A 54,873-nucleotide genomic window follows, 5' to 3' on the forward strand; every position below is an offset into this window, starting at 1 on the left:
GTAATCGGCCAGTTGTTTCTGCAAGCGGCGCTCTTCCAGCAGATTATCAATCGTGCGACGTTTGCTCAGATTGGTTTTCGCTGTTTCGACGACCACAGGTTCCACATCGTCGGCCTCAACGGCGATGAAATCGTCTTCTACATCCAGTTGTTCTTTGTCAGCACTCATGGGATCGACTCCAGGCTTAAACTGCCATTGGCGCTCCTTATATCGATAAACCACGGGCGGGTAAAAAAGATTTTTTCAATCGACAAATCAATAAAAGCAATAGCGCCTCAATCGTCGGAGGTCTTGTGCTTGTATTCGCATAAGTCCTCGATCCGGCAGCTGCCACAGCGGGGCTTGCGCGCCAGGCAGACGTAACGTCCGTGAAGGATGAGCCAGTGATGGGAATCGAGTAGAAATTCCTTGGGTACGAATTTCATCAGCTTTTTCTCCACCTCCACCACGTTTTTGCCCGGCGCCAGCCCGGTGCGGTTGCTGACGCGGAAAATGTGAGTGTCGACGGCCATGGTCAGTTGGCGAAACGCGGTGTTGAGCACCACATTGGCGGTTTTGCGACCGACCCCTGGAAGCGCTTCCAGCGCTTCGCGAGTCTGTGGGACTTCGCCGTTGTGGCGCTCGATCAGCAGGCGGCATGTCTCGATCACGTTTTTTGCCTTGCTGTTGAACAGGCCGATGGTCTTGATGTACTCGGACAGCCCTTCGACGCCCAGCGCGTGAATCGCCTGCGGCGTGTTGGCCACCGGGAACAGCTTGGCCGTGGCCTTGTTGACGCCGACGTCGGTGGATTGGGCCGACAGAATTACCGCGATCAACAGTTCGAACGGCGAGCTGTAGGCCAGTTCGGTCTTCGGTTCCGGGTTGTCTTCGTGCAAGCGACGGAATATTTCCAGGCGTTTTGCGGCGTTCATGGGCGCGGCGTTTCCTCGATCGTTGAAGGGGGGCTGGCGCCCGTCCAGGCCTGGTGCGCTGCCAGCAACAGACCGAGCAGAATAAACCCGCCAGGGGCGAGCAAGGCCAGTGATATTGCGTTGCCAATCAGCTCGCGCAGGGCGCCCAAGCCGATCATCAGCAGGCCGAACACGCCTGCCAGTCTGAGATGTTCGGGCAGGCGTGAGCCGACGAAGATGTCGTCATGCTCCAGCGCCACACAGCTCAAAGCGATCCAGCCAATGTAAAGGCTCAGCGGCTGATACATTTCCAGCATCCAGGCCTGCGCCACCAGGCCTGCGCAAGCCGTCAGGGTGGCGGCCAGCACAATGGAGGCGAGCAGTCGCTGAGGCGCTGTCAGGTGGGACCGTACCAGCCCCATGGCCAAGCCATGGCCGGCACTGATCAGTACCCAGGCCAGCCATAAGCCCAGCGCGTTTGCCAGCGAATCGCTGGCGCCGACCAAGGGCACGAGCAGCAGGCCGCGGGTCAGGAGCAATGGCTTATTCATCAATGATCACTCCGGTCAGTTGAGCCTGATGCTCGTCGAAGTAACGCAGTGCATCGTGAACAGCCTGCAGGACCGATCGGGAGGTGACGGTCGCGCCAGCCAGTTGATCGAACTGCCCCTGATCCTTTTTCAACGCCCAGCCGCTGTCGGTGGGCGCCTGGAGCGACTTACCGTTGAAGGATTGCAGCCAGGGATTTGGCCAGTCAGCGATGGCCGCACCCAGGCCGGGCGTTTCCGACTGGCGCAGGGTTTTCACGCCCAGCAACCGCCCTTGCGGGTCGATAGCGACCAGCAATTGGATGCTGCCTTCATAGCCCAGTACCTGACTGCGTAACAACACTGCGTTGGGCAGGCCGGCACGAGTCGCCAGGTATCCGCCCAGCAGCGTGCTATGGGCCAAGGTCACGGGGGCCGTTACGACAGGTTGTGCCAATGGCTGATTGTCGTATCGGTCGGTCGGCAGCACGTCGAGCAAGGTTCGGTTCGCAAGGTCTTGTTGCTGACCCTTGATGCGCCCTGCGGTGCTGAGCTGAGTCAGGTAAGTGGCCCCAATGCCGAGACCGATCAGCAAAGCCAGGATGGCAACGCCACGGTAGTTTTTCATAGGGGCTGCGACCTGTGTCGCGCCTCGGCGAAGCGCTCCAGTGCGGGCACGCCGAGGTTCATCAGCAGCACCGCAAACGCCACGCCGTCCGGGTAACCACCCCAAGTCCGGATCAAGTAAGTCAGCAGTCCCACGCCTGCGCCAAACAGCAGGCGAGCGAGGGGCGCTTTGGCGCCCGAGACCGGTTCGGTCACGATAAAAAACGCACCGAGCAGGGTCGCACCCGTGAGCAGATGAAACAACGGCGAGCCATTGGAGTCGGAGCCCGATCCGTTCCAGCACAACAAGCTGATGATGAACAGGCCGGCGAGCATGCCCACCGGCGCGTGCCAGCTGAACACCCGTTGGTGCAGCAGGAACAGTCCTCCGGCCAGAAACGCCAGGTTGACCCACTCGACGCCGCGCCCACCCCAGCGTCCGAACGCCGGGTTGGCGGCGAACAGCTCATCGATGGTCAGGCTTTTGTTGATTCGCAGGCTGTCCAGGGCCGTTGCTGCTGCCCATCCATCAGGCCCAGGGTGAACCGCGAACACCTGTTGCAGGCCGTCGGACAGGCTCATGCCGTGAAGTGCCGGCCATTGATTGAGTTGCTGGGGAAACGCGATCAGCACCAGGGCGTAGCCGAGCATCGCCGGGTTGAACGGGTTATTGCCGACGCCGCCCCACAGGTGCTTGCCGAACAGCAAGGCGCAAGCCGTGGCTGTGACGGTCAGCCACCAGGGGCAATAGGCCGGCAAGGCCAGCGCCAACAGCGTGGCGCTTACCAGCGCGCTGCCATCGTTGAGTGCCGGTTTGAGCGGTCGGCGCCGTAAGCGCAGCGCCAGTGCTTCGACGGCCAGTGCGCTAAGGCCCGCCAGCAACAGGTTGAACACCACGCCCCAGCCATAAAACCACGTCAACGCCAGAATGCCGGGCAGTGTCGCCAGTAGCACCCGCAGCATCGCCTGCCGCAGCCGTTCGTCCATGGGCTCAGGGAGCGACATGAGCATCCACCTGGCGTTCGGCGTCTTTCACCGCTTGCTCCAGGGGCTCTATTTGTTCATCCGACGCCCCTGCGGCCCTGGCCTTGCTGAGTTCGGCGCGACGCATGGCCAATTGGATCTTGGCCCGTTTCAGCTCGGCACTTTGAGGGGGGGCGGGGGTTGAAACAGTGGGCTGGACCGTCCCTTCCAATTGCGTCAAGGTTTGTTGCGCCGCTTCGAACTGGCGCTGTAGCACGATCAATTGCGACTGTTGTTCGAAGGTCGGCGGGTGGCCGAATGCTTTCAAGGATTTGTTCAACTGCGCCCGGCTCATGGCCAGGTCGACCTTGGCTTTTTTCAAGGCCGCATCGGCGTTGGCGGCTTTTTGCGCCCGTACCCGCTCCAGTGCCGCTTGCACGGGGTCGACGGACTGGGTTTGGGGCTGTGAGGCGCGCTGTGTACGGGCCAGACGCTCGGCGAGACGCTGCTCCTCTTCGCGGCGCAGACGTGCGTTGCGCTGTTCGAAGCGCCGCCGGGCATGGTCGCGCTTGGCGGTGCGCGCTTGCTGCTCTTCGACGCTGAAGGCCAAGCCACCGACCACCGGCACCACGGTTGCCGTGGGCAATGGGTGCATTTCGATGCAGTCGACCGGGCAGGGCGCCACGCATAGATCGCAGCCTGTGCATTCGTCGACCAGGACGGTGTGCATCAACTTCGCCGCACCGACAATCGCGTCTACCGGGCAGGCCTGGATGCACTTGGTGCAGCCGATGCATTCGGCTTCGCGAATAAAGGCGATCTGCGCCGGGGCTGAACCACGGCTGGTATCGAGCTCAAGCACAGGCACTTTCATCAGCTCGGCCAAGGCGGCGATGGTTTCACGGCCACCGGGCGGACACTTGTTGATCGGTTCGCCCTGGGCGATGCCTTCGGCGTAGGGCTTGCACCCGGGGTGGCCGCACTTGCCGCATTGGGTCTGCGGCAGCAGGGCGTCGATACGTTGAATCAGACTCATGCTTTGACCAGCCCGCGCAATCCAAGAAATGCCACCGCCATGAGCCCTGCGCCGATCAACTGGATCGGCAGACCACGAAAGGGTCTGGGGATATCGTTATCGAAGGTGCGCTGACGCAAATCATCGAACAGGCTCAACACCAGCCAGAAACCCAGGCCGGCGCCCAGGCTCGCGGCGACGGTGAGGCCCAGGCCGTGGTCATTCCGGCTGTTGATCAGCGTGATGCCCAGTATGCCGGCATTGCCCAGCAGCAGTGGCCACAAACCATCGAACGGCAGCGTCGGCAGCCAGCGCCCCAGCCAGTGCAGCAACGGTGCAATCAGCAACACACTCAAGGACAGCCATGCCAACAGGCGCAGCGAGGTCAGATTGGCCGGAACCAGCAGCCAGCGATCGATCAGATAACCCAAGGTGCCGACCATCAGCATCAGGCATGTCGTCGCCAGGCCCAGGGCGTGGACTTGCCTTCTTCCATTGGCCGCCAGCAGCGGATTGACGCCCAGCGGCCAATGCAACACAAGGTTGTTGATCAGGGCGGCGCTGAACAGTGTGAGAACGATTTCGGTCATGGGCGTGCTGGAACGAGAACCTGTCGTTAGAGGTTAGGCATTATCCGGCACACCGTCAGGGTGGGCCAGATATGAAAATCCCACAGTCGCCTGCCGGCGACTGTGGGATCGGTACCGCGCGTGGTCGCGTTATTTGATCCGCTGACCCGGCTTGGCGCCGCTATCGGGGCTCAGCAGGTAGATTTCTTCACCGCCGGGACCTGCCGCCATCACCATGCCTTCGGAGATGCCGAAACGCATTTTGCGCGGCTTGAGGTTGGCGATCATCATCGTCAGCCGGCCTTCGAGCTTGGCCGGGTCCGGATAGGCGCTCTTGATGCCGGAGAACACGTTGCGCTGCTCATCACCGATGTCCAGCGTCAGGCGCAGTAGCTTGTCGGCGCCTTCCACGGCTTCAGCCTTGACGATCAGGGCTACGCGCAGGTCGATGGCGGCAAAGGCGTCGAAATCGATCTCCGGCGACAACGGGTCCTTGGTCAGCTCGCCATTGCCGGCCGGGGCACCGGTGTCGGTCTGGCTGGCGGCCAGGTCTTCTTTCGAGGCGTCGGTCATGGCTTGCACCTTGGTGGCGTCGATGCGAGTCATCAGCGGCTTGAACTCGTTCAGTTGATGGTTGCTCAGCAGCGTCTGGTGATCGTCCCAGGTCAGCGGTGCGACGTTCAGGAAAGCTTCGGCATCGGCGGCCAGCAACGGCAGCACCGGCTTGAGGAAGATCACCAGTTGGCGGAACAGATTGATACCCAGGGCGCAGATCGCCTGGACTTCGTCCTGCTTGCCTTCCTGTTTGTTCAGTGACCACGGCGCCTTGTCGGCGATCCAGGCATTGGCGCGGTCGGCCAGGGCCATGATCTCGCGCATCGCCCGGGCAAAGTCACGGGCCTCGTAGGCTTCGGCGATGCTCGGGGCCGCCGCCAGAAAGGCCTCGGTCAGCTCCGGCGCGGCGTTACCGGCTACCAGTACACCGGCGTTGCCTTTGTGGATGAAGCCGGCGCAACGGCTGGCGATGTTGACTACCTTGCCCACCAGGTCGGAGTTGACCTTCTGCACGAAGTCTTCAAGGTTCAGGTCCAGGTCGTCCACGCCACGGCCGAGCTTGGCCGCGTAGTAGTAGCGCAGGTATTCCGGCGACAGATGGTCCAAGTAGGTCCGGGCCTTGATGAAGGTACCGCGGGACTTGGACATTTTCTGGCCGTTGACGGTCAGGTAGCCGTGGACGTTGATACCGGTCGGTTTACGGAAACCGGCGCCTTCGAGCATGGCGGGCCAGAACAGCGCGTGGAAGTTCACGATGTCCTTGCCGATGAAGTGATACACCTCGGCCGTGGAGTCCTTGCCCCAGAACGCGTCGAAGTCCAGCTCCGGCGTGCGGTCGCAAAGGTTCTTGAAGCTCGCCATGTAGCCGATGGGCGCGTCCAGCCATACGTAGAAATACTTGCCGGGCTCGCCGGGGATTTCGAAGCCGAAGTACGGCGCATCGCGGGAAATGTCCCACTCTTGCAGGCCGGAGTCGAGCCATTCGGCGAGCTTATTGGCCACCGCGTCGTGCAACGTGCCGCTGCGGGTCCAGGTTTGCAGCATCTCTTGGAAGTCCGGCAGCTTGAAGAAGAAGTGCTGGGAGTCCTTGAGCACTGGCGTCGCCCCGGAAATCGCCGATTTCGGGTCCTTCAGGTCGGTCGGTGCGTAGGTGGCGCCGCATTTTTCGCAGTTATCGCCGTACTGGTCCTCGGTGCCACATTTCGGGCAAGTGCCTTTGATGAAGCGGTCGGCCAGGAACATTTTCTTTTCCGGGTCGAAATACTGGGTGATCGAACGGGTCGCGATGTGCCCGGCGTCACGCAGCTTCAGGTAGATCTGGCTCGACAGCTCACGGTTTTCTTCGGCGTGAGTGGAGTGGAAGTTGTCGAAGTCCACCAGGAAATCGGCAAAGTCGGCGCTGTGTTCGGCCTGGACGTTGGCGATCAGTTGCTCCGGGGTGATGCCTTCCTTTTCCGCGCGCAGCATGATGGCCGAACCGTGGGCGTCGTCGGCGCAGACATAGATGCACTGGTTGCCGCGATGTTTCTGGAAGCGCGTCCACATATCGGTCTGGATGTATTCCAGCATATGGCCGAGGTGAATCGAACCATTGGCATAGGGCAGGGCGCTGGTGACGAGGATCTTGCGTGGCTCGGACATGGGGCTCGGCTACTTGATGAAACGGAGGTCGGCCACTATAAAGCGCTGGGAAATATATTTCACCCCACTGGCCTGTTTCCGGATGCATTGCTGGGGGCGGTATGGACACAACCTGTGGCGAGGGGATTTATCCCCGCTGGACTGCGCAGCAGTCCAAAATAGAGCACTCTGACACACTGTAGCCGCAGGTTTTAGGGCCGCTGCGCGCCCCAACGGGGATAAATCCCCTCGCCACAAAGGTGTTCGCGCGACAGTAATCAAGTCGCCACGCGACAGCGTGGGGCGTAGGATAGCGGCCTGTTTTTCAAGTCTTGCTATCGGAGTTGCCCATGAGCGCCGTCAATCGCGCAGCGGTGGAAGCCGTCCTTCGCCAGTACACCGACCCTTACCTGAACCAGGACCCGGTCAGCGCCGGATGCGTGCGCACCATCGACATCCAGGGCGATCGCGTCAGCGTCCAGCTGGAAATCGGCTACGCCGCCGATCTGTTCAAGAGCGGTTGGGCGCAAATGCTGCAAATGGCGATCGAGTCCCTGGACGGTGTAGCCAGCGCCAAAGTCGACGTCACCAGCGTGATCGCTGCCCACAAGGCCCAGGCGCAAGTGCCGGGGCTGGCGAACGTCAAGAACGTGATCGCCGTGGCCTCGGGCAAGGGCGGCGTGGGTAAGTCCACCACCGCCGCCAACCTGGCCCTGGCCCTGGCCCGTGAAGGCGCGAAGGTCGGGATTCTCGACGCGGACATATACGGCCCGAGTCAGGGCATCATGTTCGGCGTTGCCGAGGGCACCCGGCCGCAGGTCAAGGACCAGAAATGGTTCGTTCCGATCCAGTCCCATGGCGTGGAAGTCATGTCCATGGCCTTCCTGACCGATGACAACACGCCGATGGTCTGGCGCGGGCCGATGGTTTCCGGCGCCTTGCTGCAACTGGTGACGCAGACCGCCTGGGGCGATCTGGATTACCTGGTGATCGACATGCCGCCAGGCACCGGGGATATCCAACTGACCCTGGCGCAGAAAGTCCCGGTGGCCGGTGCGGTGATCGTCACCACGCCGCAGGATCTGGCCCTGCTGGACGCCCGCAAGGGTGTGGAGATGTTCCGCAAAGTGAACATCCCGGTACTGGGTGTGGTGGAAAACATGGCCGTGCACATCTGCTCGAACTGCGGACATGCCGAGCATCTGTTCGGTGAAGGCGGCGGAGAAAAACTGGCGAGCCAGTACGGCGTCGAACTGCTGGCCTCGCTGCCGCTGTCGATGCTGATTCGCGAGCAGGCTGACGGCGGCAAACCCACGGTCATTGCCGAGCCGGACAGCCAGATCGCCATGGTCTATCAGGAACTGGCTCGCCACGTCGGCGCGCGGATCGTGCTGCAAGAGGCTGCGTCACCGGCGATGCCGAACATCACCATGAGCGACGATTGAATAAGCCGTAACACAATCCATTGTGGGAGCGAGCCTGCTCGCGATAGCGGTGTATCAGTCACATCAAAGTTGACTGACCCGGCGCCATCGCGAGCAGGCTCGCTCCCACAGTGGTTGTGTGTCGGTTGTTAGATCCGCAACCCGCCATCCATCTCCAGGATCCGGCCGGTGTAATAGTCGTTCTCGAAGATGTACGCCGCCGAATGGGCGATCTCCTCGGGTTTGCCCATGCGCTTGAGCGGGATGCCAGAGGTCATTTTTTCCAGGGCTTCGGGTTTCATGCCCAGGGTCATTTCGGTTTCGATGAAGCCCGGCGCGATGCCGGCGACACGGATACCGTAGCGTGCCAGCTCTTTGGCCCAGGTCACGGTGGCGGCCGCCACGCCGGCCTTGGCCGCCGAATAGTTGGTCTGGCCGACGTTGCCGGCGCGCGAGATCGACGAAATGTTGATGATCGCGCCGCTGTTCTTCAGCTCGACCATTTTCGCTGCCACTTCGCGGGTACACAGGAAGACACCCGTTAGGTTGACGTCAATCACCGCCTGCCACTGGGCCAGGCTCATTTTGCTCATTTCGCCGTCCTTGACCTTGAGCAGCAAGCCGTCGCGCAGGATCCCGGCGTTGTTGATCAAGCCGTGGATCGCGCCGAAGTCCTCGGCGACCCGGGCGACCATGTCGCTCACTTGCTCCTCATTGGCGACGTTGCACAGATAAGCCCGGGCCTCGACACCCTTGGCCACGCAGGCGGCAACCGCCTGGTCGAGTTTTTCCTGATTGAGGTCCACCAGGGCGAGCTTGGCGCCTTTGCCGGCGAAATACTCGGCCATGGAGCGGCCCAGACCCTGGCAACCGCCGGTGATAATGATTACTTTGTCGGTGAGTTGCATTGGCATGTCCAGATTGCAGAGCGGTTGGAGGATGTCCTTTTACTGGCCTCTCGATCTGCGTCGGCGTAGCCCGGTTGCACACGAGAACTGCCTAAAGGCGCGCTGGTACTTTGCTCCAGTCGCCTGACCGTTTCCAGACGGATTTGATCAAAGGAGTCATAAATTGAGCGTTGAAGCTGCCAAGCATGCACGAGAATTGCTGCTCAAGGAATACCGTGGAGTGCTCTCCACCCATTCCAAATCCATGCCCGGTTTCCCGTTCGGCTCCGTGGTGCCATATTGCCTGGACGACCAAGGCCGTCCACTGATCCTGATCAGCCGTATCGCCCAACACACCCACAACCTGCAAAAAGACCCCAAGTGTTCAATGCTCGTAGGTGAGCGGGGGGCCGAGGATGTGCAGGCCGTAGGGCGCCTGACTTATCTGGCCGAGGCGCGCAAGCTGGAAGACAACCTCGCCATCGACGCCGCCGCTGAGCGTTACTACCGTTATTTCCCGGAGTCGCAGAACTACCACAAAGCCCATGACTTCGATTTCTGGGTGCTCAACCCGGTGCGTCATCGTTACATCGGTGGCTTTGGGGCCATTCACTGGATCGACCAGATCACCCTGGCCAACCCCTTCGCCGGCAAGGCCGAAGCCAGCATGATCGACCACATGAATGCCGACCATGCCAAGGCCATCGCGCATTACGTCGAGCTGGCCGGTCTGCCCGCCACCGAACCTGCGCAACTGGCCGGTATCGACAGCGAAGGCATGCACTTGCGGATCGGTCAGGCCCTTTACTGGCTGGCGTTTCCAGCGCCTTGCAATACGCCGACACAAGTGCGCGAAGCCTTGGTTTATCTGGCTCACGCCGAGCAATGGCCAAAAAATGCTGAGGCTGACGCTTGAATTCACGAAAGGGCGACGTCATTTAGGGTTTGATAGCAAGGCATTCTTGCGTTGAGGAACCTTTTGATGCGCCCTTTTTTGTTGCTCTTTCTGCTGTTCCCGGTGTTGGAGCTGTTCGTATTCGTCAAGGTCAGCGGGGCGATCGGGTTTTTCCCGGCGCTGCTGCTGGTCATTCTCGGCTCGATGCTCGGCGTGTTCGTGCTGCGCATCGCCGGCCTCGCCACGGCTCTGCGTGCCCGTGAAAGCCTGAACCGCGGCGAGCTGCCTGCCCAGACCATGCTCGAAGGCCTGATGCTGGCCTTGGGTGGCGGTCTGTTGATCCTGCCTGGCTTCATCAGCGATGTGCTGGGCCTGGTCATGCTGCTGCCGTTCACCCGTCGGCTGCTGGCCAATAAAATGCGCCAGCGTGCCGAAGAACAGGCGATTCGCCAGCGAGCCTTCGCCGACGACCTTCAGCCCCGTGGCGGGCCGCCTCCACGAGAACCTGTGGGCCGCGAACCGGATGTGATCGAAGGCGAGTTCGAGCACCGCGATACCAAGTAAAACCAGCGACACGGCACCTTCGGGTGCCGTGTTCGTTTTCGGCTTCGTGAAGTAAAAAATTTTCTACCCGACCCTTGAAATCGGCTTGTACGCCCTTATGTATGGGTCACCGCAAGGTTTCCGGTGGCGACACTGGACAGACTTCCGCGGTTCGCTTGACGAACCGCATCCGGCTCCGCCGGCTTTTGTTAAACCCGCCGGGACTACACCGGCCGATGAAAACCAAAATTAGGAGAGATCGACAATGAAGCTTCGTCCTCTGCATGACCGCGTCGTCATCCGTCGCAGCGAAGAAGAGAAGAAAACCGCTGGCGGTATCGTCCTGCCAGGTTCGGCTGCTGAAAAAGCCAACCACGGTGAAGTTCTCGCTGTAGGCCCAGGCAAGGCTCTGGAAAACGGTGAAGTACGTGCGCTGGCCGTGAAAGTGGGTGACAAGGTTGTGTTCGGCCCTTACTCCGGCAGCAACACAGTGAAAGTCGACGGCGAAGACCTGCTGGTGATGAGCGAGAACGAAATCCTCGCTGTCCTGGAAGACTGATTCCCCCGCTCATTTTCCCGTTACTACAAAGTATTTAAGGAATATCGATCATGGCTGCTAAAGAAGTTAAATTCGGCGATTCCGCCCGCAAGAAAATGCTCGCCGGTGTCAACGTCCTGGCTGACGCAGTAAAAGCGACCCTGGGCCCTAAAGGCCGTAACGTGATCATCGAGAAGAGCTTCGGCGCTCCGACCATCACCAAGGACGGCGTTTCCGTAGCCAAGGAAATCGAGCTCAAAGACCGCTTTGAAAACATGGGCGCGCAACTGGTCAAAGACGTTGCCTCCCGTGCCAACGATGATGCTGGTGACGGCACCACCACCGCGACCGTACTGGCTCAATCGATCGTCAACGAAGGCCTCAAGGCTGTCGCTGCCGGCATGAACCCGATGGACCTCAAGCGCGGCATCGACAAGGCGACCATCGCCATCGTCAAAGAGCTTAAAGCCCTGTCCAAGCCATGCGCTGATACCAAGGCTATCGCTCAGGTCGGCACCATCTCGGCCAACTCCGACAACTCCATCGGCGACATCATTGCCGAAGCCATGGAAAAAGTCGGTAAAGAAGGCGTGATCACCGTTGAAGAAGGCTCGGGCCTGGAAAACGAACTGTCGGTTGTTGAAGGCATGCAGTTCGACCGTGGCTACCTGTCGCCGTACTTCGTCAACAAGCCGGACACCATGGTTGCCGAGCTTGAGAGCCCGCTGATCCTGCTGGTCGACAAGAAAATCTCCAACATCCGCGAAATGCTGCCTGTGCTGGAAGCCGTTGCCAAAGCCGGCCGCCCACTGCTGATCGTGGCTGAAGACGTTGAAGGCGAAGCCCTGGCGACTCTGGTTGTGAACAACATGCGCGGTATCGTTAAAGTCGCTGCCGTCAAGGCACCTGGCTTCGGCGACCGTCGCAAGGCCATGCTGCAGGACATCGCCGTACTGACCGGCGGTACCGTTATCTCCGAAGAGATCGGCCTGAGCCTGGAAAGCACCACCCTGGAGCACCTGGGTAACGCCAAGCGCGTGATCCTGTCCAAGGAAAACACCACCGTGATCGACGGTGCTGGCGTCGAGGCTGATATCCAGGCTCGCGTTACTCAGATCCGCGCACAAGTGGCCGACACTTCATCCGACTACGACCGTGAAAAACTGCAAGAGCGTCTGGCCAAGCTGTCGGGCGGCGTTGCAGTGATCAAGGTTGGCGCCGGTTCCGAAGTTGAAATGAAAGAGAAGAAAGCCCGCGTTGAAGACGCCCTGCACGCAACCCGCGCAGCCGTCGAAGAAGGCGTGGTGCCTGGCGGCGGCGTGGCACTGGTTCGTGCCCTGCAGGCCATCAGCGAGCTCAAAGGCGACAACGATGACCAGAACGTGGGCATCCAGTTGCTGCGTCGCGCTGTTGAAGCACCGCTGCGCCAGATCGTTGCCAACTCCGGCGACGAGCCAAGCGTTGTGGTCGACAAGGTCAAGCAGGGTTCGGGTAACTACGGTTACAACGCTGCGACCGGCGAATACGGCGACATGATCGAAATGGGTATCCTGGACCCAGCCAAAGTGACTCGTTCGGCTCTGCAAGCGGCTTCGTCGATTGCCAGCCTGATGATCACCACCGAGGCGATGATCGCTGAAATCAAGGAAGACGCTCCAGCTGGCGGCGGTATGCCAGACATGGGCGGCATGGGTGGCATGGGCGGCATGATGTAAGCCAGCCTTACCCCTGTACTGAAAAACCCCGTCTGCGAAAGCAGGCGGGGTTTTTTAATGCCTCGGGTTTACCCCGCTCATTGAATTTGCACCAATCCCTGTGGGAGCGAGCCTGCTCGCGATAGCGGTGTAACAGTCACCCTCAATGTTGCTGATCCGACGCTATCGCGAGCAGGCTCGCTCCCACATTCAGATTGGTGTTCAAGCATTGACGGGTTGGGTTGTCGCCGCTCGCTTCGCTGTAGAGGCCGGCCGGTACAGCACGTAGTAATAACACCCCAGGCAAATCAGCCAACAGAACACCGCTGTCCACGCATTATGGGAAAAGAAATGCGCCCCTTGCATCATGCGGCTCACGGAGAACAGCATTCCCAGGGAGGCAGCGAATATGAAGGCCAGGCGGGCCAGGCGAGGGCGGCGGTCGCGCAGTACGAAGAACAACGCGAACAGCGTAAACCCGGTGGCAGCGTGACCACCGGGCCAGCATCGGCCGGGTTTGTCAGTTGCCGGGCGTGGGCTCAGTAGTTCGCTGTAGGTTTGCTTGCCTCCGAACTCCTTCAGGCTCCAGGGGCATTGCACTGCCGTTACGGCTTTCATCGGCGTGACGAATGAAGTAGCCAGCGCCAGGGAGAGCACCAGGCAGCCCAGTTCGCGTTTGAACGGTTTGAGTCGGGTGAGGAAGAACGTGCAGATGAACCCGAGAATCGACAGCACAGAAAACGCGATGACCACCTGTTTGGCCCGGTCATGCAGAATGTCTTCCAGAAAAAAACTGTGCCGACCGATGAACCCGTCGACTGGGTCGTAGAACAGCCTGGCCAGATCCATGTCCAGCGTGGTCAGTTCCAGCAGCACCAGGATCACCGCGATTGCAGCGGGCAGGCCCAGGGCGACCCGGAAATTCAACGGCCTGGAGACGGGACGGGTGGTGGTGGAAACCATGGCAGTACCTTTGGTGGAGTGTTCTTGAGCAGCGCGTTGCGCGCAGTCTGGCCCGGGCAGCGTGGGCGAGGCGTGAATGCCGGGTGAAAAACTCGTCAATGTCCGGGCAATCCACGCGCGACCCTTGCGGGAGCGGGCTTGCTCGCTACGACCGCCGATACAACCCTAGCCGTGATTCACACTTGGCCTTAAGCTGCGCGGGCCACGATGACCGTCCACGTGCGCAGAGGAGATGCCCATGCGAATTCTGTTGGTTGAAGACAACCGTGACATCCTGGCCAATCTGGCCGATTACCTGGGGCTCAAAGGCTATACCGTCGATTGTGCCCAGGATGGTTTGTCGGGGTTACACCTGGCCGCGACCGAGCACTATGACCTGATCGTGCTCGACATCATGCTGCCGGGCATCGACGGCTACACCTTGTGCAAGCGCCTGCGCGAGGACGCCCGACGTGATACACCGGTGATCATGCTCACCGCCCGGGATCAACTGGACGATCGCCTGCAAGGGTTCAAGTCCGGCGCCGATGATTACCTGGTCAAACCTTTTGCCTTGTCGGAGCTGGCGGCGCGGATCGAAGCGGTCATGCGTCGGGCCCAGGGCGGCGGGCGGCGCGCCTTGCAGGTCGGTGACCTGAGTTACGACCTCGATACCCTGGAAGTCACCCGCGAAGGCAAACTGCTGAAGCTCAACCCTGTAGGCCTGAAGCTGCTGGCGGTCTTGATGCAGAAAAGCCCCCACGTGCTGCGCCGGGAAATCCTCGAAGAAGCCTTGTGGGGCGATGATTGCCCGGACAGCGACAGTCTGCGCAGCCATGTTCACCAATTACGTCAGGTGATCGACAAACCGTTCGACAAACCGCTGTTGCACACCGTGCATGGCGTGGGTTATCGCCTGGCCGAGGGCCGAGATGGAGTTTAAGCAAAGCCTTGCCCAACGGATCATCATCGCCTTTGCGCTGATGAGCGCGTTGGTCGCCGGGGCATTCGCCATGGGCATCGTGGCGACGGTTCACTTGGTGGAAGAAAGGCTGATTTCCGCCGGGCTTGGGGGTGACCTGCAACGCCTGCTGCTGATGGACAGCGTTTCGGACTGGAGTCATCGTCCGGAACCCGACCAGTTGTTCTATTTCAGTGGCGGCCCGGGTGACTTCGATTTGCCCAAGGATCTGCGTCACCTGGATCGCGGTTTCCACGAGGTCTTTCGCGCGCAATTGTCGTATCACGCCATGGTCGAGATTGTTGACGGTCGACACTACGTGCTACTGCAGGACCAGAGCGATTTCGAAGAGCGCGAACGGGTGCTGTTCGCCGTGGTGCTGGTGGGCTTCGTGCTCAGCCTGGCGCTGGCGGTGTTCCTGGGTTGGGTCCTGGCTCGCCGGGTGATGGCGCCGGTCGTGCGTCTGGCCCGGCAAGTGCGCCATCGCGACCAGCTCCTCGGGCTGGCCCCGCCGCTGGCCCCTGACTATGCCGCCGATGAAGTGGGTGAGCTGGCCGTGGCGTTCGACGCTACGCTGGGGCGACTGCGCCAGGCCCTGACGCGTGAGCGGTTGTTCACCAGCGACGTAAGCCATGAGTTACGCACGCCGTTGATGGTCCTGGCCAGCTCCTGTGAGCTGTTGCTGGAGAACCCGGCCCTGGATCAGCGCGGTCGCAAACAGGTCGAGCGGATCAGTCGGGCCAGTGAAGAAATGCGCGAGCTGGTGCAAACCTTCCTGATGCTCGCCAGGACCCAGCGCGAAGACAGCGGCATGTCGCCCCGGTTGACGCTAGGGCAGGTGGCCGAGGACCTCGTTGGGCTGTGGCGTGCGCCGATCGAAGCCAAGGGCCTGACCCTGATCTTCGAGCCGGGGCAAACCGCCGACACCCCGTATAACGCCACGTTCCTGACCGCCGTCATGGGTAACTTGCTGCGCAACGCCTTGCACTACACCGATCAGGGCTTCATTCGCCTCACGCTGTCCGCGACCGGCTTCGTGGTCGAGGACAGTGGCGTGGGCATTCCCGAAGAAAAACGCGAGGCGATGTTCGAACCGTTCGTGCGAGGTAACGAAAAGCGCGGCGAAGGGCTTGGGTTGGGGCTTTCATTGGTCCAGCGGATTTGCGAGAACCAGGGCTGGACCGTGAGCCTCAGCACCATGGAGCCCAATGGCTGTCATTTTGAGGTTGAATTGCATCCTCGTAGCTGAGCGCTCTGCTCAAGATTGCCTGTTGGAAATATCCTGAAAACCCTCGAGTGCCTGCATGATGAAGTTTTCACAAAGGGATGACTTGGCGTGCACATGTCCATCCCTAACGTGGGAGCCATTACCTCATGGAGGCTCTCGCCAATGTCCAACCCTATCAAGCTCGACTTTTCCGAAAAATATGACGAACAGCACGCTCATCAATACCTGAATAAACATCAGGCTGGCCTGAGTCGGCGTCTTTCCCACCGCCGTGATGAACAACTGGCACGCATGGCTTTGGCGTTGGCAGGTGATCCTGGCCTGGTGCTGGACTTGCCGTGTGGTGCCGGGCGTTTATGGTCTGTTCTGGCCGAAAAACCGAACCGGGTGATCATCGGTGCGGACAATTCCGAAGCCATGCTCAAGACTGCGTTGAACGCTCAACCCGCCGATGTCGTAAAACGGGTACAACCCTTGCACGCTTCTGCGTTCGACATTGCCTTGCCTGATAACGCCGTCGACAGCATTTTTTGCATGCGCCTGCTCCACCACATCGGTGAACCTGCGCATCGACTGGCGATTCTGCGGGAATTCGAACGTGTCACTCGTGATAGCGTGATCGTTTCATTGTGGGTCGATGGAAATTTCAAGGCCTGGAGACGTAAGCGTCTGGAGCACACGCGTGGGCAGAAAGGCTACCAGAATCGATTTGTGTTACCGGCCGCTACAGTCGAGGGTGAATTTCGGCAGGCTGGTTTCCGCATTCAGGAACGACTGGACTTCCTGCCGCTCTATGCCATGTGGCGAGTTTATGTATTACGCAAGAGGTAACAGCATGGTTGTGGCAGTAGAGACAACAGCGGTCCCCCGCTGCGGCTTCGAACACTTCTGGAATCAGCAGGGTGAATGGGTGGAACAACCCAATGTGCGTCGTGGTGGTGAAAGCGGAGTGCAGCGGATCAACAACGGCGGCGATCTGCTCTATGCCAAGCGTCAGACAGGGCATATTTACCGTAGCTTGTTGCATCCGTTCGGCCGCCCAACCGTGTTACGTGAGCAAGATGCCCTGCTGGCATTGAGCCGACTCGACGTCAGCGTTCCAAAAGTCATCTTCTGTGGCGCACAGCGGGACCCGATTCACAAGTGGCGTGCGCTGCTGGTGACTCATGCGCTGGACGGTTTCGTGGAGTTGGATCACTGGTATGCCACAGGCGGGCGCGAGCGTCATGGCGAAGCGGGACATGACCGAATTCTCCAGGCATTGGCAGAGAACCTGGCTCGCATGCATAAGGGGCGTTGGCAGCATGGCTGCCTCTATACCAAGCATGTATTTGTGCGCGTGACCGGAGAGGGTGAGTCCGCTCGAGCCGAAGTGGCCCTGCTGGATTTGGAAAAGTCCCGTCAACGCCTGACTTCCCGGACCGCAGCGTCCCATGACATGAAGCAACTGCGACGCCATTCGTCGTTCAGCGATTCAGAATGGGAAAAACTCGTCTACTTTTACAAAGCGGCGTTTGGCAGCGCTATCAAAGGTTTATAGCGATGAAATTAGAAATTGCTAGAGGTTTGTTTCTCGTAGGAGCCCTGGCAGTTACCTCTATGGCGGTGGCGGTATGGGAGCAGCCCCGTTCGCAGATCCTCAGTGCTTCCCACCCGGACGCGCACTGCCCTTTGCCACGTGTGGCCAAGGCCAGCGAGGCGATCCGGCCGGACGACGATCTGTTGCTGTTCATGTTCAGTCTTTCCCAAGGCATGAGGCCCCAGAGTTGATGGACAGGAAGCCAAAAGAAAGGCCTCGCGTATGCGAGGCCTTTCTTTTTTGGATCGCAGCCTTCGACAGCACTTACAGGGCCAGTGGACGCACGTTAGGGTTTGTCCGGCTTGGCCAGCAACGTATACACGCAGGGCAATACGAACAGTGTGAACAACGTGCCAATCGACATCCCGGTGGCGATCACCAAGCCGATGTCGAAGCGGCTCACCGCCCCGGCCCCGGTAGCGAGGATCAATGGCACCATGCCAAATACCGTCGCCGCGGTGGTCATCAGTACGGGACGCAAGCGAATCGATGCGGCTTGCTCCACGGCCTCCCGTGGGGTTAGCCCCTGTTCCCTGCGCAGCTGGTTGGTGAACTCAACGATCAGGATCCCGTGCTTGCTGATCAGGCCGATCAGCGTCACCAGTCCTACCTGGGTGTAAATGTTCATGCTCGACCAGCCGAGGAACAGCGGAATCAAGGCGCCGCAAATCGACAGCGGTACCGTCACCAGAATCACCAGCGGGTCCCGGAAGCTTTCGAACTGGGCGGCCAACACCAGGAAGATGATCGCCAGCGCCAGGGCAAAGGTGACCCACAGCGCGCTACCTTCCTGGACGAACTGTCGCGAAGCCCCTGCGTAGTCGAAAGCGAACCCTACCGGAGCCTCTTCTTGGGCAATCTGGCGGACCGTCTCGATGGCCTCGCCCATACTCACGATGGGAAAACCCGAAATCGTCACCGCGTTGAGTTGCTGGAACTGATTCAACTGCCGTGGTCGCGCCCGATCGCTGACTTTGATCAGCGTCGACAGCGGCAGCAATTCACCCTGGGTATTTTTTACGTAGTAGTTGTTCAACCAGTCCGGATTGTCCCGGAACGGCCGTTCGACCTGGGCGATGACCTTGTAGCTGCGCCCTTCGATGGTAAAACGGTTGATCTCGGCTTCACCCAGCAGGGTGGCGAGTGTGCCGCCCAGGTCTTGCATCGAGACGCCCATCTGGGCGGCCTTGGCACGATCGATGTCCACGACGACTTCGGGTTTGTCGAAAGCCAGGTCAACGTCCATGAAAGCGAACTTGCCGGATTCCAGTGCGCGCTTTTTGACCCGCTCGGCGATCTGCAACAGCGTTGCGTAGTCCTTGGGCGAGTTGATGACGAACGCAAATGGCAAGCCTTCGCCGGTGCCAGGCAGGGAGGGCAGGTTGAAACCGAATATTTGCAGGCCGGGGATGTTCTCCAGCTTGGCCTGGACTTCAGGCAGGATTTCCATCTGGGTGCGGCTGCGTTCGTTCCAGGGTTTGAGCAGGAAGCCGCCGATGCCCGATTGCACGCCGTTGTATCCGTTGATCTGGAACGAGGAGTAGTACTCCGGGAACTCCTTGAAGATGGTGATGAAATGATCGGTGTAGGTGTTCAGGTAGTCGAGGTTGGTCGGCTGCGGGGCATTAGCCATCATGAAGATGATGCCCTGGTCTTCATCGGGGGCCAGCTCGGACTTGGTGAACATGATCAGCACCGGAATCAGCAGCAGCACGATCACCGCGAACACCAGCACCACAGGCCGGGTATTGAGCATGCCGTGAAGCATGCGCTGGTAGCGGTTTTTAAGACGTTCGAAAACCACGTCCAGTCTATGCGCCAGTCCCGAGGGGTTCTCTTCGTGACGCAACAGCAAGGCGCACATCATGGGCGAGAGGGTCAGTGCGACGATCCCGGAAATGACCACCGCGCCGGCGAGCGTCAGCGCGAACTCCTTGAACAGCGCCCCCGTGAGCCCCTCCAACAGACCGATCGGCGCGTACACCGCCGCCAGCGTGATGGTCATCGAGATCACCGGCATAGCGATCTCCCGGGCACCTTCAATTGCAGCGTCGAATGGGCTTTTGCCTTCCTCGATGTGCCGGTGGATGTTTTCCACCACCACGATCGCGTCGTCCACCACCAGACCAATTGCCAGCACCATGGCGAGCAGGGTCAGCAGATTCATCGAGTAGCCCATCAACTGCATGAAGAACATCACGCCAATCATCGACAGCGGGATGGTCACCACCGGGATGGCCACCGAACGCAGGGCGCCCAAGAACAGGAACACCACGACGATGACAATCAGCACCGCCTCGAAGAGGGTTTTGACCACCTCGTCGATGGAAGCCTGGATGAACAGGGTGGCGTCGTAGGCGATCTCGGCCTTGAGGTTGGCCGGCAGTTGGGCCTCCAGATCCGGCATGATCCTGCGCACTTCCTTGATCACGTCCAGCGGGTTCGCGCCGGGGGTGGCCTTGATGCCGATGTACACCGAGGGCGTGCCACCGAAGGAACTGATGGTGTCGTAGTTCTCGGCGCCCATCTCCACCCGGGCCACATCGCGCAACAGCACGCGGCTGTCGCCATCGGTCTTGAGCGGAATCGCCGCGAAGGCCTCGGCGGACTTGAGTTCGGTGTTGGCGTTGATACTGGTGACTACGTATTCGCCTTTCACCTCACCAGCGGCCGAGAGGAAGTTGTACTGGCGCACGGCATCGGTCACGTCGGCGGCGGTGAGGCCGAAACCGGCAAGCTTGACTGGATCCAGCCACAGGCGCATGGCGAAGACCTGGTTGCCGAGGATCTCCGCTTCGGCCATGCCCGGCAATGTCGCCAGCTTGGGCTGGACCACCCGTGACAGGTAGTCGGTGATCTGCGGGTTGTTCAGTTCCTTACTGAAAAAACTGATGTACATCAGTGCCGAGGCATCGGCGGCCTCGCGGCTGAGCACCGGGTCTTCAGCATCTTGGGGTAGCTGGTTTTTGACTTCGTTGGCCTTGGCCAGCAGCTCGGTAAAAAGTCGGTCGCTGTTGGAACCGATGCGGGCGTAGACCGATATCACCGAGAAATTCTGACGGCTGACCGAGGTCATGTAGTCGATGCCCTCGGCGCTGGCCAGACTCTGTTGCATCGGCTGGGTGATATAGCCCTGGATGGTCTCGGCGTTGGCCCCGGGGTAGGCGGTGGTCACCGTGATCAGGGCGTTCTCCATCTGCGGGTACTGGCGTAGGGGCAGCTTGCTCCAGGCCTGGAAACCCAGCAGCACGATCAACAGGCTGACCACGGTGGCGAGCACCGGACGGCGGATGAACGGATCAGTAAAAGCCATGAGGGTTCCTTGATCAGTCCGCAGGGGGCGGGCTGTTCTGTTCGGTCAGGGTCTTGTCGTCGCTGATGGCGATGGGCGTGCCGTTATCCAGTTTGATCTGGCCGGCGATCACGACCTGTTCGCCGCTCTGCACGCCTTTGGAAACCAGCACGAGCCCGTCGCGTCGCTCACCGGTTTCGACGAATCGCCGTTCGGCGATGAGGATCGGCTGGCCCTTGTCATCTTTCTCGACGGTGCCGTCGTCGGCTTTCTTCTGCGTCACGACGTACATGGAGTTGCCGTAGAGGGTGTAGGTCACGGCGCTTTCCGGCACGACGATGGCGTTGGCCTTGTCCGGCAAGATCACCTGCAGGCTGGCGAACATGCCGGGCAACAGCCTGCCGTCGGGGTTGCCCAGGGTAGCGCGTACCAGCACGTTGCGAGTGCTGTCTTCGATCTTGGGGTTGATCGCGCTGATGGCGCCGACGAAGGTCTGGCCGGGATAGGCCGAGACACTGACGTTGACTGCCTGGCCGACCGCGAGCTTGGGTACCGCTTGCTCGGGGAGGTAGAAATCCACATACAGGCTGCTCAGGTCCTGCAGGGTGGCGATCACCGTGCCGCTGGCCAGGTAGTCGCCGACGTCCACCTGGCGAATGCCGATGGTGCCGCTGAACGGCGCAACGATGTGTTTCTTGGCCAGCGAAGCCTTGAGCTGGTTGACTGTGGCCTGGTTCTTTTTCAACTGCGCCGCGAGCCGGTCGAATTCGCCCTTGGAGATCGCCTGGCTGCCCACCAGTTGCCGACCCCGGCCAAAATCCAGTTGCGACAGGTTAAGGTCGGCCACGGCGGTTTCCAGCAGCGCGCTTTCGACGTCACTGTCCAGTTGCACCAGTGGCTGGCCGGCCTTGACCTTTTGCCCCGACTGGAACTGCACCTTCTGCACCGTCCCGGCAATTTCCAGGCTCAGGTCTACGCCTTGCAGTGCGGTGAGGCTGCCGACGGTGGGCAGGCGGGTTTGCCAAGGCTGCTCGACAGCCGTGGCCACGGCGACGCTGACCGGCGGTTTGGGGGCAGAAAACATCTGGATCTGCTGGTAAACGGAGAAACCCTTGTAGCCGGCCAGTAGCAATACCACCAGCAGGACAACACCCAACATGATCAGCATGCGGCGTCGCAGCATGTTCCACTTCCTTGGAAATAAGCCGAGAGAAAATACAGACAGGCGGGCACATTACTCCGAGTACGCGACCGATTCAAAACGATGTTCATCGGTAATGTGTAAGGGTTTTTCCTGAAGGCCCGCCGCCCGCTTGTCAGATCAAATGCAAATGGTTGTCCCAGAGCCCTGCGGGCAGATCCAGTGGTTTTGCAACCAGTTGTGCCTGCCGGCAATCGTAAAAGCGGCAACGGCCCTGACCCGATGTCACGACGAAACCGTCGGCCACCGCACCCACACCGGCGCAGTCTGGCAGAGGCGCGTCCAGGCGTATTTCGCCGCTGTCCAGGTCCCAGATAAAAAAACGGTTGCCACGGGGCGCTGTCAGGGCCACCAGGCGCAGGTCGCTGTGTACGGCAACGCTGGCGGTGTAATGACCCATGGCCTGCAATTGATGCTCGGCCACCGGGAATGCCTGGAACGGCTGGCCCGGACGCTTGATTGCCAGCAGCTCGGAGGATTCGTGGGCATCGCCCATGAATTGCTGGCCGCAAACGATGGTGCCGTCGCTGGCGATGCCCATGTGGCGCACGCTGTTCATCGATTGGGCGAGGGTTTCCTTGCTCAGCAGTGTGCCATCGCGCTGCATCAGTACCAGGCTCGGCTCCATGGCATTGAGGTTCATCTCGACGCGGCTTTCGGCTTCGGTGCGGATGCCGCCGTTGGCGACCACCAGCGTTTCGCCGTCGGGCATCCATGACACCTGATGAGGGCCGATGCCGTGAGTCGACAGTTCGCCGCTGTGCACCAACCGTTCGCCTTCAAAACGGTACACGCCCAGCAGGCCGCGGCCTGGATCGGTCGTGTCGTTCTCGGTGGCGTACAGCCATTCGCCGCTTTTATGAATCACCGCGTGCCCGTAGAAATGCCGGTTCGGCAACGAGGTGAGGGTCTGCAGCAGCGAACCGTCGCGCAGGTCGATCAGGTAGCTTTCGGTGCCTGGGCGACGAGCGACGAACAGCGCAATCGGTTTTGTCGGATGGTCAATGATGTCGTGGCAGCGCTGCTTGACCTGGGTGGCGAACACCCGGCTGCCGTCCAGTCGATAGCCCACGGCGTAGTGCTTGCCGTCGCTATCGTCCCGTGCCGAAAGCAGGAGCGGATGCTTGTCCTGTTGCTTGAACAGCGTCCAGCCGCCCAGGGTAACGGCGCCGAGCAGCATGCTGCCCAGTGCCAGAGCCTGACGTCGAAACATGATCAGTCACCGTCGTTGGCATTGAAGCCCAATTGAATGCCCAGCGCCTTGGCCAATTCGCCTTCGTGCAGGCGATGGACAACGTTGAGGCTGTCGTACAGTTCGTTGAGTTGCTGGCGTCCGGCGTCGTCAGCGAGCATTTCGACCAGCGAGCGCTGGCTGTCGGCGAACAGTTTCAACGAGGTGTCGTAGGCCGCGTCGATCTTGTCGGCCAAGGGTTTCTGCTCGCTTGGCAACAGGCTGCGCAGGCCCTTGTTGTCCACGCCGACCCAGACGGTCCTGGCCGCGCTCAGACTGGCTTGCAGGCCTTGCAGCGACGACTGGCTGCGCCAGGCATCGGCCTGGAACGGTTGTGGTACGCCCTTGCTCTGGCGGCCCATCGGCGTGCCAAGTTTCTTCTTCAAGGTGTCCAGGGCAGTGACCTGGACCCGCAGCAAATCGGCGATCGCTTCGTGGGAATCAGCGTAGCGCTCGTTCGGAAACTTGCTCATCTGGGCGAGCATGCCGTCGTTGGTATTCCAGCGCGACAGGATATCTTCGGCCAATTGCTTCTGACGTTCGCCAATGGCGATCAGCAGCGGGCAATACTTGGCTTTTTGCGCGCTGTCGGCCATGTCGATCCTGGCGTCGAACAGCAGGTACTCATAGGCGGAGAGGCCTTGGACCACAACGCTGGACTTGGCCAGACCGGCAACGTCGATCTGCGGCTGGTTATTGACCAGTTGCTCGACCTGACGGCCCACCAGGTTTTTCTTGTCCGGCCAGAACTGCACCTGCCAGGCGCGATTGCCCTCGGCCAACGGGCCGATCAGCAGTGGTTGCAACTCGGCCCAGGCTTTTTGTGCCTTGAGAAAGTCGGCGCGGGCGGTCTCCAGGTTTTCCTTGCCCTGGCAGAAGGCCAGGGCGCTGGTTGCCAGTTGCCGGTCAGCCTCGACCCAGCGGCTGTAGGTGGGCAGGATCACTTGCTTGGCGATGGCCGCTGAGGTGACCGCTTGCGGATCCTGGGGCGAGCATGCGCCGAGGACGATGGCGGCGAGGCTGGTAAACAACAGCTTGGGACGGAACATGTCGGGCTCCCGTTTTTCGGAGAATGCGATTAAAGGGAATTCAGGAACGCCAGCAACGCAGCGCGTTGCTCGGCATTGAACGCTAGAACTTGTCGCTGTGCCGCTTGCGCTTCGCCGCCATGCCATAGCACGGCTTCGAGCAGGTTGCGCGCGCGACCGTCGTGCAAGAACTGGGTGTGACCACCGACGGCTTCGGTCAGACCGATGCCCCACAGCGGTGGGGTCCGCCAGTCACGGCCGCTGGCCTTGAATTCGCTGCGGTTGTCGGCCAGGCCTTCACCCATGTCGTGCAACAGCAGATCGGTGTAGGGGCGAATGACCTGATTCGCCAGTTCCGGTTCGGCAGCGTTGGCGGACGTGGTGTACTTCGGGGTGTGGCACGACTGGCAACCGGCCTGGAAAAACAGATTCTTGCCGGCCAGCACCTGGGGCGAGTTCACCTCGCGCCGGGCCGGTACGGCGAGGTTGCGGCTGTAGAACAGCACCAGGCGCAGAATGTTGTCGCTGACTTCCGGCTCGCCATCGGCGCCGTTGCCGTTCGGGGCGCGCTTGCAGTCGGCCTGGGCCTGGGTGCAATCGTCGAAGGGGCGCAGGCTTGTCGTCAGGCCCATGTCACCGGAGAAGGCGTGGACGTTCTGCTGATTGAGGTTCGGCTGGCCGGCCTTCCAGCCGAAACGCCCCAATACGGTCTTTTGCTGGACATCGTCCCAGACCTGGTTCGGCCGGCCGACGATACCGTTGTTCTCCCGTGCCTGGGCTTGGACGTTGGCCAGGATAGCTTCATCGGGGATGGCTTCGAGCAGCCCCAGGCCGATCATCGGCGGTGCGACGCGGGCCGAAAAGCGCGTGTCGGGGTGCATCGGGCCGTAGCCTAGTTGGGTGATCTGCAGTTGCGGCTTGCGCAATTCTACAACGGTGCCGTCGTCGAAGCGCACCGGGACCGGCGTGTAATCGACCCGCACCTTGCCTTCGGGGACAACGCCGGGCACGGACATGTCCTGCAATTGCCCGCCATAGGTCGGCTCCGGCACCACCCCCAGTTGTTCAATGACCTTGGCGTAGGCCGGGGCATCGGGAATCGACAGGCGCACCAGCATCGACACCGCGCTGGCCGCGTCCGGTGCCGGCGGATGGCCGCGACCGTCCTTGACGTGACAGTTCTGGCAGGCGTTGGTATTGAACAATGGCCCCAGACCGTCCCGTGCGGTGGTGGTCGAGGGCGCGATCACCCAGGGGCTGCGGAAAAAACTGTTGCCCACGGCGAAGTCCACGCGTCGCGAAGGTGGCAGGTTGGCCGAGGGCAGGGAAAAGGCGTTCTGATCACTCTTGCGTACCGTCGCAGCGCCACCGGACCGGGCTTCGCCGGGTTCGGCCTGGGTAAAACGCGGGGCGTCATCGCAGGCACTCAGGCCCAGGGCCATGAACAGAGCGCATAAGCGAAGAGGCAACGACGGCATCGGACTTCCTGGAAGAGGAGTGAAACGAGGGCGCAAAGTCTAACAGGGCGGGGCGGTTTGAATAAGAGGGATTATCGTTTGGTTTTTGAGCATCACTTTATCCAGATTACCTGGCTGCTTTTCTAAGGCTTGGCTCCAGCGTCCAGTCGTTTTCTCCCGCCGTTCGTCGGCAATCTGCTCTGACCTGTCAATCCTGACAGTAGCCGATCTTCCTTGGCTGGAGTTTGATGGCCCAACGCCGAAAAGCCACGCTACCCTCACTCGCCAGGAAAACATGATGGATACCGAATCGTCTGTCTTGAACCATCCGTTCGAACTATTCCCTGTTTACATCCCGGGATGGAAGACGCCGGTGCTTCCGGAAGGCCTTGCGCACGGCGGCATCCCACAAAGCATTTATGACGGTCGGCCCGAGGGATTGCAATGCGTGATCTATGCATGGACCGAGCTCAAGAGCGGCTCCTGGACAATGGCGGTCCTTGATCGAGTTGACTTGTATGTCAATGGCGAGCTCTCGGGGGCAGGCTTTACCGTCCAGCCGGGAGAGGAAAGTAAGGAGTACTTTCTCCTGGACCTTCCCCAGGGAAAACTGAGAGAAGGGGTCAACAGGCTGCATTACACAATAACCCGTCTCAGCGAAAATCCCGGTATTTCCAATGATTTGAATGTGCTGTACCACTTGCGGGCCCCCGGTGAGCCGGCGCCCCAGGGCCTGGATCTGGTGATCCCGCCGGATGTGCTCGGTGATGGGGTCAGCGCCGAGCGGGCGGCGCAGGGTGTGGCGTTTGGTTTTACCTATTCCTATCCGCGAGATTACGACAGCATCAGATTTTTAGTGGGCAATGTGACCGTTCCAGTTGACGGATTTGATGCCGCCAGACCGGTGACGCATACCCTGTTTACCGACACATTCAGACAGGCAGGGGACAACCCCAATACAGCGCTCCAGTTCACGGTGACTGACCAGTTGGGCAACTCCAACCGGTCGTTGATCAAGTACTTGGATATCCATTTGGACCGCGTGCTGATTGCTCCTACTCTTATCCATGTAAAAAATGCCGCCGGTGAGGAGATTCCCGACAAAGGCGAAACAACCAGCACCACCTTGGTGCTGTCGGGTGAGGCAAGCCATGGCAAGGAGATCGAGGTCTACGATGGCAGCGGTGCTGGTGCCGTCCCCAAGGGCACAGCAACTGCCGATGCGACAACCGGCCTATGGACCAAAGAAATTACCGTCGACGTCGGCGCTCGCCGCCTGTATGCAAAGTCGCTCTACCACCCTACGAACGTCTATTCGAACGTACGTATCCTGACTGTGATACCTGAACCCTTAAGCATCGATACCAGCGACGCGATTCTCGACCAGTTAATGTTTAGAGCCGATAAGTTTCCTGAACGTCCGCCAGTAGGGGCGTTCGTAGAGCGGATACCGTCGGGAGGTGTGCCTCCCTATATCTATACTTCCAGCGACCCAGAGGTGGCAGAGCTTTTTTCATCATCGCAACCACGGGTTGTATCGAAGCACTCAGGGACCGCTACGATAAACGTCCGAGATCAAATGGGTGCAAGCGTGTCTTACCAAGTCATTACTTCCAAGGTTTGGCTGCTGTTTGACTTAGGTAAAGACAATGAGTGGCAGACGTATTGGAATTGCTGGGGGACTGCGTGGAACGCCGGGGGGACGATCCCTGACCTGGTGACTTGGGGAGCGCTTCGAACCATCCATGACGGCGACCCAGGTTTGGGGGACTTGCGTGCATGGTCTTCGGACCAGGGTCCCGGTGAAAGGACTGTGTATACAATCAACCCCACAACAGGAGTCCGAGAGCTACTGTCCCAGGATAGCGACTATGCAAGGGGATGGATGATCAAAGAGGTATGACCTTCCCTTGGCATGGATGCGACGAGATTGGCGACGCTGTTCATTTCAGGTCTGGGGCCTGTGGCAAGGGAGCTTGCTCCCGCTGGGCTGCGTAGCAGCCCTAATAAAGCAGTGAGCTCAATCCTCCTGGCCGAGTTGGCTGGTTTTGGGGGCCGCTTCGCAGCCCAACGGGGATAAATCCCCTCGCCACAGAGCCAAGTTCACTGCGCGACAGCGCAGCGTCGAAGACGCGGCGGGCACTCTCTTGCCACAAGTTAATGTTTGATTTTAGGGTTGCACCACGGCCCCCGGTACCAATGGCAGTTCCAGCGTCGCGATAAATCCGCCATCGGAATGGTTGGCCAGCACCAGCGCGCCGCCATGACGCTCGGCGGCGCGGCGGGCGATGGCCAGGCCCAGGCCATGACCTGCAGTGGTCTGGCCGGGGGCGCGGTAGAACGGTTCGCCCAACTGGCCCAGGTGTTCGGCCTCCACCCCCGGTCCGTGATCGCGCACGCTGACCATGATCCGCTCTCCTTGGCGCAGCGCGCGGACTTCGATCGGTTGACCGACCGGATTGAAGCGCTGGGCGTTGCGCAGCAGGTTATCCAGGGCCCGTTCAATCATGGTCGGCCAACCTTTTAGGGTCAGGTTCGGTTCAACGTCCAATTGCACGCTTTGTTCTGGAGAGGCCAGCTGTGTGTCTTTTTGCAGGGTAACCAGCAGATCGTTGAGGTCCACCTCTTCAGCGCTGGCGTTGTCGGCATCGACCCGGGCCAACACCAGGATTTCGCTGATCAGCGCTTCCAGACGATCACATTCGCGGGTCAGGCGCGGCCAGAGTTTTTCCCGCTCCTCGGGGCTGGCTCGTTCAGCCAATGCCAGGGCAATGCGCAGCCGGGCCAGGGGCGAGCGCAGTTCGTGGGATACATCGCGCAGCAGTTGGCGCTGGCTGGCGATCAGGCTTTGCAGGCGCGCGCCCATGCGGTTGAAGTCGGTGGCCAGCACACCAAATTCATCCCGGCGATTGGCCAGTTTGGCGAGGCTGTTTTGCTGGTAGGTGGTCTGCCCCAAATCATGCACTGCACCGCGCAGGCGGCTCAACGGACGGGTAATGGACAGGGTCACCAGCAGGCTGAACAACGTCAGTACCACCAACGCGATCCCCAGCGCACTCAGAGGCCAGAGCAGGCTGCCGCGGTGCCAGGCATCCAGTTCGGGGTGGGGTATGCGGTAGATGAACAGGTAAGTGTCGCCGGTTTTGGCGCTGGTGAACTCGTCGGTCAAGCGCCGCCAGGGCAGGCGTCGGTCGTTGTCGTTCTGTCGCGCCTCGAAGGCCTGTGCTCGACGCGGGAAAGTGCCGCGTACCACTGGGGCACCGCTCTCGTTAAGCACCTGGACGTTGATGTGATACTGATGCTTGCGCTGTTGCAGGATCTGTTCGGCGGCGTCTTCGCCCTGGCTTTCGAAGGTTTGCGTCCACTCTTCGGCCAGGGTGTTGAGGCCCGGATGGCGGCTGAGGATCCAGGCGTCCTGGTTCAGCATGTGGCCCAGCAGAATCGAAAGCCCTGCAACCAGGGCGATGGCCAGCCAGAAACTGGCCAGGATGCGCCAAAACAGTGAACGCACGATCAATCCTCGAAAAACAAAGAAAGCCCAACGGCGATTGGCCGTTGGGCTGGGGTGCTTCAGCGCATTATTGCGCCTTTTGCGGTTGTTGCGCTTTCCAGGCCTTGAACTCGGCCCACTCGGCCCGACGCTCGGCCTGCTTCTTCTGAATGGCGTCAAACTCTTTTTGCTGCTCAGGCTTCAACAACCCACGGATCTGGGCGTCGACTTTTTCGTGCCGGGCGGCCATTTCATCTTTCATGGCTTTCTGATCGGCTGGCGACAGTTTGGCCAGGTACTTTTCTACCAGTTCGCGGCGCTCGTGGCGCTGTTCGCCCATGATCTTGCGGATCTGCTGGCGTTGTTCGCGGCTCAGGTCCAATTGGCTGTACGGACCTTTGTCGTGCATCTGGCCGCCATGACGCGGGCCATCCATCGGGCCCATTGGTCCCATCGGGCCGGCGCCTTCAGGCATGGCCATCGCGACGGTAGGCAGGGCAGCAGCGAACATCAGAGCGATGAGGGTCTTGCGCATGGTGTATCTCCTTGTCTCGTTCCCGGTCAGTTCCGGATGAGTTCAGGTTACGCAGATCAAGGTCAGCGGCGGTCAGGGGTGGGTAAAGCTTGGGTAAAGACGTTTTGGCGCAGGCCTGACAAATCTGCAGGACCGAGCACAAAGCCCTGTGGGAGCAAGGCTTGCCCGCGATGAAAGTAACGCGGTCTCTGAGGGAACCGAGGCGCCTGCATCGCGAGCGAGCTTTGCGCCCACAGCCCAGCGGCGCAGCGCTTAGGCGCAGCGCTTAGGCGCAGCGCTTAAAGGCTGTAGTAATAACCCCGGCTACGCAGGGCCACGATGCGTGGGCGACCGTCGGCGTGCGGGCCGATTTTCTTGCGCAGGTTGCTTACGTGCATATCGAGGCTACGGTCGTACAGGGTCAGCTTGCGTCCCAGGGCGATCTGCGCCAGTTCCTGCTTGTCCAGTGGCTCGCCCGGCTGCTTGAGCAGCGCTTCGAGCAGGCGGCTTTCGGAAACAGTGAGGGTCTGCTCCTGCTCATCGATGCTGACCACGCCTCGCACCGGGCTGAAGGTCAGGTCGCCCAGTTCGATCTGGCTGGACACCGCCGTCGGATGACTGCGGCGCAAGACCGCGCGCAGGCGGGCGGTCAGTTCCCGTGGATCGCAGGGTTTTGCCAGGTAATCGTCGGCCCCCAGTTCCAGGCCCAGGATGCGATCCAGCGGTTCGCCACGGGCCGAGAGCATCAGCACCGGCAGCTCCGGATGATCGTTGCGCAACTGCTTGAGCAGTTCCAGGCCGCTGCCGTCGGGCAGCATCACATCCAGCACCACCGCCGCCGGGGCGGTTTCGGCCAAGGCCTTGCGGGCGCTATGGCCATCGTGGCAGGCCCGGACCAGAAAACCTTCCTGACCCAGCCAACTGCCGAGGAGCTCACACAGCTCCTGGTCATCATCAATCAGTAACAGCTCGCTCATGACTCACTCAATTTAGCCATTGCCGACGTTGTCTACGTCCACCGCTGGCAAAGATACCGCAGAGCAGGGCCAATAGCGCTACCCCGGCACCAATGACGAACCACTGCTGCTGATCGGTCAGCAGGCGTGGCAGGGGGCTGGCCTGGGCTTCCTTGAGTTGCAGCTTCAGACGCTGGTTCTCCTGGCGCAATCGACTCACCAGCGCGCTCTCGCGTTCGCTGTTGGCGTTTTGCAGTTGCTGGGTCAGTTCCTCGCGCATGCGTTCGCTGTTTTTCAAGCGTTGCTGCAATTCGGTGATCTGACTGCCTGCGCTCAAGGACAAGGGCGTCGAATGACTGCCGTCGGTGCTTTCTTCCCCATGGGCGGGAGCCCCGATCACCAACATGACCCCTAACAGGCACAGCGGACCTTTGCGCATTGCAACTCCTGAATTCCAATCGAGATTAGACAGGTTGTCGGCAGGTAAACGAGAACAATGAGCGATTGAGCGCAATGAGCCGCGAAGGCTCATCACGCATCGGGTTGTTAAGGCAGGACTTGCTTGAACGGCTTGACCACGACATTGGCGTAGACACCGGCGGCCACGAACGGATCGGCTTCGGCCCAGGCTTGCGCCGCGGTCAGGGAATCGAACTCGGCGACGATCAGGCTGCCGGAGAAACCCGCCGCGCCGGGGTCGTTGCTGTCCACTGCCGGGTGCGGGCCCGCCAGCACGATTCGGCCTTGGGCCTTGAGCTGTTGCAGGCGCTCAAGGTGTTCAGGGCGGGCGGCCAGGCGTTTTTCCAGGGAATTGGCGACGTCGGTGGCAATGATTGCGTAGAGCATGTCAGTCCTCGGTTTTTGGCGTGGTGGTGTCGGCATCGTGCAGATGACGGGACAGGTAGATGCCTTGGGCGATCAGGAACAACAGCGTCATGCCCAGGCTGCCGAAGACCTTGAAGTCGACCCAGTAGCTCTGGAAGGTGAACGCGACGAACAGGTTGGCGGCGCCGCAGAACAGGAAAAAGCCGATCCAGGCGATGTTGAGCCGGGTCCAGATGACGTCCGGCAGGTTCAAGGCGTGGCCCATGATGCGCTTGATCAGCAGGCGATCGCCGACGAAGTGACTGCCGATAAACGCCAGGGCGAACAGCCAGTTGACCACCGGGGCTTTCCACTTAAGGAAAGTTTCGCTGTGGAAGGCCAGGGTCAGGCTGCCGAAGACGAGGCAGGCGATCAGGGTCAGCCACTGGCTTTTCTCCAGCTTGCGTTGGGCCACGAACAGGGCGCCATAGACCACCAGCGAACTGATGATCAGCATCGCGGTGGCGCTGTAGATACCGCCTACAGTCAAGGAGTGACCGGCAATGTCGACGGTCCGTGGGTCAAGTTTGTAGACGATGAAAAACAGCAGAAGCGGGATGAAGTCGATGAATTGTTTCACAGTGGCAGCCAGAAGCAGGATGTGGCGGCATAATAACAAACATCCTTGGCCGCGATAGGGCCAGCTGATTTGAGGTAACAAACTCTCGTGAATGTTGATTTGCACTGCCATAGCACGGCCTCCGATGGCGCCCTGGCGCCTGCGGTTCTGGTGGCGCGGGCGTTCGAGCACGGCGTGCGAGTCCTGGCCCTGACCGATCACGACACCCTCGAAGGCCTCGACGAGGCCCGTAGCGCGGCGACGACGCTGGGCATGCAACTGGTCAACGGGGTCGAGTTGTCCTGCACCTGGGGCGGCGCGACTATTCACGTGCTGGGTTACGGTTTTGATGTAAATGCGCCGTCACTGGTCCAGGCCATTGCGCAACTGCACGACGGCCGCTGGCTACGTTCCGAGGAGATCAGCCGCAAGCTTGCGCTAAAGGGCATGCCTGGTGCGCTTGAGGGCGCCCGGCAGATCCAGCAGGAACTGGGCGACAGTGGCAACGCCCCGGCCCGTCCGCACTTCGCGGACTGGATGGTGCGCGAAGGTTTCGTCAAGGACCGCGCCGAAGCGTTTCGCAAATGGCTGGGAGCCGGCAAGCTCGGGGACGTCAAGCAACACTGGCCGACCCTGGAAGAGACCGTCCAAACCCTGCGATCCGCCGGAGCCTGGGTCAGCCTGGCGCATCCGTGGCACTATGATTTCACCCGCAGCAAGCGCCGCCGCCTGGTGGCCGACTATATTCAAGCAGGGGGCCACGCCATCGAGGTGGTCAATGGCCATCAGCCTGCCGAGCAGGTCGGCAGCCTGGCGATTCTGGCCCGTGAGTTCGGCCTGCTGGTGACCGCCGGCAGTGATTTTCATGGCCCTGGAGGCTGGTCCGAGATAGGCGAATATCGCCCGTTGCCGGAAGATCTGCCACCACTATGGTGTAGATTCAAACATGATCCCGTTACCGCCACCGTCTGAACAGGTAGAACACGTGAGTCAATTTTTCCAGATTCATCCGGAAAACCCGCAAGCGCGCCTGATCAAACAGGCGGTGGAAATCATTCGGGGCGGTGGTGTGGTGGTCTATCCCACCGATTCTTCCTACGCCATCGGCTGTCAGATCGGCGACAAGAACGCTGTAGAGCGGGTAAGACGCCTGCGTCAGCTGGATGACAAGCACAACTTTGCGCTGATCTGCAGCGACCTGTCGCAGTTGGGCCTGTTCGCCAAGATCGACACCGGCACCTTCCGCCTGCTCAAAGCCCACCTCCCTGGGCCTTACACCTTTATTCTCAACGCCACCCGGGAAGTCCCGCGGCTGTTGCTGCACCCGAAAAAACGCACCATCGGCCTGCGGGTGCCCAGCCACCCCATTGCCCTGGCGTTGCTGGCCGAGCTGGGTGAACCGCTGATGAGCGTGACCTTGATCATGCCCGGCGAGACGGAGCCGATGAATGACCCTTACGAGATGCGCCAATTGCTCGAGCATCAGGTCGACCTGATCATCGACGGCGGTTTCGGCGGGATGAAGGCGTCCACGGTGATCAACCTGGCCGATGGCGAGCCGCAAGTGGTGCGTATCGGTTGCGGCGATCCAGCCCCGTTCCTGGTCGAGGCCTGAGTGTCCGCAGTGGAAACCGCCGTTGAGAGCGCCGACAGCCAGGCCGGCGCTCAGCAAGAGCTGCCGTTCGCCATGGTCTATGGCCAGGCGGTCATGGAAATGCCCCTGGACCTGTACATTCCGCCGGATGCGCTGGAGGTATTCCTTGAAGCCTTCGAAGGCCCGCTGGACCTGCTGCTGTACCTGATCCGCAAACAGAACATCAACATCCTCGACATCCCCGTGGCGGAAATCACCCGCCAGTACATGGGCTACGTCGAGTTGATGCAGTCGGTGCGCCTGGAACTGGCGGCCGAATACCTGGTGATGGCGGCCATGCTCGCCGAGATCAAGTCGCGAATGCTGCTGCCACGCTCGGCAGAGATCGAGGAGGAGGAAGACGATCCGCGCGCCGAACTGATCCGCCGCCTGCAGGAATACGAACGCTTCAAGGTGGCGGCCGAAGGCATCGATGGCTTGAGCCGGGTCGGGCGCGATGTGGTGGTGCCCAAGCTCGATGCACCCGAGGCGCGAGCACGTAAATTGCTCCCGGATGTCAGCCTCGAAGAGTTGCTGATGTCCATGGCCGAGGTGCTGCGCCGGGGCGACATGTTTGAAAGTCACCAGGTCAGCCGCGAAGCCCTGTCCACCCGCGAGCGCATGAGCGATGTGCTGGAGCGGCTCAAGGGCGGCGGCTTTGTGCCCTTCGTCGAGCTGTTCACCGCCGAGGAAGGGCGGCTGGGCGTGGTGGTGACGTTTATGGCGGTCCTGGAATTGGTCAAGGAATCCTTGGTCGAGCTGGTGCAGAATGAGCCGTTCGCAGCGATCCACGTGCGGGCACGAGCCGAATAACGAGCAAATCAATGAATCTGACTGAACCCCGCGAGCTGGCGCCGTTGCTTGAAGCTTTCCTGTTGGCCTCGGGAAAACCGCAATCGATGGAGCGCTTGTTCGAACTCTTCGAAGAAGGCGAGCGGCCCGAGCCGGCCGTGTTCAAGAAAGCCCTGGCGCTCCTGGGTAAGTCCTGCGAGGGGCGGGCGTTCGAACTCAAGGAGGTGGCTTCCGGCTACCGCCTGCAAATCCGCGAGAAGTTTTCGCCCTGGGTCGGGCGTCTGTGGGAAGAGCGTCCTCAGCGCTATTCCCGCGCCATGCTCGAAACCATGGCATTGATCGCTTATCGCCAACCGATCACCCGAGGTGAAATCGAAGATGTGCGGGGCGTGGCGGTCAACAGCCACATCGTCAAGACGCTGCTTGAGCGCGAGTGGATCCGGGTCGTCGGCTATCGCGACGTGCCGGGTAAACCGGCGATGTTTGCCACCACCAAGGCCTTTCTCGATCACTTCAACCTCAAGAACCTCGACGACCTGCCGCCGCTGGCCGAACTGCGGGAGCTGGAACCCGAGCCGATGCTGGAATTCGACGACGCCCCGGTGCCCCAAAGCTTGCAAGAGCTGGCCGACGCCAGCGCCGAGCCGGAGGAACCCAAGGAAGAAACCAGTTTCCATTCGTTGTTGCTGGAACTGGACACCATGGAGGAGGGGCTCAAGACCGATTTCGACGATCTGCTGCGTGAGGGGCCGGGGTCTGAAGGCGAAATGGATGAACCCGCGCAACCGGGCAGCGAAGTTGAACTTCAGGTCGAACCTGACCCCGAACCAGAAGAAGACATTCTTGGCGTAGCCGCGGCCCGGGAAAAACTGCTGGCCGCCGTGGCCGCGCTCGAACCACGCGAACCCGAGCCTGAGCTCAGCGATGAAGAAGCCGAAGCCCGCGCCCTGGCCGAAGCGATTGAAAACGAACGACGCCAGTTCGACGATTGATCACGGCTGACACAGCGCCGCCCCATTGTGGGAGCGAGCCTGCTCGCGATGGCGGTCTGTCAGCCAACATCATTTTTGAAGGTGAAATCGCTATCGCGAGCAGGCTCGCTCCCACATTAAGTCATGCGGTGCACCATGAGTTCCACCAAAGACCCCTGCATCAGCCTCTGCAAGTTCGACGACGACATCTGCATCGGCTGTGGCCGCAGCAAGCGCGAGATCAAGGCCTGGAAGAAACTCGACAAGGATGACAAGCGCACGGTGTTGGCCGAAGCGGCCCTGCGCCTGATCAAACTGGGCGCCACCGGTCGGCGGAAAAAGCGCTGAAGGTTCGTCGATCAGCTAGTCTCTGATGCGCAAATGCCTTAACGAGCGTATGATTCGCGACCCTTTGGCGATCCCTTCGTCATAGACCCGTTTTCAAAGTGTCAGGCCACGCCTGACCCGACCACACCGGGAGGTGCCCAGAATGAAAGACCAAGACCAGAACGACAGCCAGGAAATCGGCCCAGCAGGCGAGAAACTGCAAAAAGTCCTCGCCCGTATCGGCGTCGGCTCGCGCCGCGACGTGGAAACCTGGATCACCCAGGGCCGGATCAAGGTCAACGGCAAAGATGCCACCTTGGGCCTGCGTGTCGACATGCATGACGCCATCACCATCAATGGCAAGGTGATCAAGCGCGAAGAGGCCGCCGAAACGGTGCGCCGCGTGATCATGTACAACAAACCCGACGGCGAGATCTGCACCCGTGACGACCCGGAAGGCCGTCCGACCGTGTTCGACAAAATGCCGCGTCCGAAAGAAGGCCGCTGGATCAACATCGGTCGCCTGGACATCAACACCACCGGTTTGCTGATGTTCACCACCGACGGTGAGCTGGCCAACCGCTTGATGCACCCGTCCTACGAGATGGACCGCGAATACGCCGTGCGTGTACGTGGTGAAGTCGACGACGAAATGATCGAGCGCCTGAAGGCCGGCGTCGTGCTGGAAGACGGCCCGGCGCGTTTCACCGACATCAAGCAGGCTCCGGGCGGCGAAGGCTTCAACCATTGGTACCACTGCGTGGTGATGGAAGGCCGCAACCGTGAAGTACGGCGCCTGTGGGAATCCCAGGGGCTGGTGGTCAGCCGCCTCAAGCGCGTGCGTTTCGGTCCGGTGTTCCTCAACTCCGACCTGCCGATGGGCCGCTGGCGCGAAATGAGCCAGTACGAAGTCGACATCCTGGCGGCCGAAGTCGGCCTCAAGCCGGTAGCGATGCCGCAGATGACCGCCAAGAGCAAGGACAAGCTGGAGCGCATGCAGCGTAAATCCTCGCGTCCGATGGGCAAGACCGAGCGCGTGCGTACGCTGCGTCCTGCCGCTGATGGCCCGGCCGCAGGTCCGCGTCCGTCCCGCGAGCCGCAGATCGAAGGCGAACGCCCGGCCCGCAAGCCTGCGCCACGTCAGGACGGCGAACGCGGCCCGCGCACGCCACGTCCGGCCAACGGTCGTACCGAGCGCGGCGAAGGTCGCGGTGCTCCGGCCGGTCGTGGTACGCCGGTGGCGGATCGCCCGGCCGACACCAAGCGTCCGGCCAAACCCGCAGCGAAAAAGCGCCCGGGCATCGTCCTGGTCGACCGCGACACGCCATCGGGCAAACGTCGCGGTGCCCCAGCGGGTTCGGGGCAGCGTCCGGGGTTTGGGCGTCGTAAGCCGGAGTGAGGCAGTTGTGAGGTTCTAGCTGCAAGTCGCAAGAAAAAACGCCAACCGTTGGGTTGGCGTTTTTTTTGTCTGGCTTTAGTGATGCAGTGCTGGTGAGTCCGTCATCGCGAGCAGGCTCGCTCCCACACTGGGGCGGTGTCGACCACAAATTGTCTATTCACCAAAGATCAACTGTGGGAGCGAGCCTGCTCGCGATGGGGCCAGCAGCCCCACTACCATCCCAAGGTCGCCCGTCATCGCGAGCAGGCTCGCTCCCACACTGGGGCGGTGTCGACCACAAATTGTCTATTCACCAAAGATCAACTGTGGGAGCGAGCCTGCTCGCGATGGGGCCAGCAGCCCCACTACCATCCCAAGGTCGCCCGTCATCGCGAGCAGGCTCGCTCCCACACTGGGGCGGTGTCGACCACAAATTGTCTATTCACCAAAGATCAACTGTGGGAGCGAGCCTGCTCGCGATGGGGCCAGCAGCCCCATTACCATCCCAAGGTCGCCCGCCTTTTCTTGCCGCTTGAAGCTTGCCGCTTGAAGCTGCCCCTAAAGCACAAACCGCCCATCAAACATCGGCTCGTTATCCAACGCCAACACACCGCTCTCGAAAATCAGATCCAGATGATGGCTGCCCTTGGCCCCGCCACCCAGCCCCAGGTGCAGGCCGCAATGGCGCTCCTCGAAACCGGCATTGCGGGCATAGAGGCTCTTGACCCCTTCGTTGGTGCCGATGCCCAGTTCCTCGATACGCCGGTTGGACGGGTTGGCGTCCAGGTATTTATTGAAGTCGTGTTCCAGGCCCGGCACATCGCTGGCGATTTTCTGAATGGTGGAGTCTTCGATCCACAACTCCAGCGGCGATTGCAGTACGCCGTATTTGCGGGCGAACGGGATGGTGCTCAGGAAAGTGCCGACGAACTTCACCTGACCGTTAATGGTGTCGCTGTGGGTAGCGATTTCGCCGGGTGCCAGGTCGTAGTTGCCAACACCGTTGATGTCGGTCCATTTCTTGACGCTGTTGAGGGCCGTATCGAAATACGAACCGTGGTCATCCTGAAAACTCAACGTCGTTGCTTGGGACATGCGCCGGATCAGGTGACTGTTGAGCCCGGCGATGCGCTGAGGAATCACGCTGAAGGTGTCGTAGAAATAATCGCCGTAGTCCTTGAACAGCAGCGATTTCTTCCAGTTGTCCGCCATCACGCCTTGCAACGCGCGAACAAAGTCCGGGCCGTCGGGGCGTGGGTTGGGCAGGGTGGAAGAGTCGTAGAAGAAAATGTACAGATCGCTGTCGGCAATCGCCTTGGACAGTCGCTCCGTGGGTTCAAGGTCCAGGCGCATGGTGCTGAACCGGAAGGGTGAACCGCTGCCAGCCTGTTCGGCAATAGCCCCGGTCAGTGCTTCGTAGTCGGCGGTATGGCCGAGCAACACCTTGGCTGGCTGGATGCCGGCCAGGGCGGGATGATGTTCAAGGTAGTAAAGGAAATGTGAGATGGCTCGTTGTGTGTCCATGCTTATTCTTCCCTGACAGTGGTGTTTGGCTTCCCTGAAATCTGCAAAGTGGCGGAGCCGACCGGCCGGATCGCCTCCGCCGGGCGATGCTTACAGAGGCCACATCGCCGTGCCGAACGGAACAACGGCGTCGGCTTGCATCATTTCAACTGCGGCTTCGTGGGTCGGTGCTTCAAACCATTCGTCCAGTTGCAGTTCGGTTTCCAAGTCTTTGTCCAGTGCTTGCATAGTGAATCTCCTAGATGACTTTTACGGAAAATTGCGAAGTCGATTCCGCGATGGAGAACTGACCGGAAGCGGCTGCGCAAAACCTGCCGGCACGACGCCTTGGCAAGTCGCTGAAAACCTAGTCGAGGGTTTTTTGGAATGCAAAAAAATAATTTATTTTTTTTCGTTTGAACTTTTTATTCCATTTTTACCGAAGAAATTAGTTATTCAAAAACAGTTGGCTGTGTAGTTTTTTGCTTAGGTAGCTAGCTACCGTCAATTTGCAGTCAGCTTACAGAAAATTCCCACACGGAAAGTTTGCGTTACGGTTTGTAAAGAAATGCTGACGATTTTTGCCTATCAAATCGGTCTATACCGGCGTTTGGCTGCGCTGTAAGAAAAAACTGCCGAGAAGGTCGGTTTGACGGGGTTTCCGACACTTTGCAGCGCTTGTTTCAAACCGGCGGGACGGGTCAGATGCGCGGCAGACCTGAAGTACGGGGTGCGCGGGTGTCTGGTCGCAGTGGGGCAGCGGTGTACAATGCGCCGCGTTTTACTGTGACCCTTCGCGTACCCACGCATTTTCAAGGTTATCCGCCTTGTTCACTCCGCCACGCCACGAGCGTGTCGGGTTCGATTTCGTCACAGATAAAAACAAATAGGTGACGCATGACCGTTGTAGAAAATACGCATTCAGGCGAGCTGAAACGCGGCCTGAAAAATCGACACATTCAACTGATCGCCCTCGGCGGCGCGATCGGTACAGGCCTGTTCCTCGGCTCGGCGGGGGTGCTGAAGTCAGCCGGCCCGTCGATGATCCTCGGTTACGCCATTTGCGGCTTCATTGCCTTCATGATCATGCGCCAGTTGGGCGAGATGATTGTCGAGGAGCCAGTGGCCGGCTCCTTCAGTCACTTTGCCCACAAGTATTGGGGCGGTTTTGCCGGCTTCCTGTCGGGCTGGAACTGCTGGATTCTCTACATCCTGGTGGGCATGTCGGAACTGACCGCGGTCGGCAAGTACATTCACTACTGGGCGCCGGACATCCCGACCTGGGCTTCGGCGGCAGCGTTTTTCGTCCTGATCAACGTCATCAACCTGGCCAACGTCAAAGTCTTTGGCGAGGCCGAGTTCTGGTTCGCGATCATCAAGGTCGTGGCAATTGTCGGCATGATTGCCCTGGGCAGCTATCTGCTGGTCAGCGGTCACGGTGGCCCACAAGCTTCGGTGACTAACCTGTGGGCCCATGGTGGATTCTTCCCCAACGGCGTGAGCGGTCTGGTGATGGCGATGGCGATCATCATGTTCTCCTTCGGTGGCCTGGAAATGCTTGGCTTCACCGCTGCCGAGGCGGACAAACCGAAAACCGTGATCCCCAAGGCCATCAACCAGGTGATCTACCGGATCCTGATTTTCTACATCGGTGCCCTGGTGGTGCTGTTGTCCCTGACCCCATGGGACAGCCTGCTGAACACACTCAATGCCTCCGGCGATGCCTACAGCGGCAGCCCGTTCGTGCAGGTGTTCTCGATGCTGGGTAGCAATACGGCGGCGCACATCCTCAACTTCGTAGTGCTGACCGCCGCGCTGTCGGTGTACAACAGCGGCACCTACTGCAACAGCCGCATGCTGCTGGGCATGGCCGAACAGGGCGATGCGCCCAAGGCCCTGGCCAAGATCGACAAGCGTGGCGTGCCGGTGCGTTCGATCCTGGCTTCTGCTGCGGTCACGCTGGTGGCGGTGCTGCTTAACTACCTGATCCCGCAGCATGCGCTGGAGTTGTTGATGTCGCTGGTGGTCGCGACCCTGGTGATCAACTGGGCGATGATCAGCTATTCGCACTTCAAGTTCCGTCAGCACATGAACCAGACCCGCCAGACACCGCTGTTCAAGGCGCTGTGGTATCCGTACGGCAACTATGTCTGCCTGGCGTTCGTGGTGTTCATTCTTGGGGTAATGCTGCTGATTCCCGGCATCCAGATATCGGTCTACGCGATTCCGGTGTGGGTGGTGTTCATGTGGGTGTGCTACCTGATCAAGAACAAGCGCAGTGCCCGGCAGGACATGGCTGTGGCCGCTGCCGCCAAGTAAGCGTCCTTGAAATACAACAAACCCGGCACTTGGCCGGGTTTGTTGTATTCAGACTCATGCTGATCCCTGTGGGAGCGAGCCTGCTCGCGATGGCGCCAGCACATTCAGCATTGATGCAAGCTGACCCACCGCTATCGCGAGCAGGCTCGCTCCCACAAGGGTTGGTCGCTGTCTTGGGGATTCGCGGTATTCTGTGGGTCCTGATACCGGACCTCTTTTTCCATGCTGGCAATTTCCAACACTGTGCACATCCCGGACGCCGAGATCGAGCTGACGGCCATCCGTGCCCAAGGCGCCGGCGGGCAGAACGTCAACAAGGTGTCCAGCGCCGTGCACTTGCGTTTCGACATTGCGGCCTCGTCCTTGCCCGATTTCTACAAGGAGCGGTTGTTGGCGCTGCGCGACAGTCGCATCACCAGCGACGGCGTGTTGATCATCAAGGCCCAGCAATACCGCACCCAGGAACAGAACCGGGCCGATGCCCTGGAACGCCTGACCGAGCTGATCCTCAACGCCACCAAGGTCGAAAAGAAGCGCCGTCCGACCAAACCGACCCTGGGCTCGAAGAAACGTCGCCTGGAATCCAAGACCAAGCGCGGTTCGATCAAAGCCGGGCGCGGCAAGGTGGATTTCTAGTTTTTCTCCCGCTCCTGGCGATACTTCGGCGCCTGGCGGTACAGGTAGAGACTCAGCAACAACCCGCCCAAGGCCGCCAGCGCGGCGAACAAAAAGATCGAAGCAAAACCGAAACCTGCGGCAATCGCACCGGCCAACGGCCCGGTAATCCCCAGGGACAAGTCAATGAACAACGAATAGGCGCCCACCGCCGCGCCACGGCTGGAGGCGGGTACCAGGTTGACCGCTTCCACCCCCAGCGCCGGGAACACCAGGGAAAAACCGAAGCCGCTCAATGCCGCGCCGGCCAAGGCCCAGTGCGCATCCGGCGCCAGCCACAGCAACAACAACCCCAGGGTTTCCACCGACAGGCAGGCAATCGCCACCCGGAAGCCGCCCAGGCGGTTGATCAAATTACCGAACAGCAAGCGCGCGCCGATGAAGCTGGCGCCGAACAGGCTCAGGCACAGCACTGCGTTGTCCCACTGCTGCGTGGCGTAATACAGGGTGATGAACGTGGCGATGGTGCCAAAACCGATGGAGCCCAGGGCCAGGCCGCAGCCATGGGGCAGGACGCGTCCGAGAACATGCATGAAAGGCAGCCGTTCGCCAGTGACAATGGGCGCCGCCGTTTTCGGCCAGGCCAGCGCCAGCCCCAGCAACGCCAGCAAAATAATGCTGACGCCCATGCTCCACAGCCCCAGGGATTTCACCAGCCACACCCCCAACGGCGCGCCAATCGCCAGCGCGCCGTAGCTGGCGATACCGTTCCAGGAAATCACCTTGGCGGTATTCGCCGCGCCGACCCGGCCGATGCCCCAGCCAATCGATCCCGAGCCTACCAGGCTTTCGGCGCTGCCCAGCACTAGGCGGCCGATCAGCAGGCTGATCAGGCTCAGCGTCGGTAGGTTTGACGTCCAGGCAGACGCCAGCATGAACACACCGCTCAGCCCGCAACCGGCGAGGCCGAACATGACCGCGCGCTTGCTCCCCAGGTTGTCGATGATCCGTCCGGCATAAGGACGACTGAGGAGGGTGGCCAGGTACTGGACGCTGATTACCAACCCGGCGATCACCGCGCCAAAACCCAGTTCGCCGTGGACGAACCCGGGCAACACGGCGAGGGGAATGCCGATATTCAGGTAGCCAATGAAAGTGAACAGAACGATGGAAACGACTTGCAGCGTGACCGCCAAGGGGCGCTGGGTATCTGGCATGGGTAAAGAGTCCACGGAGCAGCAGGATAGATAGGCTGCTTATGATAGCGGTGCCTGCGACCGTGAAGCGTGGAAAAGTAAAACTATTTGCCGGATGGCGCTGGGGTGTCGTCTTGTCCGGCCACCAGGTGTGTGGTGACCAATGCAGCGAGGGCGTTTTCTTCAGTGCCAAATCGTGCCAGCAGGGCGGCTTGTTTCTCTGGGGAAAGGCGCGTCCAGATATCGACCATCTTTTCGGCGGTGCCGATCAGGACGCTGGCTTGGGCTTCGCTGAAGGTAGGGTCATCGGTCATGGGGGGCTCAGGATTCAGGCAGTGTGGAAAGCGCATCTTAGCGCTTTCCACACGGTCTGGTCGTGCGGGTGAATCAGTCTTCGCTGTCGGCCTGGCGGCGTTCAGTGGCTTCTTTGGGCTCGGGTTGCTGGGCGTCTGGTTGCCCCCCGGCTTGTAGCGTGGTCGTCTGCTCAGTTTCGTGCAGGCTAGGGAAGGGGAGATTAGGAATCTCGTGCATATCGCGCTCCTCGCAAAGTCTGTTGGTAGATCTGGTAGATCCGCGCTTTTACAAAGCTTGGGCAGGATACAGCAGAAGAAATGACAAAAAGACTTTTAAGTTCCGTTGCGGCGACAAAAGGGCTTGTCTGGACAGGACATGTCCAATCATCAAACGCCTGCTACCGGTCGTCGCGAAGGCTCAAGAATGCGCACGGCGGGTCGATGGCTTGTACATATCCCGCATTCGGTTGCGACACTGCAAACCACGAACATGGAGGTCGGGACGTGTCGTCCGTGAGCTTGGCTCTTTCTTCTTTTCAAGAGATTTCCCTCCATGTTTCTACAAAAATCCCTGAGAGCGCAGATTCTCGCCTTGCTCAGTGGCAGCCTGCTGGCGATGTTGCTGATTGCCCTGGCGTCTTTCCATTTCCTCTCCAACGGCGTCCAGAACTATCGCAACCTGATCGATGGCCCGTTGCGTGCGTCGCAGTTGATCGATGAGGCCAACCTGCAATTCAAGGTGCAGGTCCAGGAATGGAAAAACGTTCTGCTGCGCGGCAAGCAGCCGGCAGACCTGGCTAAATACTGGAAGCAGTTCGAAGATCGCCAGCATGATGTCCAGGGTATTCTTGGCCAGTTGATCGCCCTTGAAGGGGTTGCGACACCCATCAAGACTCGGATCGAGGGTCTGCGAGACGAACACCGTCAATTGGGTGCGGCCTACCAGAAGGGCCGTGATGCGTTTGTGACGGCGGGCGGCGATGCGGCGGCGGGTGATGCGGCGGTCAAAGGTGTGGACCGCGCGGCCAGCGAGCAAATGAGTGCGCTGGTGGTGGAGTTGCGCAAACTTGCCGGCGAACAATCGGCGCAGATCAGTGCCGGTGCCGATCGCACGATTATGCTGGGCACCGTGATCATGCTGGTTTCCGGCCTGCTGATCGGGCTGTTCAGCCTGTGGCTGGTCAATCGCAACCTGGTGCAGCCGATCCGCAACCTGATCGAATACGTGACCCAACTGAGTCGCGGCCGTTTCGCCGAGCGGGTAGTCAGCAACCGGCAGGACGAATTGGGTGACCTGGCGCTGGCCGCCAATACCCTGCGCGACTTTCTCGCCGAAACCTTCTCGCGTCTGCAGCGCAGTGCCACGGAACTGGACAGTGCCAGCGGCGAGCTTAATGCCATCGCCAGCCTGATGAGCCAAGGCACCAGCGAGCAATTCGAACGCACCGACCAGGTGGCGACGGCGATGAACGAAATGTCCGCCACCGCCCAGGAAGTCGCTCGCCATGCCGCCGACGCGGCACAGGCCGCCGATGACGCCGATCACTCGGCGCAGCAGGGCGAGAAGGTCATGCAAGGGACCATTCATACCATCACCCGCATGCGCGGTGAAATCGCCAACACGGCCACAGTCATCCGCCAGTTGGAAACCGATAGCGGGCGCATTGGCAAGGTGCTGGAAGTGATCCGCGGTATCGCCGAGCAGACCAATCTGTTGGCCCTCAACGCTGCCATCGAAGCGGCCCGGGCTGGCGAGGCTGGACGCGGTTTCGCGGTGGTTGCCGATGAGGTGCGCAGTCTGGCCCAGCGCACCGCCTCGTCCATCATCGAGATCAACCAGATTATCCAGACCGTGCAAACCGGTGCGGTGGATGCAGCCCAGGCCATCGAGAGCGGTCAGTCGCGCAGTGAAGAAAGTGTGGAGCAGGTGACTCAGGCCGGTGTGATGCTCGAACGCATTACCCAGGCCGTGGAAGCGATTCGCGACATGAATCGTCAGATCGCCACTGCCGCAGAAGAGCAGACCTCGGTGGCTGAAGACATCTCGCGCAACCTGACCGAAATCACCTGCATCGCCAGCACTAACCTGGACAATGTACAGCGCACCGAAGCCGCGAGTCGGAACCTGCACGGTTTGTCAGGGCAGTTGAATGAAGTGACGGCGCGGTTGAGTGCCTGACGGTCGACGGTCGTTAGCGGTAGTTGTCGATAGATGCAAAAAAGCCGCGCAACCCTGAGGTTGCGCGGCTCATTTTAGTGACCAATTAACGGTCTTGCTTGTCGCTCAGGACTTTGCCGGTAGTTGCGTCAAAGTCTACATCCCACTCTGTGCCATCGGCCATTCTCAGTTCAACTTCATATTCATAACCGTTGAAGTGGTTATCCAGGTCGGTGTCGGTGATGGTTGCGCCTGGGTGCAACTTCAGGGCTGCTTGGTTCATCTCTTCCAGCGGCTTGATTTTTCCGCTCTTGACCAACTCAGGAATCTGGTCGACTCGAACATCAGCCTGGGCCAGGCCGGCGGTGAGGGTCAGGGCTGCGGCGGTGAACAGGGCAGTCAAAGTTTTCATGTGTTCTTTCCTTGCTGTGATTAAGGGGTGTGTCGTTTAAGTGGGTTCAGATTAACTGTGGCAACTTAATTCACCCTTAATTCAGTAACCGTTGTTCTCCAGCACCTGCGCCACGCTGCCTGTTTCGGGACGCTTCAAGTATTTGAGCAGTTCGCTGGCGCGGTTGGTAAAGATGCCATCCACTCCGGCCTCCAGCACTTTTCTGAAGTCCACCGCTTCATCAACCGTATAAACGTGCACCAACAAACCCTGGTCATGGGTGTATTGGTTCATCCACGGCTGCACCAGATCCGAATAACTCTGGCTGCCGCCTTGAGTCAACGCGGCGGACGGCCCGGTGCCGATAGCGCCTTGTGCCTTGGCGAATTGAACCCATTGTTCAAACTCGGCGTTGTCCTTGGGCTGCTGTTTGGCGTAATAGGCCGCCTTGTCCGTTTCGCCGGACTCGGCAAACGTCACCTTCGACTTGGCCTCGATGTAGCCATCGCCCACCCACAACAGCAGGACTTTTGGCACGTTCGGCATTTCTTTTTGCAGCAGTTCGAGGCTGCTCTTTTCGAAGGTTTGCAACACCACCTTGCCTTTGCCCTGACCTACACCGGTGGCGCGTTTGGCGAGCTTGGAGCCCGACGGGCTCAACCAGCCGCGGTCATGCAGTTTATCCTTCAAGTCGCGCTCGATGCCGGGGAACAGCTTCGGCTCCTTGGTTTCGATGTACAGCCCCGGTTTGTGCAGCGGGTTGCCTTCGGCGATGTTGATGACTTCGTCGAGGGTGAGGATTTTCAGGCCCACGAACGACGGGCGGGCGCGGTCCGGGTAGGCGGTGTTGAACCAACTGCCGGCATCGAGGGTTTTGAGTTCCGCCATGGTGAATTCGTTGGCGGTGCTGTCCTTGCGCTCGGGGAATTTGGTCGCGACATCGGTGGTGCGCAGCAGGCTGTCGTCGTGCAGCACGAACAGTACGCCGTCCTTGCTGCGTTGCAGGTCCAGTTCCAAGTAGTCGGCGCCCAGGTCGCGGGCCAGTTTGTAGGCCGCGGCGGTGGTTTCCGGCGCGTCAAACGAGGCGCCGCGGTGGGCGATCACCGCTGGGTGAGGAATGCCCTGAAGGGCCGCGAGGGACTTGGGGGGCGCGGCTTCGCCGGCCTGTGTCTGGCCGAAGCCAAGCAGCAGGCTCAGCATCAGGGCACTACGGGTGAAGGTGACAGGCATGCTCGAGATCCTTTCGTGGGTTTCGCAAAGACCTATCTTTTAACAACTGAACGTTCCTGGCGCTATCGCTATACCGACATAAAAATGCGCAAAGCAGATTTTTCCCACGCTTTTTCAGGCTGCTTTGCAGTACGCTTGGCCGCACCAGTTTCCCCGGCAGAGGGAAACCCGAAGACAGCATCCACTTGCCCTGCGTGTAAACCATCGATCAGACGTCCTGCGGGACGCATCCATGAGGTTTACCATGCGCACCACTTCGACATTCATCTGCCAGGCCGCCGACCAGCTCAAGGGTTTTGTCGGCCTGAACCGCAAAACCGGCCAGTACATCGTGCGCTTCAGCGAAGATGCCTTTGGCATGGACGTGGCCGACGACGGCATCATCCCCACCTGCGAATTTGTCTGGACTCCGGTGGCAGACGGCACCATGGCCCTGAGTCGCCAGCGCATCCAGTTGCTGCTGGACCAGAACATCGACGACCGGATCAACCTCACCGAACCGTTGCGGGTTTACATGGCCCGTAGCGACCTGCCGGAGATTGTTGCAGTGCGTCAGTTGGTGGAAGGCTAAAGCCACGCCGACTATGAATGGGCTGAAAAAAAACTGTGGGAGAAAGGCTTGCCCGCGATGGCGGCGGCACATTCAGCATGGATGCAAGCTGACCCAGCGCTTTCGCGAGCAAGCCCGCTTCCACGAGGGATTTGAAGTGAACACCGAATCGGTTAGCCCTGAAAAACCACTGTGGGAGCAAGGCTTGCCCGCGATGGCGGCGGCACATTCAACACTGATGCAAGCTGATCTGCCGCAATCGCGAGCAGGCTCGCTCCCACAAGGGGTCTGAGGTGGACACCGAATCGGTTAACCCTGAAAAACCACTGTGGGAGCAAGGCTTGCCCGCGATGGCGGCAGCACATTCAACACTGATGCAAGCTGATCTGCCGCAATCGCGAGCAGGCTCGCTCCCACAAGGGATTTGCGGTGAACACCGAATTGGATAGCCCTGAAAAACCACTGTGGGAGCAAGGCTTGCCCGCGATGGCGGCGGCACATTCAGCATGGATGCAAGCTGACCCAGCGCTTTCGCGAGCAAGCCCGCTTCCACAAGGGATTTGAGGTGGACACCGAATCGGGTAGCCCTGAAAAACTAATGTGGGAGCGAGCCTGCTCGCGATGACGGCGGCACATTCAGCATGGATGCAAGCTGGCCCAGCGCTTTCGCGAGCAGGTTTTGTAGGCTGGCATCAGGTTTGGCGCTGGAAGGCATAGTCCCGTTCGACCTTGCACACCCGCGTGTGGCAATGGGCGTACCAGGTCGAGCGACCGCGTTCGCGGATTGCGCGGTGTTCGGGGTGCTGTTTCCAGGCCAGGATCGCCGCTTCGCTGCTCCAGTAGGACACGGTGATGCCCAAGCCGTCTGCGCCACGGGCCGACTCGACGCCGAGGAAGCCCGGCTGCTCTTGAACCAGAGTCAGCATGCGCTCAGCGGCTTGGGCGTAACCCTGGTCCCCCTCAGTGCGCAGGGAGGTGAAAATCACCGCGTAATACGGGGCGCTCATGATGCTGTCCTCCGGCAAGCCTCGACAAACGCACTGACCAGCGGCGGCACACGTCCTTCCAACGCTGCGCGCTCAGGCTGGAACAGGGTCGCGACAAAAAAAGGATGATCAGCCAGCTCCACGGCCCGTAAATCGCCAGCCGAATCCCGGGCCACGGCGTGCAAGCGGTCACTCAGCAAGTCCCGCTCAAACTGTGGATTGACCCCAAAGCTGCACCGATATCCTTCGAAAACCTTAAGGCGACCATAGGCCTTGGCAATCAACGAATCGGCGTCAAGCTCAAGACAGTCGATGGTTTCGATCAGCGCACAGCTTAACGGCGTCAGCAGTGCCCGTTCAGCCTCGGGAGCTGTTTCGCCATGGGCTGCGTCGGCCCAGCCCTTCACATTGCGCGCGTATTCCAGCACGGTATGCTGAAAACCGCCGCAGGTGCCGAGGAAAGGGCGACGCTGTTCGCGGGCAAAACGAATGGCTTGCAGCGCGCCATTTTCGTTTCGGTAAGGGCTGCCGGGCACGCACCAGACCCCGTCGAAACCATTCAGGACGGCGCTGTCGGTGATGAGGTCGGTGCCCAGCCATTGAAATCCAATGTGATGACCGGTTTGCTTGCTGGCCAGTTCGAGTGCGATGGGGATGGCCCGATGGGCCGTTATTTGAGGGTCATAGTCGCCGACCAGGGCGATGTGCAAAGAACGCTGGTTTTCCATGAGAGGCTCGCCGCTTGTTGATTCCTGGTCGCCACTATAGATTGGCGTTCACGCAATCAATATTGGCATTTGCCCAAGTGATCAATGCATCGACGCACTATCGTCTGGACTATCCCGATCTGTCCCTGATCCTGGCGCTGGTCCGTGGCGGTTCGCTGGCCCGAGCCGCGCGCTTGCTGCACGTGGATGTGTCCACGGTCTTCCGCTCGGTACGGCGGCTGGAGGCCGCCCTGGGCCAACCCTTGTTCGAAAAAAGCCGTGCAGGGTATTTGCCCACGAGCCTGGCCCAGGCGCTGGCTGAGCAGGCCGAGCGCGCCGAACAAGCGTTGGAGGCGGCGCGTATCGGGGTGGAGCAGGGCGGTGAGGTCGTCAGCGGCACGGTGCGCCTGACCTGCACTGACTCGGTCCTGCAAGCATTGTTGCTGCCGGCCCTGGCGCGGTTCATGCCTGCTTACCCGGCGCTGTTCCTTGAGCTGAGCACCTCGAACGACTTTGCCAACCTGAGCCGCCGCGACGCCGACATCGCCTTGCGACTGACCCGTACGCCGCCGGAACATCTGGTCGGGCGGCATCTGGGTAATGTGGTTTATCGGGTATGTGCCGACACCCGCTATCTGCGTTCGGTAAATACGGATGATCTGGCCGCCATGACCTGGATCGCGCCGGATGACTTTCTCCCCGATCACCCCACTGTGGCTTGGCGCCGTCAGCATCTTCCTGGCGTGGTGCCGGCCTATCGCTGCAACAGCATGCTTTCGGTCACCGAGTTGGTTCGAGCCGGGCTGGGCGTGGCGGCGTTGCCGGACTTTCTGATCGGCGAAAACAAGGGCCTTACCCCCATTGGCGAACCGCTGGTGGGGTATGACACGGCCCTTTGGCTGCTGACCCGGCCCGACTGTCGCGCCTTGCGCTCAGTGGTGACATTGTTCGATGAACTCAGGTGCAATCTGCGCTTGCACTGACTTTTGTCCAACAGGGCGTTGATGGCTCAATCGAGGAGGATCTCCCGGCGGTATAGTGACTTGAGCCCCAGCCTCAGGCAGAGAACATCATGATGACAGAATCGTCGCAGCCCACTTCCACAGCACCTGTTGATCACTTGCGTTTTCATCGTCCCCACGCGCATTTGGGGCCGACCTTTGGTAATGACCGCTTTGCGCTACGCGCGGAGGCATTCGCGCGTTTTTTCGGGACACCCATGTTCCTGGGGGCGCAGACCTTGATCGTGTTGATCTGGATAAGCCTGAACATGTTGGGTGTGGTTCATTTCGATGCTTACCCGTTCATCTTGCTGAATCTGGCGTTCAGCCTACAGTCGGCCTACGCCGCCCCGCTGATCCTGCTGGCGCAGACACGCCAAGCCGCGCGGGACAAGGCCCAAGCCGAAGCGGATGCTCAACATCGCGAAGCACTGGCCATTGCCAACAGTGAGCGCCAGGCCCAGGCAGCACAGAACACGGCGCAATTGCTCGAGTTGTTGGAGCAGAACACCCGCCTGACGGAAATGACCAAGGCATTGACCGAGCGCATCGACTGCCTGACTACCGAGATGCACGAGAAATTCGTGAGCAAGCCATCGATGCCGTAATCCGTTTCTGCGGTGGTAGCGACACTCAGACCTGATAGCGGGCCAGGAACATGTCGAGGGCCGATTCAACCACCTGAGTCTGTTCATCCTGGGTCAGGCACGGCTGGCCCATGGAAATTTGAGGCCAGAAGGCGAACGTCTTGATCAGCCCGTGCATCTGTTGCGCCGCAAACGCCGGCTCCACGGCTTTCAACCGACCGTCGGCCTGGGCCTGGCGAATCCACACGGTCAAACCTTCTTCGCGCTGACCCATGCGCGCAACCATATCCTGGGCTCGCTCGGGCGAATGAATCGTCGCGGCAATGGCGATGCGCGCCAGATCGAGAAAATTATCGTCTGCCAGCATGTGCAATTTGGCTTGCAGCAGCTTTCGAAGCTGCTCACGCAGGGGCTGCTCCGGGCTGTAGGCCATGTCCTGTTCGGCGGTAATGCTGTTCCACAATCGATTCAGAATTTCCGCAAACAACTCCTCTTTGCTGGGGAAGTGGTTATATACCGTGCGCTTTGACACACCCGCCGTCGCCGCGATCTTGTCCATGCTGGTGATCTCGAAACCGCTGCTACGGAATTCGGCAATCGCGGCCTGGAGGATGGATTCGCGTTTTCGCTCGGTGAGGCGCTGCGGCGGTACGGTCATGGTTAATCATCATCTGGAGAAGGGAAGTTACACTTGGCAGTTTACTTGCTCTCGGGATTGCTGCAATCTACAAACTACACCGAGTAGTGTAGTTTTCAATCAGGCGGCTGAGCGTGCATGCAACGGCCATTAGCGTCCCACAACGGCGAAGCGCAATTGCGACGACGTCCTTGGAGTTTTCGCATCATGACCATTTTTTCTTCGACTGACAGCCCTGCGGTGCTTCCTTCATCCCAGCAGGAGCAAGGAAAGTACCGTAACCACGCCCCTACACCGCGCCAAGGGCTCGGCCAGATGCTACGCATCATGTGGAACATGATCTTCCACAAACCGCGCAACACCCGTCCTGCGGGCACCATCGAGGTACAACCGCTGACGCGCGCCGACCTGCTGGCCGCGCCGAACAACAGCGTCTTCCGCCTCGGGCATTCCACGGTGCTGCTCAAGCTGCGAGACAAGTTCTGGCTGACCGACCCGGTTTTTTCCGAGCGCGCTTCCCCCCTGCAATGGGCTGGCCCCAAGCGCTTCCATCAGCCGCCCATCAGCCTGGAACAGCTGCCGCCAATTGAAGCGGTGATTCTTTCCCATGATCACTACGACCATCTCGATCATCAGGCCATCCTCCAACTTGCCGCCAAGACACGGCATTTCCTGGCCCCTCTCGGGGTGGGCGACACCCTGATCAAATGGGGCATCGACGCCAGCAAGGTGCGTCAGCTGGACTGGTGGCAGAGCACCGAAGTGGACGGCATTGAATTCATCGCCACACCCTCCCAGCACTTTTCCGGTCGCGGGCTGTTCGACGGCAACAGCACGTTATGGGCTTCGTGGGTGATGATCGATGGCGCCACCCGAATCTTCTTCAGCGGCGACACGGGCTATTTCGACGGGTTCAAACGCATCGGCCAGCAATACGGCCCATTCGACCTGACGCTGATGGAAACCGGCGCCTACAACGTCGAATGGCCGCACATCCACATGCAACCGGAGCAAACCCTCCAGGCGCATATCGACCTCAATGGCCGCTGGTTGCTGCCGATCCACAACGGCACGTTCGATTTGTCGATGCATGCCTGGTACGAACCCTTCGATCGCATCCTGGCCCTGGCCTGGGAGCGCAACGTCTGCATTGCCACCCCGCAAATGGGTGAAGCTTTCAGCCTCGCGCAACCGCAACGTGGCCGCGCCTGGTGGCTGGACGTGGAACCCTCGGCTTATCAAGACCAGCCCGATATGGCCTGACCCTCGACGCATCGATCATTCGATCATTGCGTAGTCTGGCCGCCCCATCGGATCCGGCGTGGCGCCTTTGATATTCATGCCGCGCCCAGGCGCAAAGCCCGGGAAGAACACCAGGCCTTCGGCTTCCAGCCGAAAGGCCAGGGCCAGGCGGGTGACATCAAGTAGCTCGCCCCCCGCTTCGAAGCGCCGGATGGCCTGGGTCGAGACTCCAGACTGCCGTGACAATTCCTCGACACTCCAGCCCAGCATGGCTCGAGCCTGCGCGCTGTGGGCAGGGGTGAATTGATAGACAGCGATGCGTTCCAGGGTGGTTTTGATTGCGAGCGAGGCCATGGGAGTTCTCCAAAGCTGTGGATTCAAAAAATACTGTGTTTTTGTACAGTTGTTTTGAATCCTGATCAATCTCATTTTTTTGATCAATGACCGGTGGTCTTTTCCAGCCAGGCACTCGGTGCGTGACCCAGCACCCGACGAAACATGGTGGAGAACGCTGCGGGGCTGTCGTAGCCCAGATCCAGGGCAATACGGGTTACCGAATCGCCTACGACCAATCGAGACAGCGCCGACATCACACAGGCCTGTTGTCGCCATTGGCTGAAACTCAACCCGGTTTCCCGGCTGAACAGCCGATTGAACGAGCGCAGGCTGATAGGCAACTGCGCCACCCATTGCACAGGTGAGACGTGGGCGTTGGGGCGTTTCAGAAACTCCTGGCACAGGCCGAGCAGGCGTGGGTCCTTGGGCAGTGGCAGGTGCAACGGCAAATGAGTGCTGCGCAACAGTTCGTGCAGCAACAGATTGATCAGCGCGCCGTCGCGTCCGGCCTCGTCGTATTCCGGCGCAAGCTCCACGGCTTCCAGCAGCAACTGGCGCATCAGGGGCGACACGCTGATGACTTGGCAACGGGCGTCCATGGCCGTCACCGCGGCCGGTTCGATGTACACGCTGCGCGTGCTGACCCCCAGCATCAGCACCTCATGGGCAACCCCGGGCGGGATCCATACCGCCCGTTGCGGCGGCACCACCCAATTACCGTCTTCGGTGCGGACGTGCATCACACCAGTGGCGCCATACAGCAACTGCGCCCGGCGATGATGGTGCGAGGGCAGTAAATGTCCGTGGGGGTAGTCGGTGCCAATGGCGACGACAGCCCTGGGGATCGCATCCAATAAATCGATCGAAGTGTTGCGCATCGAGGGGCTACTCATCATTGGCGTAAACGCAAACATTATTGGCCTGTTTGCTAGAGCGGGCCAAGCTTCGCTTATCTAACGTGGGGCGCCTCCCATTTCACGGATTCGCCTCGATGTTCTATGTATTGCTTGCGTGCTTCGGCTGCCTGAGTGGCGTAACGGCGGTGTTGTTCGGCTTTGGCGGCGGTTTCGTCGTGGTGCCTTTGATGTATCGCATGCTGATGGCCCATCACTCGGGTGACGCCATCGGTGAATCGGCCATGCACATTGCCGTCGCCACCTCGACCTGCGTCATGATCGTCAACGCCCTGGTCGCCACCGGAAAACACCAGCGTGCCGGTCAACTGATTCGTCATTACCTGTGGCCGTTCGGCGGTTTCATTGCGCTGGGGGCGGTCTTCGGCGCAGCGGCCGCCACTTGGCTCAATGGCGAGATTATCCGCTACGCCTTCATGGCTTACCTGGGCCTGACCATCCTGGACTGCCTGCTGCGGCGAGGTTTTCTGACACGCGCCAGCGATGCCGTCCTACGCCCTTTGGCGCCAATGGAGACCGCGTTGGGCGGCACAACCATCGGAATCATCGCCACAATGCTGGGCGTCGGCGGCAGCGTCATGACCGTGCCACTGCTGCGCCGTTGTGGCCTGAGCATGTCCCAGGCCACGTCGATGGCCAATCCACTGAGCGTGCCCGTCGCGTTGGCCGGCACCGTCACCTACATGGGCTTGGCCAGCTTCACCGGGACAGACTTCGGCCCGTGGTTTGTCGGTTTCGTAGACTTGCTGGCCTTTGTTGTGCTCACACTCGGCGCGCTACTGGGCATCCGCCTGGCAACGCCATGGATCGGGCGGATACCGGATCGGCTGCATGCGCGGGTGTATGTAGGGTTGTTGATGTTTGTGATGGTTGGGATGTGGCTAGGGTAGGGTAGCTATTGACCAGCCAACCCCGGCGCTTCCCGAATAATGAAGTGATCCAGGTTCTCGATATTGGCGCTGAACACCCCGAACGTCTGCTCGGGGTTTTTCTTGCTCGGCACCTGTTTCAGCTCCGGCGTCACGCCATAAAAGAAGCAATACAATGGCGCGTCACTCTCGATGGCGTGCTTGATC

Annotated in this window: 59 protein-coding genes (2 of these 59 only partly in view); 25 read left to right on the forward strand and 34 right to left on the reverse strand. The window is 60.3% G+C overall.

What is annotated here, in order from left to right; genetic code table 11:
• The 8 genes from BW979_RS09775 to metG form a co-directional block, all read right to left on the reverse strand.
• A protein-coding gene (locus BW979_RS09775) for a PA3496 family putative envelope integrity protein (protein WP_047227013.1) crosses the window boundary here: on the reverse strand, positions 1–168 show its 5' portion. The gene continues 15 nt to the left of window position 1, outside the view; 168 of the gene's 183 nt are visible here — the first part of the coding sequence; it begins with the start codon at positions 166–168; its stop codon lies off the left edge, out of view.
• A 107-nt stretch (positions 169–275) separates the two neighbouring features.
• A complete protein-coding gene (gene nth, locus BW979_RS09780; RefSeq protein WP_047227012.1) occupies positions 276–914 on the reverse strand; it encodes an endonuclease III in 639 nt (212 codons plus the stop codon).
• On the reverse strand, positions 911–1,444 hold the full coding sequence (locus tag BW979_RS09785) for an Rnf-Nqr domain containing protein (RefSeq protein ID WP_047227011.1): 534 nt from the start codon (positions 1,442–1,444) through the stop codon (positions 911–913). The genes nth and BW979_RS09785 overlap by 4 nt, the downstream gene beginning before the upstream one ends.
• Positions 1,437–2,048 carry an RnfABCDGE type electron transport complex subunit G gene (locus tag BW979_RS09790; protein WP_047227010.1) on the reverse strand — a complete coding sequence of 204 codons (612 nt, stop codon included), beginning with the start codon at positions 2,046–2,048 and terminating at the stop codon, positions 1,437–1,439. Before BW979_RS09790 ends, BW979_RS09785 begins: the two co-directional genes overlap by 8 nt.
• Positions 2,045–3,031 carry an RnfABCDGE type electron transport complex subunit D gene (locus tag BW979_RS09795; protein ID WP_076386568.1) on the reverse strand — a complete coding sequence of 329 codons (987 nt, stop codon included), beginning with the start codon at positions 3,029–3,031 and terminating at the stop codon, positions 2,045–2,047. Before BW979_RS09795 ends, BW979_RS09790 begins: the two co-directional genes overlap by 4 nt.
• Positions 3,018–4,025: an electron transport complex subunit RsxB gene (gene rsxB, locus BW979_RS09800; protein ID WP_076383712.1), complete on the reverse strand. Its 1,008-nt coding sequence runs from the start codon at positions 4,023–4,025 to the stop codon at positions 3,018–3,020. The genes BW979_RS09795 and rsxB overlap by 14 nt, the downstream gene beginning before the upstream one ends.
• Positions 4,022–4,594, reverse strand: a complete 573-nt coding sequence (locus tag BW979_RS09805; RefSeq protein WP_076383713.1) for an Rnf-Nqr domain containing protein — start codon at positions 4,592–4,594, stop codon at positions 4,022–4,024. Before BW979_RS09805 ends, rsxB begins: the two co-directional genes overlap by 4 nt.
• A 129-nt stretch (positions 4,595–4,723) precedes the next feature.
• On the reverse strand, positions 4,724–6,769 hold the full coding sequence (gene metG / locus BW979_RS09810) for a methionine--tRNA ligase (protein ID WP_047227006.1): 2,046 nt from the start codon (positions 6,767–6,769) through the stop codon (positions 4,724–4,726).
• A gap of 329 nt (positions 6,770–7,098) precedes the next feature.
• Here metG and apbC point away from each other — a divergent pair, with 329 nt between their 5' ends.
• Positions 7,099–8,193, forward strand: a complete 1,095-nt coding sequence (gene apbC, locus BW979_RS09815) for an iron-sulfur cluster carrier protein ApbC (RefSeq protein ID WP_047227005.1) — start codon at positions 7,099–7,101, stop codon at positions 8,191–8,193.
• A 128-nt stretch (positions 8,194–8,321) separates the two neighbouring features.
• Here apbC and BW979_RS09820 read toward each other — a convergent pair whose 3' ends face one another.
• Positions 8,322–9,080 carry an SDR family oxidoreductase gene (locus BW979_RS09820; RefSeq protein ID WP_047227004.1) on the reverse strand — a complete coding sequence of 253 codons (759 nt, stop codon included), beginning with the start codon at positions 9,078–9,080 and terminating at the stop codon, positions 8,322–8,324.
• Between the two features lie 163 nt (positions 9,081–9,243).
• Here BW979_RS09820 and BW979_RS09825 point away from each other — a divergent pair, with 163 nt between their 5' ends.
• The 4 genes from BW979_RS09825 (at position 9,244) to groL (ending at position 12,750) form a co-directional block, all read left to right on the forward strand.
• Complete coding sequence (locus BW979_RS09825; RefSeq protein ID WP_076383714.1) at positions 9,244–9,975, forward strand: HugZ family pyridoxamine 5'-phosphate oxidase; 732 nt, start codon at positions 9,244–9,246, stop codon at positions 9,973–9,975.
• 66 nt (positions 9,976–10,041) lie between these two features.
• Positions 10,042–10,518 carry an FxsA family protein gene (locus BW979_RS09830; protein WP_047227002.1) on the forward strand — a complete coding sequence of 159 codons (477 nt, stop codon included), beginning with the start codon at positions 10,042–10,044 and terminating at the stop codon, positions 10,516–10,518.
• Positions 10,519–10,762: 244 nt separating this feature from the next.
• Positions 10,763–11,056, forward strand: a complete 294-nt coding sequence (locus tag BW979_RS09835; protein WP_047227001.1) for a co-chaperone GroES — start codon at positions 10,763–10,765, stop codon at positions 11,054–11,056.
• Positions 11,057–11,106: 50 nt separating this feature from the next.
• Complete coding sequence (gene groL, locus BW979_RS09840) at positions 11,107–12,750, forward strand: chaperonin GroEL (protein WP_047227000.1); 1,644 nt, start codon at positions 11,107–11,109, stop codon at positions 12,748–12,750.
• Between the two features lie 201 nt (positions 12,751–12,951).
• On the opposite strand, the gene BW979_RS09845 is transcribed toward groL, so the two are convergent.
• A complete protein-coding gene (locus BW979_RS09845; protein WP_076383715.1) occupies positions 12,952–13,692 on the reverse strand; it encodes a phosphatase PAP2 family protein in 741 nt (246 codons plus the stop codon).
• A 238-nt stretch (positions 13,693–13,930) separates the two neighbouring features.
• Between BW979_RS09845 and colR the strand changes: the two genes are divergently transcribed.
• The 5 genes from colR (at position 13,931) to BW979_RS09870 (ending at position 17,630) form a co-directional block, all read left to right on the forward strand.
• A complete protein-coding gene (gene colR / locus BW979_RS09850) occupies positions 13,931–14,614 on the forward strand; it encodes a two-component system response regulator ColR (protein ID WP_047226998.1) in 684 nt (227 codons plus the stop codon).
• Positions 14,604–15,881 (forward strand): sensor histidine kinase, encoded by a 1,278-nt coding sequence (locus BW979_RS09855; RefSeq protein ID WP_047226997.1) that lies wholly within the window; start codon positions 14,604–14,606, stop codon positions 15,879–15,881. The genes colR and BW979_RS09855 overlap by 11 nt, the downstream gene beginning before the upstream one ends.
• A 141-nt stretch (positions 15,882–16,022) precedes the next feature.
• Positions 16,023–16,691 (forward strand): class I SAM-dependent methyltransferase, encoded by a 669-nt coding sequence (locus BW979_RS09860; RefSeq protein WP_076383716.1) that lies wholly within the window; start codon positions 16,023–16,025, stop codon positions 16,689–16,691.
• A gap of 4 nt (positions 16,692–16,695) precedes the next feature.
• Positions 16,696–17,400 carry a lipopolysaccharide kinase InaA family protein gene (locus tag BW979_RS09865; protein WP_047226995.1) on the forward strand — a complete coding sequence of 235 codons (705 nt, stop codon included), beginning with the start codon at positions 16,696–16,698 and terminating at the stop codon, positions 17,398–17,400.
• A gap of 2 nt (positions 17,401–17,402) precedes the next feature.
• Positions 17,403–17,630 (forward strand): hypothetical protein, encoded by a 228-nt coding sequence (locus BW979_RS09870; RefSeq protein WP_076383717.1) that lies wholly within the window; start codon positions 17,403–17,405, stop codon positions 17,628–17,630.
• Between the two features lie 95 nt (positions 17,631–17,725).
• Here the strand turns inward: BW979_RS09870 and BW979_RS09875 are convergent, their stop codons facing one another.
• The 5 genes from BW979_RS09875 to BW979_RS09895 all read right to left on the reverse strand — a co-directional run bounded on the left by BW979_RS09875 (position 17,726) and on the right by BW979_RS09895 (position 25,669).
• A complete protein-coding gene (locus BW979_RS09875; RefSeq protein ID WP_047226993.1) occupies positions 17,726–20,752 on the reverse strand; it encodes a multidrug efflux RND transporter permease subunit in 3,027 nt (1,008 codons plus the stop codon).
• Positions 20,753–20,765: 13 nt separating this feature from the next.
• On the reverse strand, positions 20,766–21,914 hold the full coding sequence (locus BW979_RS09880) for an efflux RND transporter periplasmic adaptor subunit (protein WP_047226992.1): 1,149 nt from the start codon (positions 21,912–21,914) through the stop codon (positions 20,766–20,768).
• Positions 21,915–22,047: 133 nt separating this feature from the next.
• Positions 22,048–23,145, reverse strand: a complete 1,098-nt coding sequence (locus tag BW979_RS09885) for a DUF1513 domain-containing protein (protein ID WP_076383718.1) — start codon at positions 23,143–23,145, stop codon at positions 22,048–22,050.
• A gap of 2 nt (positions 23,146–23,147) precedes the next feature.
• Entirely contained in the window at positions 23,148–24,212 is a 1,065-nt protein-coding gene (locus tag BW979_RS09890) for an imelysin family protein (protein ID WP_047226990.1), read from the reverse strand.
• A gap of 29 nt (positions 24,213–24,241) precedes the next feature.
• Positions 24,242–25,669 carry a di-heme oxidoreductase family protein gene (locus BW979_RS09895; RefSeq protein ID WP_076383719.1) on the reverse strand — a complete coding sequence of 476 codons (1,428 nt, stop codon included), beginning with the start codon at positions 25,667–25,669 and terminating at the stop codon, positions 24,242–24,244.
• 277 nt (positions 25,670–25,946) lie between these two features.
• Here BW979_RS09895 and BW979_RS09900 point away from each other — a divergent pair, with 277 nt between their 5' ends.
• Entirely contained in the window at positions 25,947–27,551 is a 1,605-nt protein-coding gene (locus BW979_RS09900; RefSeq protein ID WP_076383720.1) for a hypothetical protein, read from the forward strand.
• A gap of 267 nt (positions 27,552–27,818) precedes the next feature.
• Here the strand turns inward: BW979_RS09900 and BW979_RS09905 are convergent, their stop codons facing one another.
• The 6 genes from BW979_RS09905 to BW979_RS09930 form a co-directional block, all read right to left on the reverse strand.
• The gene (locus BW979_RS09905) at positions 27,819–29,159 is read right to left on the reverse strand and encodes a sensor histidine kinase (protein WP_076383721.1); all 1,341 of its coding nucleotides are present in this window, start codon (positions 29,157–29,159) and stop codon (positions 27,819–27,821) included.
• 67 nt (positions 29,160–29,226) lie between these two features.
• Entirely contained in the window at positions 29,227–29,673 is a 447-nt protein-coding gene (locus BW979_RS09910) for a Spy/CpxP family protein refolding chaperone (RefSeq protein ID WP_047226986.1), read from the reverse strand.
• A gap of 278 nt (positions 29,674–29,951) precedes the next feature.
• Positions 29,952–30,629 carry a response regulator transcription factor gene (locus BW979_RS09915; protein WP_047226985.1) on the reverse strand — a complete coding sequence of 226 codons (678 nt, stop codon included), beginning with the start codon at positions 30,627–30,629 and terminating at the stop codon, positions 29,952–29,954.
• Positions 30,630–30,636: 7 nt separating this feature from the next.
• Positions 30,637–31,047 carry a translation initiation factor 2 gene (locus BW979_RS09920; protein ID WP_047226984.1) on the reverse strand — a complete coding sequence of 137 codons (411 nt, stop codon included), beginning with the start codon at positions 31,045–31,047 and terminating at the stop codon, positions 30,637–30,639.
• A gap of 107 nt (positions 31,048–31,154) precedes the next feature.
• Entirely contained in the window at positions 31,155–31,454 is a 300-nt protein-coding gene (locus BW979_RS09925; RefSeq protein ID WP_047226983.1) for a YciI family protein, read from the reverse strand.
• 1 nt (position 31,455) lies between these two features.
• On the reverse strand, positions 31,456–32,052 hold the full coding sequence (locus BW979_RS09930) for a septation protein A (protein WP_076383722.1): 597 nt from the start codon (positions 32,050–32,052) through the stop codon (positions 31,456–31,458).
• 87 nt (positions 32,053–32,139) lie between these two features.
• Here BW979_RS09930 and BW979_RS09935 point away from each other — a divergent pair, with 87 nt between their 5' ends.
• The 6 genes from BW979_RS09935 (at position 32,140) to rluB (ending at position 37,153) form a co-directional block, all read left to right on the forward strand.
• Positions 32,140–33,003 (forward strand): PHP domain-containing protein, encoded by an 864-nt coding sequence (locus BW979_RS09935; RefSeq protein ID WP_047226982.1) that lies wholly within the window; start codon positions 32,140–32,142, stop codon positions 33,001–33,003.
• A 13-nt stretch (positions 33,004–33,016) separates the two neighbouring features.
• Positions 33,017–33,646, forward strand: a complete 630-nt coding sequence (locus tag BW979_RS09940; RefSeq protein ID WP_047226981.1) for an L-threonylcarbamoyladenylate synthase — start codon at positions 33,017–33,019, stop codon at positions 33,644–33,646.
• Between the two features lie 132 nt (positions 33,647–33,778).
• A complete protein-coding gene (locus BW979_RS09945) occupies positions 33,779–34,477 on the forward strand; it encodes a segregation and condensation protein A (RefSeq protein WP_160893268.1) in 699 nt (232 codons plus the stop codon).
• 11 nt (positions 34,478–34,488) lie between these two features.
• Positions 34,489–35,448: an SMC-Scp complex subunit ScpB gene (gene scpB / locus BW979_RS09950; protein WP_076383724.1), complete on the forward strand. Its 960-nt coding sequence runs from the start codon at positions 34,489–34,491 to the stop codon at positions 35,446–35,448.
• Positions 35,449–35,583: 135 nt separating this feature from the next.
• Positions 35,584–35,775 carry a DUF1289 domain-containing protein gene (locus BW979_RS09955; protein ID WP_047226978.1) on the forward strand — a complete coding sequence of 64 codons (192 nt, stop codon included), beginning with the start codon at positions 35,584–35,586 and terminating at the stop codon, positions 35,773–35,775.
• A 142-nt stretch (positions 35,776–35,917) separates the two neighbouring features.
• On the forward strand, positions 35,918–37,153 hold the full coding sequence (gene rluB / locus BW979_RS09960; RefSeq protein WP_076383725.1) for a 23S rRNA pseudouridine(2605) synthase RluB: 1,236 nt from the start codon (positions 35,918–35,920) through the stop codon (positions 37,151–37,153).
• Between the two features lie 537 nt (positions 37,154–37,690).
• Here the strand turns inward: rluB and BW979_RS09965 are convergent.
• The gene (locus tag BW979_RS09965; RefSeq protein WP_076383726.1) at positions 37,691–38,656 is read right to left on the reverse strand and encodes a leucyl aminopeptidase; all 966 of its coding nucleotides are present in this window, start codon (positions 38,654–38,656) and stop codon (positions 37,691–37,693) included.
• A gap of 90 nt (positions 38,657–38,746) precedes the next feature.
• Positions 38,747–38,884 carry a hypothetical protein gene (locus BW979_RS27585; RefSeq protein WP_003178782.1) on the reverse strand — a complete coding sequence of 46 codons (138 nt, stop codon included), beginning with the start codon at positions 38,882–38,884 and terminating at the stop codon, positions 38,747–38,749.
• Between the two features lie 648 nt (positions 38,885–39,532).
• On the opposite strand from BW979_RS27585, the gene BW979_RS09970 reads away from it, so the two are divergent.
• The gene (locus BW979_RS09970; protein ID WP_047226975.1) at positions 39,533–40,954 is read left to right on the forward strand and encodes an amino acid permease; all 1,422 of its coding nucleotides are present in this window, start codon (positions 39,533–39,535) and stop codon (positions 40,952–40,954) included.
• A 222-nt stretch (positions 40,955–41,176) separates the two neighbouring features.
• Positions 41,177–41,590: an alternative ribosome rescue aminoacyl-tRNA hydrolase ArfB gene (arfB, locus tag BW979_RS09980; protein ID WP_047226974.1), complete on the forward strand. Its 414-nt coding sequence runs from the start codon at positions 41,177–41,179 to the stop codon at positions 41,588–41,590.
• On the opposite strand, the gene BW979_RS09985 is transcribed toward arfB, so the two are convergent.
• The 3 genes from BW979_RS09985 to BW979_RS27590 form a co-directional block, all read right to left on the reverse strand.
• A complete protein-coding gene (locus BW979_RS09985; RefSeq protein ID WP_047226973.1) occupies positions 41,587–42,786 on the reverse strand; it encodes an MFS transporter in 1,200 nt (399 codons plus the stop codon). The genes arfB and BW979_RS09985 overlap by 4 nt on opposite strands.
• 83 nt (positions 42,787–42,869) lie before the next feature.
• On the reverse strand, positions 42,870–43,115 hold the full coding sequence (locus BW979_RS09990; RefSeq protein WP_076383727.1) for a hypothetical protein: 246 nt from the start codon (positions 43,113–43,115) through the stop codon (positions 42,870–42,872).
• Positions 43,116–43,152: 37 nt separating this feature from the next.
• Positions 43,153–43,296, reverse strand: a complete 144-nt coding sequence (locus BW979_RS27590; protein ID WP_172833788.1) for a hypothetical protein — start codon at positions 43,294–43,296, stop codon at positions 43,153–43,155.
• Between the two features lie 315 nt (positions 43,297–43,611).
• Here BW979_RS27590 and BW979_RS09995 point away from each other — a divergent pair, with 315 nt between their 5' ends.
• Complete coding sequence (locus BW979_RS09995; protein ID WP_076383728.1) at positions 43,612–45,237, forward strand: methyl-accepting chemotaxis protein; 1,626 nt, start codon at positions 43,612–43,614, stop codon at positions 45,235–45,237.
• Between the two features lie 85 nt (positions 45,238–45,322).
• Here BW979_RS09995 and BW979_RS10000 read toward each other — a convergent pair whose 3' ends face one another.
• Complete coding sequence (locus BW979_RS10000; RefSeq protein ID WP_047226970.1) at positions 45,323–45,628, reverse strand: PepSY domain-containing protein; 306 nt, start codon at positions 45,626–45,628, stop codon at positions 45,323–45,325.
• 81 nt (positions 45,629–45,709) lie between these two features.
• A complete protein-coding gene (locus BW979_RS10005) occupies positions 45,710–46,837 on the reverse strand; it encodes a glycerophosphodiester phosphodiesterase (RefSeq protein WP_047226969.1) in 1,128 nt (375 codons plus the stop codon).
• 244 nt (positions 46,838–47,081) lie between these two features.
• On the opposite strand from BW979_RS10005, the gene BW979_RS10010 reads away from it, so the two are divergent.
• The gene (locus tag BW979_RS10010; RefSeq protein WP_076383729.1) at positions 47,082–47,408 is read left to right on the forward strand and encodes a DUF2025 family protein; all 327 of its coding nucleotides are present in this window, start codon (positions 47,082–47,084) and stop codon (positions 47,406–47,408) included.
• Between the two features lie 671 nt (positions 47,409–48,079).
• Here BW979_RS10010 and BW979_RS10015 read toward each other — a convergent pair.
• A complete protein-coding gene (locus tag BW979_RS10015) occupies positions 48,080–48,394 on the reverse strand; it encodes an antibiotic biosynthesis monooxygenase family protein (protein WP_076383730.1) in 315 nt (104 codons plus the stop codon).
• Entirely contained in the window at positions 48,391–49,101 is a 711-nt protein-coding gene (locus BW979_RS10020; RefSeq protein ID WP_076383731.1) for a CTP synthase C-terminal region-related (seleno)protein, read from the reverse strand. The genes BW979_RS10015 and BW979_RS10020 overlap by 4 nt, the downstream gene beginning before the upstream one ends.
• A 14-nt stretch (positions 49,102–49,115) precedes the next feature.
• Here BW979_RS10020 and BW979_RS10025 point away from each other — a divergent pair, with 14 nt between their 5' ends.
• Together BW979_RS10025 and BW979_RS10030 are read left to right on the forward strand one after the other, a co-directional pair.
• Positions 49,116–50,063 (forward strand): LysR family transcriptional regulator, encoded by a 948-nt coding sequence (locus tag BW979_RS10025; RefSeq protein ID WP_076383732.1) that lies wholly within the window; start codon positions 49,116–49,118, stop codon positions 50,061–50,063.
• 92 nt (positions 50,064–50,155) lie between these two features.
• Positions 50,156–50,689, forward strand: coding sequence for a DUF1003 domain-containing protein (locus BW979_RS10030; RefSeq protein WP_047228806.1), 534 nt, complete (start codon positions 50,156–50,158; stop codon positions 50,687–50,689).
• 25 nt (positions 50,690–50,714) lie between these two features.
• Here BW979_RS10030 and BW979_RS10035 read toward each other — a convergent pair whose 3' ends face one another.
• On the reverse strand, positions 50,715–51,326 hold the full coding sequence (locus tag BW979_RS10035; protein ID WP_047228799.1) for a TetR/AcrR family transcriptional regulator: 612 nt from the start codon (positions 51,324–51,326) through the stop codon (positions 50,715–50,717).
• Positions 51,327–51,512: 186 nt separating this feature from the next.
• Between BW979_RS10035 and BW979_RS10040 the strand changes: the two genes are divergently transcribed.
• Positions 51,513–52,568 carry an MBL fold metallo-hydrolase gene (locus tag BW979_RS10040; RefSeq protein ID WP_076383734.1) on the forward strand — a complete coding sequence of 352 codons (1,056 nt, stop codon included), beginning with the start codon at positions 51,513–51,515 and terminating at the stop codon, positions 52,566–52,568.
• A 15-nt stretch (positions 52,569–52,583) separates the two neighbouring features.
• On the opposite strand, the gene BW979_RS10045 is transcribed toward BW979_RS10040, so the two are convergent.
• Together BW979_RS10045 and BW979_RS10050 are read right to left on the reverse strand one after the other, a co-directional pair.
• Positions 52,584–52,901: a helix-turn-helix domain-containing protein gene (locus BW979_RS10045; protein WP_047228797.1), complete on the reverse strand. Its 318-nt coding sequence runs from the start codon at positions 52,899–52,901 to the stop codon at positions 52,584–52,586.
• A gap of 83 nt (positions 52,902–52,984) precedes the next feature.
• Positions 52,985–53,761 (reverse strand): AraC family transcriptional regulator, encoded by a 777-nt coding sequence (locus BW979_RS10050; protein WP_047228796.1) that lies wholly within the window; start codon positions 53,759–53,761, stop codon positions 52,985–52,987.
• A gap of 113 nt (positions 53,762–53,874) precedes the next feature.
• Between BW979_RS10050 and BW979_RS10055 the strand changes: the two genes are divergently transcribed.
• Positions 53,875–54,687 (forward strand): sulfite exporter TauE/SafE family protein, encoded by an 813-nt coding sequence (locus BW979_RS10055; protein ID WP_076383735.1) that lies wholly within the window; start codon positions 53,875–53,877, stop codon positions 54,685–54,687.
• Between the two features lie 5 nt (positions 54,688–54,692).
• On the opposite strand, the gene BW979_RS10060 is transcribed toward BW979_RS10055, so the two are convergent.
• A protein-coding gene (locus BW979_RS10060) for a hypothetical protein (protein ID WP_076383736.1) crosses the window boundary here: on the reverse strand, positions 54,693–54,873 show its final stretch. It continues 806 nt past the right edge of the window; only the last 181 of its 987 coding nucleotides appear in the window; the start codon falls outside the window, past its right edge; its stop codon occupies positions 54,693–54,695.

Source organism: Pseudomonas sp. A214 (assembly GCF_900156295.1).
GTDB classification, from domain to species: Bacteria; Pseudomonadota; Gammaproteobacteria; order Pseudomonadales; family Pseudomonadaceae; genus Aquipseudomonas; species Aquipseudomonas rhizophila.

What these genes read in the sequence shown, in the direction of transcription:
- nth (WP_047227012.1), bottom strand. Translation starts at nt 914, where the DNA reads ATGAACGCCGCAAAACGCCTGGAAATATTCCGTCGCTTGCACGAAGAC.
- BW979_RS09785 (WP_047227011.1), bottom strand. Translation starts at nt 1,444, where the DNA reads ATGAATAAGCCATTGCTCCTGACCCGCGGCCTGCTGCTCGTGCCCTTG.
- BW979_RS09790 (WP_047227010.1), bottom strand. Translation starts at nt 2,048, where the DNA reads ATGAAAAACTACCGTGGCGTTGCCATCCTGGCTTTGCTGATCGGTCTC.
- BW979_RS09795 (WP_076386568.1), bottom strand. Translation starts at nt 3,031, where the DNA reads ATGTCGCTCCCTGAGCCCATGGACGAACGGCTGCGGCAGGCGATGCTG.
- rsxB (WP_076383712.1), bottom strand. Translation starts at nt 4,025, where the DNA reads ATGAGTCTGATTCAACGTATCGACGCCCTGCTGCCGCAGACCCAATGC.
- BW979_RS09805 (WP_076383713.1), bottom strand. Translation starts at nt 4,594, where the DNA reads ATGACCGAAATCGTTCTCACACTGTTCAGCGCCGCCCTGATCAACAAC.
- metG (WP_047227006.1), bottom strand. Translation starts at nt 6,769, where the DNA reads ATGTCCGAGCCACGCAAGATCCTCGTCACCAGCGCCCTGCCCTATGCC.
- apbC (WP_047227005.1), top strand. Translation starts at nt 7,099, where the DNA reads ATGAGCGCCGTCAATCGCGCAGCGGTGGAAGCCGTCCTTCGCCAGTAC.
- BW979_RS09820 (WP_047227004.1), bottom strand. Translation starts at nt 9,080, where the DNA reads ATGCAACTCACCGACAAAGTAATCATTATCACCGGCGGTTGCCAGGGT.
- BW979_RS09830 (WP_047227002.1), top strand. Translation starts at nt 10,042, where the DNA reads ATGCGCCCTTTTTTGTTGCTCTTTCTGCTGTTCCCGGTGTTGGAGCTG.
- BW979_RS09835 (WP_047227001.1), top strand. Translation starts at nt 10,763, where the DNA reads ATGAAGCTTCGTCCTCTGCATGACCGCGTCGTCATCCGTCGCAGCGAA.
- groL (WP_047227000.1), top strand. Translation starts at nt 11,107, where the DNA reads ATGGCTGCTAAAGAAGTTAAATTCGGCGATTCCGCCCGCAAGAAAATG.
- BW979_RS09845 (WP_076383715.1), bottom strand. Translation starts at nt 13,692, where the DNA reads ATGGTTTCCACCACCACCCGTCCCGTCTCCAGGCCGTTGAATTTCCGG.
- colR (WP_047226998.1), top strand. Translation starts at nt 13,931, where the DNA reads ATGCGAATTCTGTTGGTTGAAGACAACCGTGACATCCTGGCCAATCTG.
- BW979_RS09855 (WP_047226997.1), top strand. Translation starts at nt 14,604, where the DNA reads ATGGAGTTTAAGCAAAGCCTTGCCCAACGGATCATCATCGCCTTTGCG.
- BW979_RS09860 (WP_076383716.1), top strand. Translation starts at nt 16,023, where the DNA reads ATGTCCAACCCTATCAAGCTCGACTTTTCCGAAAAATATGACGAACAG.
- BW979_RS09865 (WP_047226995.1), top strand. Translation starts at nt 16,696, where the DNA reads ATGGTTGTGGCAGTAGAGACAACAGCGGTCCCCCGCTGCGGCTTCGAA.
- BW979_RS09870 (WP_076383717.1), top strand. Translation starts at nt 17,403, where the DNA reads ATGAAATTAGAAATTGCTAGAGGTTTGTTTCTCGTAGGAGCCCTGGCA.
- BW979_RS09875 (WP_047226993.1), bottom strand. Translation starts at nt 20,752, where the DNA reads ATGGCTTTTACTGATCCGTTCATCCGCCGTCCGGTGCTCGCCACCGTG.
- BW979_RS09880 (WP_047226992.1), bottom strand. Translation starts at nt 21,914, where the DNA reads ATGCTGCGACGCCGCATGCTGATCATGTTGGGTGTTGTCCTGCTGGTG.
- BW979_RS09885 (WP_076383718.1), bottom strand. Translation starts at nt 23,145, where the DNA reads ATGTTTCGACGTCAGGCTCTGGCACTGGGCAGCATGCTGCTCGGCGCC.
- BW979_RS09890 (WP_047226990.1), bottom strand. Translation starts at nt 24,212, where the DNA reads ATGTTCCGTCCCAAGCTGTTGTTTACCAGCCTCGCCGCCATCGTCCTC.
- BW979_RS09895 (WP_076383719.1), bottom strand. Translation starts at nt 25,669, where the DNA reads ATGCCGTCGTTGCCTCTTCGCTTATGCGCTCTGTTCATGGCCCTGGGC.
- BW979_RS09900 (WP_076383720.1), top strand. Translation starts at nt 25,947, where the DNA reads ATGGATACCGAATCGTCTGTCTTGAACCATCCGTTCGAACTATTCCCT.
- BW979_RS09910 (WP_047226986.1), bottom strand. Translation starts at nt 29,673, where the DNA reads ATGCGCAAGACCCTCATCGCTCTGATGTTCGCTGCTGCCCTGCCTACC.
- BW979_RS09915 (WP_047226985.1), bottom strand. Translation starts at nt 30,629, where the DNA reads ATGAGCGAGCTGTTACTGATTGATGATGACCAGGAGCTGTGTGAGCTC.
- BW979_RS09920 (WP_047226984.1), bottom strand. Translation starts at nt 31,047, where the DNA reads ATGCGCAAAGGTCCGCTGTGCCTGTTAGGGGTCATGTTGGTGATCGGG.
- BW979_RS09925 (WP_047226983.1), bottom strand. Translation starts at nt 31,454, where the DNA reads ATGCTCTACGCAATCATTGCCACCGACGTCGCCAATTCCCTGGAAAAA.
- scpB (WP_076383724.1), top strand. Translation starts at nt 34,489, where the DNA reads ATGAATCTGACTGAACCCCGCGAGCTGGCGCCGTTGCTTGAAGCTTTC.
- BW979_RS09955 (WP_047226978.1), top strand. Translation starts at nt 35,584, where the DNA reads ATGAGTTCCACCAAAGACCCCTGCATCAGCCTCTGCAAGTTCGACGAC.
- rluB (WP_076383725.1), top strand. Translation starts at nt 35,918, where the DNA reads ATGAAAGACCAAGACCAGAACGACAGCCAGGAAATCGGCCCAGCAGGC.
- BW979_RS09965 (WP_076383726.1), bottom strand. Translation starts at nt 38,656, where the DNA reads ATGGACACACAACGAGCCATCTCACATTTCCTTTACTACCTTGAACAT.
- BW979_RS27585 (WP_003178782.1), bottom strand. Translation starts at nt 38,884, where the DNA reads ATGCAAGCACTGGACAAAGACTTGGAAACCGAACTGCAACTGGACGAA.
- BW979_RS09970 (WP_047226975.1), top strand. Translation starts at nt 39,533, where the DNA reads ATGACCGTTGTAGAAAATACGCATTCAGGCGAGCTGAAACGCGGCCTG.
- arfB (WP_047226974.1), top strand. Translation starts at nt 41,177, where the DNA reads ATGCTGGCAATTTCCAACACTGTGCACATCCCGGACGCCGAGATCGAG.
- BW979_RS09985 (WP_047226973.1), bottom strand. Translation starts at nt 42,786, where the DNA reads ATGCCAGATACCCAGCGCCCCTTGGCGGTCACGCTGCAAGTCGTTTCC.
- BW979_RS09990 (WP_076383727.1), bottom strand. Translation starts at nt 43,115, where the DNA reads ATGCGCTTTCCACACTGCCTGAATCCTGAGCCCCCCATGACCGATGAC.
- BW979_RS27590 (WP_172833788.1), bottom strand. Translation starts at nt 43,296, where the DNA reads ATGCACGAGATTCCTAATCTCCCCTTCCCTAGCCTGCACGAAACTGAG.
- BW979_RS09995 (WP_076383728.1), top strand. Translation starts at nt 43,612, where the DNA reads ATGTTTCTACAAAAATCCCTGAGAGCGCAGATTCTCGCCTTGCTCAGT.
- BW979_RS10000 (WP_047226970.1), bottom strand. Translation starts at nt 45,628, where the DNA reads ATGAAAACTTTGACTGCCCTGTTCACCGCCGCAGCCCTGACCCTCACC.
- BW979_RS10005 (WP_047226969.1), bottom strand. Translation starts at nt 46,837, where the DNA reads ATGCCTGTCACCTTCACCCGTAGTGCCCTGATGCTGAGCCTGCTGCTT.
- BW979_RS10010 (WP_076383729.1), top strand. Translation starts at nt 47,082, where the DNA reads ATGCGCACCACTTCGACATTCATCTGCCAGGCCGCCGACCAGCTCAAG.
- BW979_RS10015 (WP_076383730.1), bottom strand. Translation starts at nt 48,394, where the DNA reads ATGAGCGCCCCGTATTACGCGGTGATTTTCACCTCCCTGCGCACTGAG.
- BW979_RS10020 (WP_076383731.1), bottom strand. Translation starts at nt 49,101, where the DNA reads ATGGAAAACCAGCGTTCTTTGCACATCGCCCTGGTCGGCGACTATGAC.
- BW979_RS10030 (WP_047228806.1), top strand. Translation starts at nt 50,156, where the DNA reads ATGACAGAATCGTCGCAGCCCACTTCCACAGCACCTGTTGATCACTTG.
- BW979_RS10035 (WP_047228799.1), bottom strand. Translation starts at nt 51,326, where the DNA reads ATGACCGTACCGCCGCAGCGCCTCACCGAGCGAAAACGCGAATCCATC.
- BW979_RS10040 (WP_076383734.1), top strand. Translation starts at nt 51,513, where the DNA reads ATGACCATTTTTTCTTCGACTGACAGCCCTGCGGTGCTTCCTTCATCC.
- BW979_RS10045 (WP_047228797.1), bottom strand. Translation starts at nt 52,901, where the DNA reads ATGGCCTCGCTCGCAATCAAAACCACCCTGGAACGCATCGCTGTCTAT.
- BW979_RS10050 (WP_047228796.1), bottom strand. Translation starts at nt 53,761, where the DNA reads ATGCGCAACACTTCGATCGATTTATTGGATGCGATCCCCAGGGCTGTC.
- BW979_RS10055 (WP_076383735.1), top strand. Translation starts at nt 53,875, where the DNA reads ATGTTCTATGTATTGCTTGCGTGCTTCGGCTGCCTGAGTGGCGTAACG.